The following is a 52,766-nucleotide window of genomic DNA, read 5'->3' as shown; positions in this document are numbered from 1 at the left end:
AAAGAGGTGCGCATTATGGGCACAGGGTTTAGGCCTGTCAAACACTTTTTGTGAATTTTTTAAAAAATTGCTATCGAAGCCGTCTCACTCCTGATCGGATCACACCACCCACCAGAGTTCGCCACTCGATCAATTCTTGAATTATTCAGCCGCAACGCCATCTAATCAGTTGTTCAGACTACTAGGAACACCATAATGAATAACTGGTTGAAAACAACAATCCTGATGGCTGCCATCATGGCTCTTTTCATGTTTGTTGGAGGATTACTCGGTGGCAAGAACGGCATGCTGCTTGCACTGCTCTTCGGCGGCGCAATGAATGTATTTGCCTACTGGAACTCGGACAAGATGGTGTTGCGCATGTATAACGCGCACGAGGTGGACGAAACTACCGCACCAGAGCTGTATGGCATGGTTCGCGAACTGGCGGGACGCGCCGGACTACCGATGCCGCGCGTATATGTAATTGAAGAAGACCAGCCCAATGCCTTTGCCACGGGCCGCAACCCGGAGCATGCTGCAGTAGCCGCTACCACAGGCATCATGCGCATGCTCAGCTACCGGGAATTGCGCGGCGTCATGGCGCACGAACTGGCGCATATACAGAATCGCGACATCCTGATCTCCACAATTTCCGCCACCATGGCCGGTGCCATATCCGCACTTGCCAACTTTGCAATGTTCTTTGGCGGCCGCGATGAAAACGGTCGCCCAGCCAACCCCATAGCCGGAATATTGATAGCAATTCTGGCTCCGCTGGCCGCCTCGCTGATCCAGATGGCAATCTCGCGCGCCAGGGAATTCGGCGCCGACGCTGGCGGCGCCCGTATCAGTGGAGACCCAATGTCGCTAGCCAATGCCCTGGCAAAAATCGAGGCCTATGCACAGGGGATTCCCATGTACGCAGCTGAAGCGCATCCGGAAACAGCGCAGATGATGATCATCAATCCATTGACGGGCGGAGGCATTGACGGTCTTTTCCGCACCCACCCGAAGACCGCAGACCGCATCGAACGCCTGCAAGCCATGGCAAGCGGTCAGCTTCCTTATTAAGAAAACATTTCAGAACAACACTCTACCAATCGGGGGATTGACAGCAACTGTCGATCCCCTTTTGTTATAAATGACCACTTCATTAGTCTTGCCGCGAAGGCATGATCATGCGTCTGCCATCACCCCAGCGATAGCTTATCGCGACAGATCGCAGACAAGCTCTTACAATCACGCCAATTCACATCGACTCCGTGACCTGCGCGCGAATATTCAATGTTCCTGATCCAAAAAAATGCCAGCGCCACCATCCTGGCCGTGCTTGACGGACGCAATCTTGACGAACTGCTGGCCACGATGTGGCAGCAGCAACCTGAGTTGTCCGCGCAACAGCGCGGTGCCATTCAGGACATTTGTTTCGGCACGCTGCGTAATCTGGGACTGCTCAAGCAAATATTGAGTCAGCTCCTGCGCAAGCCCCTGCATGAACGCGAGTTGCACGCACTCCTGCTGACAGCCCTGTATCAACTCCAATTTACGCGTGCCGCCCCTTACTCAGTAGTGGATCATGCAGTCAAGGTCGCAAGCCACACCGGAAAGGGCATGGGGAAGGGACTGGTGAATGCCATCCTGCGCAACTTCCTACGCAATCGAGATGAACTGCTCCGCCAGGCCAGCCGTACCGCAGCAGGTCGCTACTCGCATCCCGAATGGTGGCTGGATACCATGCAGCAAGCCTACCCGGCACAGTGGCAGCAGATACTGGACTGCAACAATCAGCACCCCCCCATGACACTACGGGTAAACCGGCGCAAAACAACGGTCGAGAACTATTTGGCCATCCTCGGCGAGGCAGGAATCGACGCTCGGGCGCTGGGATTTGAGGCGATCCAACTTGCTCAGCCAGTGAGCGTTAACTTGCTCCCGCATTTTTTTGACGGCTGGGTATCCGTTCAAGACTATGGTGCACAACTTGCCGCACATCTGCTGGATCTCCACGACGGACAGCACGTGCTCGATGCCTGTGCAGCACCCGGCGGGAAATGCGGCCATATTCTCGAACTGGCCACGGTTGATGTGCTGGCACTGGACATCAACGATGCACGCCTGGATCGCGTCCGACAGAACCTGCAACGCCTGCATCTGCAAGCACAATTAAAGGCGGGAGACGCTGCACATCCATCGCAGTGGTGGGATGGTAAGCCATTTGATCGCATTCTGGCTGACGTGCCTTGCTCTGGCTCCGGAGTCGCACGCCGCCATCCCGACATCAAATGGCTACGCCGCCCTGGCGACTTTGCCGCTTTTGCCCGACAACAGGAAGCAATGGCCGACGCCCTTTGGCCTCTGCTGGCGAAAGGAGGAAAACTCCTATACGCTACGTGCTCGGTTTTTCCGGCAGAAAACGCCGAGGCAGCAGCAGCCTTTGCTGCACGGCATCCGGATGCCCAAAGACTGGCATTGCCGGAATGGATAGCTGCAGATGGGCAATTACTGCCAACCCCGGAACACGATGGCTTTTATTACGCGCTATTTTGCAAATCTGCTTAAGTTCGCTCGCCTGGCGACCTTGGCGTTTGTGCTGATCACCGCCAACCCCTGCCTGGCCAGCGGAATCGACTCGCAAAAAGCAGTGGCGACATTCACGGATAACCGGATCGAGATTTCCAGTCGTTTTCGCATCCAACTGTCCCCCATTCTTGAACAGTCACTGCAAAATGGACTGGTCCTGCCGTTCCAGCTTGAATTCCAGCTCACCAAACCACGGCTGCAAGCATGGATGCGCCAGCTTTCCGACTGGTTCACGCCCACTGAAACACTGACACTGCGCCTGGGATACCAAGCCCTCACCAGGCAATATCGGGTCAGTTCCGGCGGATTGTCGCGCACATTCAACTCCCTGACCGATGCACTGACCGCAGTGGGCATCGTCAGTGGCTGGCAAGTACTGGCCGATTCCAGCCTTGCGCAGGACCCGCATGATTTTGCCGGACGGATACGCCTGCGACTGGACCTGTCGCAATTACCCAAGCCCTATCAGCTTGCAGCAATCGGCCAGCAGGATTGGCATATCGGTTCAGCATGGATCGACCTTAGCGTGATGACTGCAGAAGGTGCACAACCATGAAACGCTATCTACTGTTGCTGCTGGCATCAGTCGGCGCGATCGCGATCTTTTTGCAGGCCACAGCAACCGGCAACACTTCCGCCTTTGCCGATTACTTTGATAGCCTGCTTTGGTTCAACCTGCTGGTGCTGGGTGGTCTATCGATCCTGGTAGGCATGCGATTGCTGCAATTGCAGCGACACGTGCGCAAAAAAGTGTTCGGCTCGCGCCTGATGCTGCGCATGGTCCTCATGTTTGCCCTGGTGGCAATCTTTCCCGGTGCGCTTGTCTACACCCTGTCAGTGCAGTTTCTCAACCGAAGTATCGAAACATGGTTTGATGTGCATGTCGATAACGCCCTGGATCGTGGCTTGAATCTGGGCAACAGTGCCATCGAATACCAGCTCTCCGATCTGGCACGCAAGACGAAACTCGCAGCCCTGGATCTGCGCGATGAAATAGAGCCCCCCTCACCCAGCCGGTTGTCACGCTTGCGGGAACAGATGGGCGCACAGGAAATCTCCCTGTTCGAGGAAACCGGCCAACTCCTGGCGCATGTCGGCAATGAAAACGCCAGCCTGATTCCCGTCATGCCTGATCGACAAACCATTCGTCAGGCCGCACGTGACGCCTTCCGTGCCGTAGAGAAACCGGCGGGCAAAGGCTTGAGCATGCGCGTCGTGGCGCGCATCCCCAGTATCGACATCAGCCAGCGTGATAGGGTCTTGCAGGTTATTCAGCCCGTACCAACGCAATTGGCCGCGGATGCGGAATTGGTCGAGCAGGTACGCAATGACTACAAGACGCTTTCCCAGTCGCGCCGTGGCCTCAAGATGCTCTACAGCCTGACGCTCACGGTTGCCCTGCTTATGGCCTTGCTCGGCGCACTGGCACTGGCGATTTATCTGTCGGACAAGATTGCCGCCCCGCTTTCGCATCTGGCCAAGGGTACGCGCGCCGTCGCGCAAGGCGATTACAGTCAACAACAACCAATTGTGAGTCGTGACGAACTGGGTATTCTGACCCACTCTTTCAACCGCATGACACGGCAACTGGGTGAGGCACGCAGCAAGCTGGAACACCATCAGGAAGAGCAGGCCGCAGCCAAGGCCTATGTCGAAGCCATCCTTGGTTCGCTTTCGGCAGGGGTGCTTTCCTTCAACGAGCAATGGCAACTACAGTCTGCCAACCAGAGCGCGCTGGATATACTGGGCATCAACCCGGAACAGCTGGGCAGTACGCAACTGATGGAATGGTCGCAGAATTTCCCAGCCCTGACCCCGTTCTGCGAACGGATTCCTGACGGGTTTGTCCAGCAGGCGGATGTCTGGCAGGGTCAGATCGAGCTGGCCGGTACAACTCGCGTACTGCTGGTGCACGGTACGCGCCTGAGCACACAGGACGACAACCCCGGCCATCGCGGTTACGTACTGGTATTCGACGACATTACCGACCTATTGGCCGCACAGCGTGACGCAGCCTGGGGCGAAGTTGCGCGACGACTCGCACATGAAATCAAAAACCCGCTCACGCCAATCCAGCTTGCAGCAGAACGCCTGGAGCACAAACTCTCCAGCCGCCTGGATTCTGCCGGGGCCGAACTGCTCGCGCGCAACACGCAGACCATCGTCAAGCAGGTTGGCGCGCTCAAGCAGATGGTGGATGCCTTCCGTGATTACGCACGCAAACCCACCGGCAAGAAAAAGCCGCTGGATCTGCAAAAACTGATCAACGAAGTATTGGTACTGTACGAGACATCCCCGATCATCCGACAAAAAAACACGGATGAATCTTTGATGGTATGCGGTGACATGACACATTTGCGTCAGGTCATCCACAATCTGATGCAAAATGCGCAAGATGCCATACAGGAGGCGCCAACCAAGCAGATCAACATACGCACGGAAAAAGATGAGCGTTGGGTCAGGCTGATCATTGAAGACAGCGGCCCAGGCTTCAATCCGGAACTGTTGCCACGGGTTTTTGAGCCCTATGTCACCAGCAAGAGCAAGGGAACCGGATTGGGCCTCGCCATCGTGAAGAAAATAGTGGAAGAGCATCAAGGACACATCCAGATCGGGAACCGGGATACCGGTGGCGCCTTTGTGCGCCTGGATCTGCCGCTCTGGGAGGAAGCATCACATGGCCAAGCATGAAATACTGATCGTCGACGATGAAGTCGGCATTCGCGAACTATTGTCGGAAATTCTGCAGGACGAAGGGTACGCCGTTGTCTGCGCCGAAAACGCTGAAGCAGCACGGCGCTATCGCAACCAGGCCGAACCACGGCTGGTATTACTGGATATCTGGATGCCGGACACGGATGGCGTCACGCTCCTGAAGGAATGGTCCCGCAACGGGCAGCTCACCATGCCTGTCATCATGATGTCCGGCCACGCCACCATCGACACCGCGGTGGAAGCAACGCGCATCGGCGCACTGGATTTCCTTGAAAAGCCCATTGGCCTGCAAAAGCTGCTCACCGTGGTTAAACGGGCATTCGCTCATCAGGGCAACAAAGCGGCTGCGGCGCTGAACCTGTCTGCACTCGGACAAGCACCTGCGATTCGCGAATTGCAGGAAATATTGGACCGCACCACACGCCAGCCGCTGCCAGTCATGCTGGCAGGAGAGCCCGGTGTAAGCTTCGAAACCTGTGCACGTTACCTGTCAGCCCCCGATACACCCTTCGTGATGCCCAATTCGCATGAAGAACTGGCACTGGCACCACAAGAACTGCTGAACAAGGCCAGCAGTGGCACGCTGTTCCTGCGTGACATTGCCCATATGGATGCCAAAACCCTGGCTGGGCTGGCCGCCATTCTGCCCAAACTTGAGAAAAACCGGGTGCGTCTGGTATTGGCCTGCAGCCGGCCACTGGGGGAACTTGGCACACACTTCGATGCAGAGCTCATGCGCCAGATCACCCAGTTGATCGTGCCCATTCCGGCCTTGCGCGATCAGGCTGAAGACATACCGGCGCTCATTACAGCCCTGCTCAGCCAGATGGGCACGAACAACATGTCCGGCACCAGGCGCTTCAGCCCGGCTGCCTTGCAGATATTGGCCAAGCAGAGCTGGCCCGGCAATCATGACCAGCTCGCAAGTGTTGTGAAGAGTTTGGCCATGACCAGTCGGGAAGAAGAGATCGATATCGGCCCGGTGCGGCGCTTGCTTGCACAGCTCGCTCCGCAGAGCAACGAGGACACGCCGCAACCGCAAACGCTGCCCCAACCGGAGGCCTCCTCCCCCTTGTTCGATCTTGACCTCCCCTTGCGGGAGGCACGTGACCAATTTGAACGCTATTACCTAGAGCGCCAGATTGAGCTGGCCAACGGCAACATGAGTCGCGTGGCAGAGCGTATCGGGCTGGAACGCACCCATCTGTATCGCAAGCTCAAGCAGCTTGGCATCCAGATGCCGCGCAAGGGCAAGAATGGCGCGGAGGAACAATAGTCATGGCCAACATTCTGATCGTCGGCGCGGGTCGGGTCGGTAGTACCGTTGCGCAACAACTGGTGCTGGAACAGCACAATGTCACCATTGTCGACGAAAATCCTGCCAATCTGAAACCGCTGCAAGATCAGCTCGATTTGCGCACGGTAGCGGGTTATCCATCATCGCCCGCCACCTTACGTGAAGCCGGCGCTGCCGACGCAGACCTGATGCTGGCAGTCACCCCGATCGATGAAGTCAATATGGTGGCCTGCAAGATCGGCTACGAGCTATTCCAGATTCCTACCCGGCTCGCGCGGGTACGCGAGGCCGAGTACCACAAGCAACCCAAACTCTGGAACGAGCAGAATTTCGCCATCAATCATGTGATCTCGCCGGCGCAGGTTGTTTCCGAGCACCTGGCCGATCTGGCCAGCCGTCCGGAAGCATTGCAGGCCGTATTCTTTGCTGAAGGAAAACTGCGCCTGATCGTGGTCAAGGTAAGCGAAGGCGTGCGCATGGAAGGCAAACCGCTATCCAGCCTTGATCAACTGCTACCCAAAATCGACCGGCGCATTGTTGCCATCTACCGTAACGGCAAGCGTGTCGTTCCCGACGGAGATACCATGCTGCTCGCGGGCGATGAAGTATTTTTTCTGGTTGCCACCAAATACGCCGACAAGGTGATCGAGATTCTGCACAACAAAGAATCGAAGGTAGAACGGATTACCATTGCCGGTGGTGGCAATGTTGGCCACCGCGTCGCACGCCTGCTGCAGGACCACTATCAGGTCAAACTGATCGAAAAGAATCGCGCGCGGGCAGATTGGCTGGCTGAACGCCTGCACAAAACATTGATATTGCACGGCGATGCGGCTGACGAAAAATTGCTGGAGGCCGAACAGATCGATCGCGCAGATCTGTATCTGGCCCTGACCTCGGATGATGAAAGCAACATCATGTCATCATTGCTGGCCAAACAGATGGGTGCCCGCAAGGTCGTGGCCATCATCAACCGCGAACCCTATATCGACTTACTGCAGGGGGGGCGCATCGATGTGGCCTTTTCGCCAGCCAAGATCACCATCGGCCCCTTGCTGACCCTAGTACGCCAGGGCGACATTCTCGCTGCACACAACCTGCGGCGCGGCGCGGCCGAAGCCCTGGAAATCGTGGCGCACGGGGATCCATCCACCTCCCGGGTCGTGGGCCGCAAGATCGAAGATATTGATCTGCCTGCAGGCGCCTGCCTGGCTGCAATCGTGCGCGGTGACGAGGTGTTGATGGCGCACCACGACACACAGATCGAAAACAATGACCATATCGTCGTATTCGTCGACGACAAACGTCACATTCGTGATATCGAGCGTTTGTTTGCCGTGAAGCTGGGCTTTTTCTGATGCGTATCCACTATCGCCTGCTGCCAGTTCTGAATGTTCTGTTCAAGGTCCTGGCTCTGTTTTCATTGTCGCTGCTGGTACCGATTGGCGTCGCCTACTATGGCAAGGATGCGGGCCTGGTACCGCTGATCGAATCATTGGGCTTGTTGCTGCTGGGCAGCTTGGTTCTGATCGCGGCGACACACCGTTTCAAGCGCGAACTGCAGCCACGTGACGGTTTTTTCCTGGTAGTGGGCCTGTGGACTCTGATGGCAGCGGCGGCGTCACTACCATTGATGCTGTTCAAAACCGATTTGAGCTTCACCGATGCCTATTTTGAAAGCATGTCCGGACTCACCACGACCGGTGCGACAGTATTTATCGGCCTGGACAACCTGCCCGCATCGATCAACATCTGGCGCCACCTGCTGAACTGGATCGGCGGCATGGGGATCATCGTGCTGGCAGTGGCCATCTTGCCCATGCTGGGGGTCGGCGGCATGCAGCTGTTCAAGGCCGAAACACCAGGGCCGATGAAAGAAGCCAAACTCACGCCACGCATCCATGCCACCGCGCGAAACCTGTGGCTGGTCTACGCTGGCATCACGTTACTATGCACACTCGCCCTGAAAACGGCTGGTCTCTCTTGGCTGGATGCAGTGTGTCATGCCTTTGCCGCAATGAGCCTGGGCGGATTTTCCACGCATGACGCAAGTGTCGGCTTTTACAATTCACCGGTGGTTGAGGGAATTCTGGTTTTCTTCATGCTGGTGGCAGGTATCAACTTTGCCACACACTATCTGGTGCTCAGCAAGCGTGATTTTGGCATCTACCTGCGCGATTCCGAATTCAAGGGGTTCTTTCTTACCTTGATCATAACGCTGCTGCTGCTCTGTGGATTGATGCTCTGGCACGGTTTTTACAGCGATCCATGGCTGGTTTTTCGCCATGTTTTGTTCAATCTGGTTTCACTGGGAACGGGTTGTGGCTTTGCCAGCATGAACTATGGGCAATGGCCGCTATATGCCTCACTGACCATCCTGCTGCTATGCTGTGTGCTGCCCTGTGCTGGCTCAACCGGCGGTGGCGTCAAGATGGTACGCGCCATCATCCTGTCACGCGAAGCCTACCGGCAAATGGTCACCCTGCTGCACCCGCGCGCCATACAGCCGCTGCGTGTCAGTGGCATGATTGTGCCAGGAAGCATCATCTTTGCGGTGCTGGGATTTGTATTCCTGTTTGTATTGAGCGCGCTGCTCATGACATTCGTTTTGATGGCAAGCGGCATGGATGTGCTCTCGGCCTTTACCGCAGTCATCGCCTGCATCGGCAATGCAGGGCCGGGGCTGGGCATGGTTGGCCCGGACAGCAACTACATCGCCCTGACCGATTTCCAGACATGGTTATGCAGCTTTGCCATGCTGCTGGGCCGGCTGGAGGTATTCTCAGTGCTGGTTCTGTTCACGCCTGCATTCTGGAGAAGCTAGAACCTGCTTCATCAGGCGGACAGTCTTGCTCGACGGTTATTGTGCAATCTCTAGTTTGCCGCGACCGCTGTGCTTGGCCTGGTGCAAGGCCTCATCCGCACGCAGGATGAGCGCGCGCCCGTTTTCATCACTTTTCAGCGCTGCCGCACCGGCCGAGAAACGTATCTCGACACGCTGGCTTTTATGGATGAGAGGTGTGTTGCCACAAACCAGACGTAAACGCTCGGCAACATAGCGTGTGCCGGACAGATCGGTTTCCGGCAACAGCAACAGAAACTCATCCATGCCGTAGCGAACCAGCAAATCCGACTCGCGCAGCACGGCCTTGGCCAGATTGCTGAAATGCAGCAAGAGCTGATCACAGGTATCGCTCCCCAAGCGGTCCTGCACCTGGCTGAAATCGTCGATTTCCAGCATCACCGCCGACAGCCTGCCATCTGCGCGCCGGGCACGCTTGACCTCACGCAACAACAGATGGTCCAGCCCCTGGCGATTGAATGCACCGGTCAAAGGATCCTGCTCAAGCATCTTGCGGCTGAACGACAAGTCTTCCTCGATATGCATGATCGAGCTGCGAATCAGCTGCAGATCATCATGCGAAGTGGTCACGGTGGAATGCACATCATGCGTGGATCGAATAATCTGGTTCAGCAATGCTTCCAAGGCCGAATGCGCCTCGTCCGCGGTATGGCGCCGCTCGGAATGCGCCCGCCGCACGCCGTGCAATGCGCCCAGGCTGGCGGCCATATCGGCGCCGCTGCCTTCCAATGCATCGAGCAACTTGACCGTTGCTGCATTGGCTTCCTCAAGCAGATCATCCATGCGGTACAGTATTTCCCAAGCCAGCTGGATCTCACCCGGACTTTTGCTTTCCGGTGACTTGATCGTGACGATGGCATTGTAGAATTGCGCATAATTTTCAGGAGTTGGCGGCAGGCCGCGCTCAGTCAACCGCTTGAGTGCAATCCGGGCAATTTCAACGGGGTTCACCGAAGCGGTGCTGGGCATACAGGATAAACCTTTTCAAAGACTGGCAAATTTCAAAAAACAAAGCTTACAAACGCGCGGCCGATTGTAGCCAACAGCCACTCAAAACACCACGTATCAGGACAATATTCATGCATATCCATATTTTGGGCATTTGCGGCACTTTCATGGGGGGAATCGCTGCACTGGCACGCGAAGCCGGACATCGCGTCACCGGCTGTGATGCCAATGTCTATCCGCCGATGTCGAACCAGCTGGAAGCGCTCGGGATCGAACTGATCGAAGGCTGGGATACGCAGCAACTCGCCTTGCAGCCCGATTTGTTCGTGATCGGCAATGTCGTGCGGCGGGGCAACCCGCTGATGGAAGAAATTCTTAATCGCGGACTACCCTACACGTCCGGCCCGCAATGGCTGGGCGAGCATCTGCTCGCTGGCAAATGGGTACTGGCTGTTGCTGGTACACACGGAAAAACCACCACATCTTCGATGCTGGCCTGGATTCTTGAATACGCCGGCCTGGCGCCCGGTTTTCTCGTGGGTGGCATTCCGGAAAATTTTGGCATCTCGGCCCGCCTGCCAGGAGAACCACGCCAGGAAAGCGGTGGTCGCTCGCCTTTTTTTGTCATTGAGGCCGACGAATACGATACGGCTTTTTTCGACAAACGTTCGAAGTTCGTACATTACCGCCCGCGCACCGCCATCCTGAACAACCTGGAATTTGATCACGCTGACATTTTTCCGGACATCGCTGCAATCGAAACCCAATTCCACCATCTGGTGCGTACCGTGCCCGGCAACGGCCGCCTGATCGTCAATGCCAACGAGCAAAGCCTGCAAAACGTGCTAGCGCGCGGCTGCTGGAGTGAAGTCGAAACCTTCGGCACAGAGCAAGGCTGGTCAATCGGCCAGGCCTGCGCAGACGGTTTTGAAGTGCTATGGCAAGACAAGGTGCAAGGGCAGGTACACTGGGCTCTCCTGGGAAGGCACAACCAGATGAACGCGCTCGCCGCGCTTGCAGCAGCACGTCATGTCGGCGTGCCGCTTGAGGTGGGCATTGCTGCGCTGGCGCAATTCCAGAACGTAAAGCGGCGCATGGAAATAAAGGGGAAAATCCGCGACATCACAGTTTACGATGACTTCGCCCACCATCCGACCGCCATTGCCACCACGATTGCCGGCTTGCGCCACAAGGTCGGCAAAGAGCGCATTCTGGCGGTGCTAGAACCCCGTTCCAATACCATGAAGCTTGGCACCATGAAGGCGCAACTGCCCCACAGCCTGCAGCAGGCAGACCTGGTTTTCTGCTATGGGGCGGGATTAGGCTGGGATCCAGCCGAAGCGCTTGCGTCGCTGGGCAACAAAGCCTGCTGTATGAATGATCTTGATGCGCTTGTGGGTGCCATCTGTGAAACCGCACGGCCCGGAGACCATATTCTGGTCATGTCGAACGGTGGCTTTGGCGGCATTCATGCCAAACTTCTGCAAAAGCTATCCGATTAAACAGTCGTGGCACATCAAAGGGGGAATGCATCCGGAGGGTGCTCCCCCAGTTGCGCATACAAAAACAAAGGGGCTGGCTTTTTGGCCAACCCCTTGGTATTTTGGCTCCCCGACCTGGGCTCGAACCAGGGACCTGCGGATTAACAGTCCGTCGCTCTACCGACTGAGCTATCGAGGAATCGATGAGGTGCGCATGTTAGTGCCCCGCCCGGTACGTGTCAAGCTTTTGTTAAGGATTTCCGAAAATGAAAAGAATCTCTGTACGCTGGATGCTGTTTGTCTTGCTGGCGCTCAGCCTCCTGTTGCTACCGGCAATCTTCCCTTTCGGGCAGCTTCGTTCTCCAATCAAAGAACGCCTCGGGCGCATGCTGCAAGAACCCGTCCAGATCAAAACCATTGATTTTCGGTACTTGCCTGCGCCAGCACTCATCCTGCATCAGATGGATATTGAAGGGCCCGCCAGTGCCAGCATCGGTCAGCTCCGCATTCCGCTGACCGTACGCAACCTGTTGGGATTCGGCCAGCATCTGCACGAAATACATCTGCAGGATGTCACCGTTTCTCCCCGGTTCGTACAAGCATGGCGCGACCGGATCGATAGCGGCCAGCTCCAGCTTCCGCTGAAGAGGCTGGTCATCACCAATGGCAACATCCAGCTGGGCGAGCAGAAGCTGGGGGCATTGCGCGCCCAGTTCGAATTCAGTGATGCGGGTCTTTTCCACAGCATCAATGTCGGCAGTCCAGATGAAAAGCTATCGTTGCACCTGCAACCCAAACCTTCGGGCGGCTTTTCCATCCAGCTCTCAGCCAAACACTGGGAACCCTTCGACAACCATCCCGTAATCCTTGAGTACCTTACCCTGCAAGGCATACTTGAACGTGAACTGCTGCACATCACGGATTTGCAGGCAGGACTGTACAACGGCCAAATAAGCGGCAGCGCAAAATTAAGCTGGGACAAGGAATGGCTGTTGACCGGGAATATCCAGGGCAAAAACATTCAGGCTGAACCGTTTCTGTCGGTATTCAACCCCAGCACCCGCGCCAGCGGCAAACTGCAAGGGAAAGCCATGTTCCGATTCAAGGCCAGTAACTACCCGTCATTGCTCGACCGCCCGATATTGCAGGGTCAGTTTTCGATTGCGGACGGCACTCTGCACAATATCGATCTGGTCAGCCCGCTCAAATCAAGCACAGCACAAACCATCCAGCACGGCGGACAAACAAGGTTCGACCGGCTGGACGGCGTTATCACCCTTGATGCCGATGCCATTCACCTGCGTCAGCTGCAACTCGATGCCGGGAAATTGCGCGCCCAAGGGAGTCTGGCCATCCGTGACGGGCAACTATCCGGCGGTGCCCGTGTCGCACTGGGTGACAACGCTCTTGCTGCCAGCACCCAGCTGACTTTTTCCGGCACGCTGGCCGCGCCGGAACTGCAATCAGGAGGAAGTTGGCGCCCGCAACCGGAAACAGATGTCGATTTGCCAGAGTCCTTATCTACCGGTGACGATATACTGCGCCCATGATAACAACCCGCCATGGAGAAACGCATGAACCCTCCCGCCACCATCACACTTGCAGATAATGCTACCGCACTGACAGCCATGGAAAACAGCGCAATTGTCTGCCAGATCACCCCTGCCGGCCTGCTGCGCTTCAGCGGTGAAGACTCCCCGTCTTTTCTGCATGGACAGCTATCCAGCGATGTAAAAGCCCTCAGCGAAAATTCGGCACAGTATTCGAGCTACTCCACGCCCAAGGGGCGCATGCTGGCATCTTTCCTGATATTCCGCCAGCAAGGTGATTACTGGCTGCAACTGTCGAACGAGCTGGTTTCCGCCATGCAAAAGCGCCTGTCCATGTTCATCATGCGCAGCAAGACTCGGTGTATTGATGCTACCAGCGAGCGTGCATTGATCGGGCTGGCCGGCCCCAGGGCAGAAGCCATTGTCCAGCAAATCACCGGCATTGCACCCGGCACCGAACTCTCCGTGCTGCATGCCGAGGAATACAGCCTTGCTTCACTTCCAGGCAAACGCTTCCAATTTGTTGCCATGCCCGATAGCGCCCCGCGCCTTTGGCAACAACTCGTCCAGGCTGGCTGTACGCCGGCATCACCAGCGCTGTGGCAGCTTTCGGACATCCGTGCCGGCATCCCCTGGATTGGCACCGCCACGCAGGAAGAGTTCGTGCTGCAGATGACTAATCTCGACCTGATCGGCGCGGTGAGTTTCACCAAAGGCTGTTACCCCGGCCAGGAAATCGTGGCGCGTACCCGCTATCTCGGCAAGGTCAAACGACGCATGTATCGGGCCCAACTCCAGACAGACACAGTCGAGGCCGGGCAGGATGTTTTCAGTTCGGAGATGAATGGCCAACCCTCGGGGAAAATCCTCTGCGCGAGCATGAACGGCGCCAACAGCTGGGAGGCATTGATAGTCTGCCAGATGTCGAGCCTGGAACACGGTCTGCACCTTGGCAGCTTGACCGGCCCGGCACTGACTCTGCTCAGCCTGCCTTATGCCGTCGAGTAAACAACTACCTGAAACCGTTATGAGCCGGTTTCGTCTATAATCCGACCTGTTTGAAAAATAGTAAGGACGTGTCCATGGGCTTTCTTGCCAACAAAAAGATCCTGATTACCGGTTTGCTCTCAAATCGTTCGATTGCCTATGGCATCGCGCAGGCCGCAAAACGCGAAGGTGCCCAACTCGCTTTCACCTACGCCAACGAAGATCTGCGTCAGCGCGTGGTTGATCTTGCCAAGGAATTTGATTCGGACATCGTACTGCCGTGCGACGTCGCCAGTGACGAACAGATTGCCGACGTATTTACCGAACTGGGCAAGCGCTGGGACAAACTTGATGGTCTCGTGCATTCGATCGGCTTTGCACCGCGCGAAGCGCTCAAGGGCGATTACCTCGACGCCGTCAGCCGCGAAGCTTTCAAGATTGCCCATGACATCAGCTCTTACAGCTTTGCTGCTCTGGCCAAGGCTGCCCGCCCGATGCTGAGCGAAGAGGCTGCGCTCGTGACACTGACCTACCTTGGCGCTGAGCGCGCTGTGCCCAACTACAACGTGATGGGCCTGGCCAAGGCCAGCCTGGAAGCCAATGTTCGCTATATGGCTGCGGCACTGGGCGCACAAGGCATTCGTGTCAACGGCATATCTGCCGGCCCGATCAAGACACTGGCTGCCGCAGGCATTGGCAACTTCTCCAAACTGCTCAATGCCGCTGCCGCAGGCACGCCGCTGCGTCGCAATGTAACGATTGAGGAAGTCGGTAATGCGACGGCCTTCCTGCTCTCGCCGCTGGCTTCCGGCATCACCGGCGAAATCATGTATGTCGACGGCGGCTTCAATATTGGCGCCGGCACCATGGAAGGCTGATTTTTCGCCAGCGCATGACAACAAAGCCCGGGCAACCGGGCTTTTTTCCGTCTCAAGCTTCATGCTGGTGCAATAGCGGCAGCTCGTAGACCAATTCGTCAAAATACTCCTGCCACTCTGCCGATTGGCGCAGCTGAAACACCAGGCTTTCCAGACTCAGCTGACCTGCAGAAAAACGATCCCGCAAACGCTTCAAACCCTGATAACGCCGCAGCAACTCGGCTCGATAGGCGTCAATCTGCTGGCGCTCGCGCCGGTGCGCACCAATAGAAAAATTGAGCCAGACAATCAATGGCAGGGCCACCCACCACATTTCCAGAAATACTGCAGTAATGGCAAAAATGGCCAGCAGGAGATACCACAACTGATCCACATGCTCTCTGCCTGGCAATAAAATCGACAAGGTTGGCCAGCGGTGGCCAACCGCCGATTGCAAACGTGTGTCGTCCTGCACATCACTTTTGCTGCGACTGCACGCACTATCCATGGACATTTGCATGTAGGCATGGCTGAGCACACGATTATGCAACCAGGGGGTATTCAGGTACTGATTAAGTTTTTCTGCCAAAGCCTGCTGGAAGGCAGCACTGGAAACCGGCGCCATCGCATTGCCTGCAGGATCAGCCGAGGCATGCTGGACCAACAATGGATAACCTGCGATATCAATCAATTCGCGCTTGCGCTGGGCCAATACATCAGCCAACTGTGGCAAATCCGAAAAATTCAGGCTTGCATACTGCTGCAGCAAGACTTCCAGCCTGCCACAGCCAGGATTGCGTCCAGGATTTTCCTGCAACCGTTGCCGCAGCATGGCAATTTCGCTACGGATCTGCTCGGCAATTGGCGAGGCCTCTGGCACCCAGGGCAAACGCAGCAAGGTTTCCGCACGCTGGAAACCATCATCGAAATGACGGAAATATCCCTGATAGAAACGACCAAACTCTTCCTCGTCACGATATTTGTCGCCAGTGACAAGGGGCGGGGTAGGCGTTTGCCGGCGTAGGTTCACACATACCAGATTGACTGCCGATTCAATTTCGGGCGCGACGCCCGCTCTGGCAAACAGCGGATCGAGTTCGTGCCGGCGGTTACGCCACTCCTCTAACGCTTTCCAGATACTCCAATCGGCCATGATTCTTCATTCTCTCCCCGGTCCCGCATGTTACTAGAGCAAACGGGCCTGCGTCACCCAGCCGCCATTTTCTTTTCTCTGTGCTTCACGCGCCCCTCGATGGCATCACACAAAATTTCAAGCACGCGGATGCGGGCATAATTTTTATTGTCAGCCGGAATCATGTGCCAGGCTGCTTGCCTGGTAGCAGTGCGGTCAATCATGTCGCTTGCTGCCGTGATGTAGTCATCCCACTTCTCCCGGTTGCGCCAATCATCTTCCGTAATCTTGAAACGCTTCCATTGCGTCTGCTCTCGCTCCTGGAATCTTGCCAGTTGCTCCTCTTTGCTGATTGCCAGCCAGAACTTCACCACAATGGCATTGGCATCATCGAGCTGCGCTTCAAATTCATTGATTTCACCGTAGGCACGCATCCAGTCCGCACGCGATGCAAATCCTTCTATTCGCTCGACCAGGACTCGTCCATACCAGGAACGATCGAAAATCGTGATATGGCCATGCGGCGGGATATAGCGCCAGAAACGCCACAGGTAGGGCTGAGCCCTCTCTTCATCTGTCGGCGCTGCAATCGGCACAACACGATACTGGCGCGCATCCAATGCCGCAGTGATGCGGCGCACCGCACCGCCCTTGCCTGCCGCATCCATGCCCTCGAAAACGACAACTACCGACATGCGCTGGAACTCGGGCTCGCGCGTCAATAAATTCAGACGCCCTTGCAACTTCTCCAGTCGCTGCTTGTAATCATCCCGCTCCAGTATCGCATCAGTCGGCAGCCTGTCCAGCAGGCGCAAACCATCGACAGGCAACTGCAACTGGGCGACATCGACACGGGCCTGACGCACAGAGTTCCGGCTCAAGTGCTGGTTGATGGCCTCCAGCATCTGCCTGCCGATCTCGAGTGCGCGATAGTTGGCATCCGTACCTTCCACCACGCGCCAAGGCGCCAGCGCAGTATTGGTATGCGTCAGCATGGTCCGGCTGGCGTCAACAATTGACTCATAATGCCGCAAAAACAGGCGATGCTCGTCCGTCACACGCCAGGCTGTCACCTTGTCATCGACATACTTCTTGAGCCGTTTTTCCAGTGCGCCCCTGCTTAAATGCAGCCAAAACTTCAACAACAGGATACCTTCGTCCGCGAGCATCTTCTCGACATGTGCTATCCGGTCAATATGCAATCGGAAAAGCAGTTCATCGTGCGTATCCAGATAATTCCAAGGCGGGTCGGCATACCAACCACCAAACAGGAATGCGATTTTGCCTTTGGGCGGCAGCGTGCGCCAATAGCGCCACATGGGAGGCCGGCAGCGTTCCTCATCGTTGGGCTGACCAAACGCATGCGTAGTGATATGCCGGGGATCCATCCACTCCATGAGCAGGTTGACCATTTCCCCCTTGCCTGCAGTTGGCACACCGCAAAACATCACCACCACCTGAAAATCCGATCGTTCCAGCAAGCGATATTGCGCATCCAACAACGCCTGGCGCAGTGTTGCCTCTTCAGCCCTGAACAACTCCCGATCCACCTTGTGGCCCAGCTCCGCCGATTCGAACATCGTGCCCTCCCATCAGGATTTCAGCCACTCCTGCATCGTCGACCTGACCCTCGCCCAGTCTGTGAATTCAACATCCCGACTGACATCTGTCGGCCCACCCGTAATCTGCATGATGAAGCGAATCATCATGCGGTCATACCAAGTGTAGCGGCTGTAAAGGAGCGCACCGGCGAAAACCGCCAACTTTTGCGGCTGCCAGGAGGACTTGCGCATAAACTTGCGCATATAGCTTGAGCCGTGTGGCGTATCCTTGCCAGGCTTGCGCGCTGTCAGATTCACGCCAAAGAAAGCATTCGAACGCACGGCCAGACTTTGCTGATTCTCCCGGATGAAGCGGTACAACACCTGCGGGAAATGGCCATAGTGGATGGATGCACCGATTACCACCTGATCATACCGTCCCAATATCTCACTCAGCTTGGGCTCGGTCAGCGCATGGACATCCGCATCATGCCCCTCTATACGACAAACCTCGGCCATGCATTCACAGATTTTGCGGGTTTGCCCTTCGCGCGAGGCATACAGAAACAGCTTTTTTGACATACCGACTCCAAGTGAGTGCGCCCAGCCGGGCGCACCAAAGAAAAAAGGAAGCACATGGCTTCCTTTTCCTGGGATCAAGACTCCGGACTCAAACCGAAAAAGACGAGCCACATCCGCAAGTAGATACTGCATTCGGGTTCTTGATGGTGAATTGCGAACCCTCAAGGCTTTCCACGTAGTCGATCTCTGCACCCACCAGATACTGGTAGCTCATTGGATCAACCAGCAGTGTGACGCCGTTCTTCTCAACCAATGTGTCATCGTCATTGGCAATTTCATCAAAGGTAAAACCATACTGGAAGCCAGAACAGCCACCACCGGTGACAAATACTCGCAGCTTCAAGGCCGGGTTACCTTCTTCCTTGATCAGTTCATTCACTTTTGCCGCAGCCGCGTCGGTAAAGACAAACGGGCTTGGCATTTCGGTTTCGGTGGTCATGTCTGGCTCCAAATAGTTGACCAATAAGCTAGGATTATCCACTCGCAGCTTTTCAGGGTCAATTGATCATGCGATTGCTCACCCATGGATATTGGGCGGAACTGGCCCAGTTCAACATCCAGCCGTCAATTTATGGCAGCAAAGGCACAACATCCAGGCCCAAGTCTTCCGCCAATCCGAACATCAGGTTCATGTTCTGTACTGCTTGGCCTGCGGCTCCCTTGACCAGATTGTCAATCACGGAAAGGACTACCACCGTATCCCCGCCTTGCGGACGGTGAACTGCGATCCGGCACAGATTGGCCCCACGCACCGAGCGCGTTTCCGGATGAGAGCCGACCGGCAAAACATCCACGAACGCCTCATGCGCATAACGCTGCTCGAACAATGCCTGCACGTCGACCTCCCTGGTCAACCTGGCGTATAACGTGGCATGAATCCCCCGAATCAAGGGGGTCAGATGCGGCACAAACGTCAGACCTACGTCATGGCCCGCGGCACGCGACAAGCCTTGGCGAATTTCCGGCAGATGCCGATGCCCCTTCACGCCGTACGCCTTGAAGTTATCACCCGCCTCGGCAAACAGGGTATGCACTTCCGCCTTGCGCCCCGCGCCGGATACACCTGACTTGCAATCAGCAATCAGCGCAGAGGCATCCACCACACCAGCTTCGATCAGTGGCAGCAGGCCCAATTGGACAGCGGTCGGATAACAGCCCGGATTGGCAATCAAGCGCGCGCCACGGATCTGCTCCCGATTCACTTCCGGCAAGCCATAGACAGCTTCGGCCACCAATTCGGGCGAAGCATGCGACATGCCATACCATTTTTCCCATTCAGCCACATCCCTGATCCGGAAGTCAGCCGCGAGATCGATTACCTTTACCCCAGCATCCAGCAATTCTCGCGCCTGTCCCATGGCAATACCATTCGGCGTCGCGAAGAACACCACATCACAACTGGCCAGGTTGGCTTCTTCGGGCGTGGAAAATGCCAAAGAGACTCGACCACGCAGGCTTGGGAACATTTCAGCGACTTGCATGCCCGCTTCCTTACGCGAAGTCACTGCATGCAAGGAAACCTGCGGATGCCTTGCCAGCAAGCGAAGCAATTCGACACCGGTATAACCCGTTCCGCCAACAATACCAACCTTGACCATGCTATCCATATCCTTCTGAACACTGTCTCTTGATCTTACCCGAAAAAACGGCAACGCAGAAAACACAAAAGCCGCCCGAAGGCGGCCTTGTGCAACAGCAATCCAGCAGCGATTAACGCTTGGAGAACTGTTTGCGACGGCGTGCTTTGTGCAGACCGACTTTTTTACGTTCAACTTCACGTGCGTCACGGGTAACCAGACCAGCAGCCTTCAGGGTACCCTTCAGTGCTGCATCGTAGTCAACCAGTGCACGGGTGATGCCGTGACGAACAGCGCCTGCCTGGCCAGTTTCACCGCCGCCGACAACATTCACCAGAATGTCAAAGGCTTCGAGGTTGTTGGTCAGAACCAGCGGCTGACGCACTACCATGCGGCCGGTTTCACGCGAAAAATATTGGTCGAGCGGCTTACCGTTAACAACGATGTTGCCAGTGCCCTTGGCCAGGAACACGCGGGCTACGGCGCTTTTGCGACGACCGGTACCGTAATTGTACTTGCCTACCATGATGTCATTTCCAGTTTAGAGGAGGCGCCGCCTCAGAGTTCCAGAGTTTTCGGCTGTTGCGCAGCGTGCGGATGTTCGCTGCCGGCATAAACCTTCATCTTCTTGATCATTGCATAGCCCAGCGGACCCTTAGGCAACATGCCCTTAACCGCTTTCTCGAGCACACGGCCCGGGAACTTGGCTTGCATTTCCTTGAAGGTACGCTCATAGATACCACCCGGGAAGGTGGAGTGGCGGTAGTAGATTTTGGACTCAGCCTTATCGCCGGTCACGCGCAGCTTATCTGCGTTCACCACCACGATGTAATCGCCGCAATCTACGTGCGGGGTGTATTCGGCTTTGTGCTTGCCACGCAGGCGCTTGGCAACTTCAGCCGCAACACGGCCGAGTACCTTGTCGGTGGCATCAACCACGAACCACTCGCGCTTTACTTCGTGCGGCTTGGCAGAAAAGGTTTTCATGACTGCTCTTCCACGATTCTGATTTTGAGAAAGTCGGGGATTGTAGCGAAAGATTCAAGCCTCTGTCAAATCAAAATTGCATACCCATTTGACGGAGGCGGTCGCACCAAAAAAAACGCAACCCTCAGACAAAGGCTGCGTCAATTCCACCAAAGAAGGAGGATGGAGGAGACAACACCAAGCACTCTCGCACTCGATGCCAATTCATTGTGCACCACAGCATTTGTCGTTTCAAGAAAATCCTGTGCACTGCCGCCAAATCATTCCAGCCACGAACATGCCACGAAACAGCAAGCGCTATTACAATCTATCAACCACCATCAAATACATCATCTGGAGATCACACCATGAAAGCGCACCTGACCTGGACCGACGGCGTCAGCTTCAAGGCCGAATCCGGCTCTGGCCATACCATCGTCATGGACGGGCCACCGGAAGGTGGCGGGCGCAACCTGGGGCCACGCCCAATGGAACTTCTATTGATCGGCACCGCCGGCTGCTCCAGCTACGACGTGGTTCACATCCTGAAAAAAGGACGGGCAGACATTCGCGGCTGCGAGGTCGAAATCAGCGCAGAGAGAGCGGAAACCGAGCCAAAGGTCTTCACTCGCATCCACATGCATTTCAAGGTCAGCGGCAAGAACCTCAAGCCCGAGCATGTGGCCCGCGCCATCAAGCTATCCGCAGAGAAATACTGCTCCGCCTCGATCATGCTTGGCAAAACCGCCGAGATCACCCACGATTTCGAACTGATCGACATGGAATAATCGCGCCACTTGCATTGGCGACCAAACAAAACGGCAGCCTGAGCTGCCGTTTTGCAATTACAAATCCATCCCGACTTATGGCAGATCGGTATCTGCCGGCTCTTCCACCTTGCCATCGGTAGCGCTGTACAACCAGGCATAGGGCAAACCGATAAAAACCGCACCACCAACGATATTGCCAAGCGTTGCAGGAATCAGGTTGTTGACCACGAACTCCCCCACCGTGACGTGCAGGCCACCCATCATCGCAGCAGGAATAAAGAACAGATTGGCGATGCTGTGCTCCATGCCCAATGCGACAAACGTCATCACGGGCGCCCAGATACCCACCATGCGGCCTAGCGTATCCTTGGCCGAATACCCCTGCCAGGCTGCCAGGCAAACCAGCATATTGGCCAAAATACCCTTCATGAACACCACAACAAAAGGCGCATCAAGCTTATGTTCGGCCAACTTGAACACATAGGGTGCCCATGGCTGATTCATGGACAGCAGTCCGGTCATATAGGCAAACGCCCATGCCGCAAAAATTGCACCCAGCATGTTGCCGAAATAAGAAAGCCCCCAGACACGCAACACTTGGGGCGGGTTTACCTCTCTACGATAGAGCGGCACCATCTGCGTGGCGCAATTGGAGGTGAACAGATCCGCACCAGTAAGTACTACCGCAATAAAGCCAACAGGGAACACCGCACCAAACAACAGTTTGTCCAGGCCCGGATTCTCCACCAGCAACCCGGTTGCACCACCTGCAACCACCAAGGCCAGCAGGCCGCCCAGCGATATATAGATACCACCCAGCATTGCCATGACCAACAAGCGCGGCACGCGGAGTGCCGCCTTGTCTATCGCCGAATGGTTAACGTAATCAACGATGTAAGAAGGTGAAAGAATCTGGGTCATGCCAGCTATCCCACAATTGAAAGATGGCTGTTTATACCGAGAAATCTGTTTTCTGTGCAGTGGAAGATTCACGCATTTGAAACACAAAAAGGCCGCAAAGCGGCCTTTTTTGTGTCTGATCAAAAGAAACCGGGTTAAGCGGTCTCCTCCTCCGCAGCAGCCACGCCCATAGCGTCGGTTTCCACCTCTTTGTAGCCAAGGTGCTTCTTCGCCAGTTCACGATTCACGAAGATCTTCATTGCAACAGAAACTGCCAGCGCAACCAGGAAAATCACGGCAAACACTTTGGTCATGGCAGCGTAGCTACCTGAAGCCTGACGCAGGAAAGAAGCCAGGGAAGAGCCCACCAGACCTGCCATCGCCCACGCAGTCAGCACATAGCCATGAATCGCGCTCACCTGCTTGGTTCCAAAAATATCGCCAATGTATGCAGGCAAAGTCGAGAAACCACCACCATAGCAAGTCATGATCAGATACAGCACAACCTGGAACATCAGCACAGCCGTGAGCGAAGGCAGCAGCCAGAAGGCAACAACCTGCACAACGAAGAAGGCGATGTAGGTATTCGGGCGGCCAATCACATCAGAGAAGGAAGCCCAAGCCAGACGTCCCGCACCATTGAAGAGGCCAATCATGCCCACCACGGCACCGGCGGCCAGCGCCTCCATACCGGTCACCTCCTGAGCCATCGGGGAAGCCACCGAGATCACAGCAATACCACAGGTGATATTGATGAACATCATGATCCACAGACCATAGAACGGCTTGGTCTTGACTGCCTCGTTAGCATTCATAGGCATCAGATCCATGGCCGGCTTCTTCTTGCCGGAAGCAAGCGCTTCTTCCATGCCAGCTGGCTTCCAACCTGCGGGTGGCGGCTCAAGATACTGGGCGGAAGCCAGCATCACCACCAGATAGACAGCACCCAGGGTATAGAAGGTGCCAGAAATGCCGATCGACTGGATCAGCTTGGCCATCACCGGGGCACCAAAGAAAGCACCAAAGCCAAAGCCCATGATCGCCAGGCCGGTAGCCAGACCGCGACGATCCGGGAACCATTTCATCAGCGTGGAAACCGGGGTGACATAACCCGTACCCAGACCAACGCCAGCAATCACGCAGAAGAAGTACAACAGCCACAGACGCGTATCATTATTTGTGATCATGTCGGATGTCACAAAACCGGCACCCAAAAGACCAATCACCCAGAAAATGGTCGACAGCGTGCCGGAATAACGCGGGCCACGATGCTCAACCACATGCCCCATCACTGCGGCAGACATACCCAGAAGAAAAATGGCCAGACCAAAGGGCAGGCCAGCTTGCAACTGCGTCCAGCCAAATTGCTGGATGAACGGATTCTTGAACACACTCCACGCGTACACTGAACCCAGTGAAGCGTGGATACCCACTGCCGAAGCAGCAATTAGCCAACGATTTTTCATCCCGGTACTCCTTGAAGGAAATTGAATGACGGAAATGCAATTGAGGAAAAACCCGAATTAAGACGAAGGCTAGCATTCGCCTTACAGCGCAAAATTGATTGCCATCAAACCGCAGACCTTATTGCAAAGCAATATGTGTACTATTCACACAACAAAAAATAAAAATTACCTTTTTTTCAGCAAAAAGTATGGATTCTTTCCTTATTTCTTACAAATTAAAGAAGAAATCAAACCTTGTGCAATCTTGATATTCCTCAAATATTGTAGCTCACTTTAGTCATTATTTTGGATGTCAACCCCATCAGCGCACACACGGGAGCCGGTAAAGCGGCTGCACCCAATTCAATTGCCTTGTTGGCGTGCGAAAGCTCATCTGCATACATCTGTTTAACTATGGCACGGCTGCGTTCGTCCTGCTGCGGAAGCAGATCAAGATGCGATTGCAGGTGACGAGCGACCTGATGTTCGGTCTCGGCCAAAAAACCAAGATTCCATTTATCTCCCAACAAGCCCGCCACAACGCCCATTCCGAGGCTGCCGGCGTACCACAACGGATTCAGCAGGCTTTTTCCACCGCCCAATTCGCGGATACGACGCTCGGTCCAGGCAAGATGTTCAATTTCTTCATGTGCGGCCTGGCGCAGGGCTTCACGAGCCTGCTGATCGCGCGCGGTCAAGGCCTGCCCCTGATAAAGCGCCTGGGCACAGACCTCCCCGCAATGATTTACGCGCATCAGGCCCAGGGCATGCTGCTTCTCTGCTTCATTTAATTCCGCCTCCGGGATACGCACATCCGGGTGGGGCCGATCGCTGACCTGCGGTGCCGCAAGCGTGCGCAAGGCCAGATCAAAACCGGCAATCAAATCATCCAGTCTGGGCAATGAAAACATATGATTCTCCTCGGGATATCTGATTCTAACGGGCAGCAGTTGCAGCATGCTATTATTTGCACGCGATATTTCTTGCGATCATCACATGAAACGAATCACTCTTTTCCTGCTAAGCCTGCTGGTCTTGTCTCTGCCATCTCATGCCGCATTACCGCAAATTGAACTGCTGACTTCGCATGGGCGCATCGTGCTGGAACTCAACACCGACAAGGCCCCACAAACCGTGGCCAATTTTCTGCAATATGTTCGTGAAGGGCACTACAACGGCACCGTATTCCACCGCGTCATTGATAACTTCATGATCCAGGGTGGCGGCTTCACGACCGACATGCAACAAAAGCCCACACGCGCTCCGATCAAAAACGAGGCGAGCAACGGCCTGAAAAATGTTACTTACTCGGTAGCGATGGCACGAACTGCCGACCCGCATTCCGCGACCGCGCAGTTTTATATCAATGTTAAGAACAATGAATTTCTCGACTATCGTGCACCCAACGCGCAGTCCTACGGCTATTGCGTTTTCGGGAAAGTGGTTTCGGGGCAGGAAGTCGTGGACAAGATCAAGTCGGTCAAGACCGGCGAGCGCTTGCAGCATCGCGATGTTCCGCTCTCGCCGATAGTTATCGAGTCTGCCCGTGAACTCGCAAATAAACCATAACCAGAGGAAGCATCATGACCAAAGTAAAACTCACCACTTCGTTCGGCGATATCGTATTGGAACTTGATGAAGTCAAGGCACCGCTGACCGTGGCCAACTTTGTCCAGTATGTGAACGACGGCCATTTCGATGGCACCGTTTTCCATCGTGTCATCGATAATTTCATGATCCAGGGTGGCGGCTTTGTTCCCGGCATGACCCAGAAAAAGACGCGCGACAACATCCAGAACGAAGCTGACAACGGCCTGAAGAACGTGGCCTATTCGATTGCCATGGCACGCACCCCCGATCCGCATTCGGCCAGCTCGCAGTTTTTCATCAATGTATCCGACAACGATTTCCTCGATTTCCAGGGCAAAACCTCGCAAGGCTGGGGCTATGCCGTATTTGGCAAGGTCATCGAAGGCAAGGAAGTCGTCGACAAGATCAAGGGCGTAAAAACCGGTACTCGCGGCTTCCATCGCGATGTTCCGGTAGAAGACGTGTTGATCACGAAAGCCCAAGTCATCTAAACCTTGCTGATGAGCGGCCGCAAGGCCGCTCTTTTTCGCTTGAAGCCCACGCTTTTCATTTCCGACCTGCACCTTTGCGCAGCCGATCCGGCCACAGCCAGTGCGTTCGCTGATTTCCTGGCAGGCCCTGCCCGGCAGGCACGCGCGCTTTATATTCTGGGTGATCTGTTTGAATTCTGGGTCGGCGATGACCAGCTTGCCGATCCCTTCTATGCCGCGCACTGCCGCAATATCGCCGCACTGGCCGCACGGGGTGTTGCTGTATTTTTCATGGCGGGAAACCGTGACTTCCTGTGCGGGCAGCGCTTTGCCAGCACCTGCAGCCTTACCCTTCTTGACGATCCGCTAACCGTTCGCCTTGGCGATGACACGGTACTGCTGTCGCATGGCGATATCTTTTGCACGCACGATATTGCCTACCAGCGCTATCGCCGCATCGTGCGCAGCCCTGCCGTGCAATGGCTGTGGTACCACCTGCCGCGCTTCGTGCGCCAATGGCAGGCGCGCCGCCTGCGCGAACGCTCGCAAAAGCAGACCCGGCGCAAACCGCAGGACTGGATCGATGTCAGCCCGCAGGCCATCGAACAGGCGATGCAGCAATCCGGCAGCGTGCGCCTGATCCACGGTCATACGCACCGGCCGGCGCAGCATCAGCATGCAAACGGCATCCGCCATGTCCTGCCCGACTGGCACAACGGCCATGGCGGATACCTGCGCTTCGATGCGCACGGCTGGCGCCTGTGCGCGCTCGATGGCTCGGATTACGCGCCCGTCAATTGAGCCCGCGCCAGACGCGTTGCCGCCAGCATGTTGGCCAATGCCGCTTCGGCCTCCGGCCAGCCTCGGGTTTTCAGGCCGCAATCCGGGTTGATCCACAGCCGCTGCACCGGAATCACCTCGGCCGCCTTTTCGATCAGCCGCAGCATCTCCGCCACCGGCGGAATGCGCGGACTGTGGATATCGTACACGCCTGGTCCGATCTCGTTCGGATAGGCAAAGCGACCAAAACCCTCCAGCAGTTCCATGTCCGAACGTGATGTTTCGATCGTGATGACATCGGCATCCAACGCTGCGATCTGCGCCAGGATGTCGTTGAACTCGGAATAGCACATGTGGGTGTGAATCTGCGTATCGTCGCGCACACCGGAAGCACTCAGCCTGAACGCTTCCACCGCCCAGGCCAGATAGGCATCCCAGTCGCGCCGTTTCAGCGGCAAGCCTTCGCGGAAAGCGGGTTCGTCGATCTGGATGATACCGATGCCGGCAGCCTCCAGATCGGCCACTTCATCGCGGATCGCCAGGGCAATCTGCCTGCAGGTCTGCGCGCGTGACTGGTCATCGCGCACGAACGACCATTGCAGGATCGTGACTGGCCCGGTGAGCATGCCCTTCATCGGCCTGTCGGTCAGGCTTTGGGCGTAGCGCGTCCAGTCGACCGTCATCGCCTGCGGGCGGGACACATCACCATAGAGAACCGGCGGCTTCACGCAGCGGCTGCCATAACTCTGCACCCAGCCGAACAGGGTAAAGGCGAAACCGGCCAACTGTTCGCCGAAATATTCCACCATGTCGTTGCGTTCGGCTTCGCCATGTACCAGCACATCCAGACCGAGCTGTTCCTGCTTTTCTACGGCCAGGCGGATTTCAGCCTGCATCGCTGTCCGATAGCCGGCGGCATCGAGCGTGCCGCGCCTGAAGCCGGCCCGCGCCGCGCGGATTTCCGGCGTTTGCGGGAAGGAGCCGATCGTGGTGGTCGGCAGGGGCGGCAACTGGAAACGATCGCGCTGCAATGCCTGGCGCTCGGGGAAAGCGCTGCCGCGCTCAGCATCGCCCGGCTGCAATCCGGCCAGACGTTGCGCCACCGCCGGGTTATGGATGCGCGGCGAATCGCGGCGAGTTTGCACGGCACGCTGGCTGGCAAGCAGTGCACCCTGGATAGCCTCCCGCCCCTGCGCCAGCCCGCGCTTCAGGGTGCCGATCTCGGCCAGCTTCTGCCGGGCAAACGCCAGCCAGCGCAGCAGATCCCCATCCAGATCACGCTCCTGCGCCAGATCAACCGGCACATGCTGCAGCGAACAACTGCTGCCGATCCACAGGCAATCGCCAAGCCTGGTCCTGGCCTGCTCCAGCATGGCCAGCGCGGCATCCAGATCTGCGGCCCAGATATTGCGGCCATCGATCACGCCCAGCGAGAGTACCTTGCCCTGCGGCCAATCAGGCAGGAAGGCCGCCAGCTGTTCCGGTGCACGCTTCAGATCGAGATGTACCCCGGCCACCGGCAAATCGCGCAGCAGGGCGACATGCTCGCTCACCGATTCGAAATAAGTCGCCAGCAGGATGGCCGGCGCGGATTTGGCCAGCTCGCGGTAGACCGGCGCGAAGGCTGCCAGCCATTCGGCTGGTAAGTCTAGTCCCAGAATCGGTTCATCGAGCTGTACCAATTCCACGCCCTGTGCCGCCAGTCTCTGCAGAATGCGCACATAGGCCGGCAAGAGTCGGGCGACCAGCCCCAGCTTGTCGAAACCGGCCTGTTTGCTCTTGGCCAGCCAGAGAAAGGTCAGCGGCCCAGGCAGGACAACCTTGACCCGATAACCGATCGCACGCGCATCGGCCACGTCATCGAACAGCCATTCCACGCCGCCATCGAAGCGGGTCTGCGCATCTAGTTCCGGCACCAGATAGTGATAGTTTGTATCGAACCATTTGGTCATTTCCAGCGCCGGCTGCGCAGGATTGCCCCGTGCCAGCTCGAAATACTGAGTCAAGGTCAGCGTCTGCGCTACAAAATCGAAACGCGCGGGCAGGCAACCGAACAATGCTGCGGCATTGAGCATCTGGTCGTACCAGGCGAAATCGCCGACGGTCACGAAATCCAGCCCGCTCTGGTTCTGCCAGCCCCAGGCTTCGCGGCGCAGTGTCTGCCCGACGACGTTCAGTTCGGCCTCATCAATTTCTCCGCGCCAGAAACTTTCCAGCGCGAATTTCAGTTCTCGCTTGCGGCCGATGCGCGGGAATCCCAGTACATGAGCAATCGTCATGATTTCTTATCCTTTTCATGAATGACGCTTGCATCATGCCTGCCGCACAAATATGATTCAAACTCATATTTTTCAGAAAAACCATGAAATAAATTCAATGCAGCAATCCATCCTTGAACTGCGCCACCTGAAAACGCTCGCTGCGATCCGCGATACCAGCAACCTCACGCGCGCGGCCGAGCGCCTGTATCTGACGCAATCAGCACTTTCGCATCAACTGCGCCTGCTGGAAGAACACTTCGGCCTGCCACTGGTCATGCGCAAGAGCACGCCGCTCAAGCTGACGCCGGCAGGCGAGCGGCTGGCGCAACTCGCCGATGCGATCCTGCCGCAGGTAGCCGCCACCGAGCGCGCCATCGCCAAGCTACGCGAAGGTGAAGCCGGCCAGTTGCGCATCGCCGTGGAATGCCACACCTGTTTCGACTGGCTGATGCCTGCCATGGATACCTTCCGCAGCCACTGGCCGGAAGTCGAGCTCGATATCGTTTCCGGCTTCCACGCCGACCCGGTCGGCCTGCTGTACGACAACCGTGCCGATCTGGCGATTGTCTCGGAGGCCGAGGACAGTGCGGACATCACCTGCCTGCCGCTGTTTCGCTTCGACATGGTGGCGCTGCTGGCCAATGATCATCCGCTGGCCGCCAAACCGTTTCTGGATGCCGACGATTTCGCCGGGGAAACACTGATCACCTACCCCGTGCCGGATGAAATGCTCGATCTGATGAAGAAAGTGCTCGGCCCCGCCGGGATCAAGCCGCAGCGACGCACCAGCGAGCTGACCATTGCCATCCTGCAGCTCGTGGCCAGCCGACGCGGTATCGCGGCGCTGCCCCGCTGGAGCGTGCAGCATTATCTGGAGAAGGGTTATGTCACGGCGCGGCCCATCACCGCAGACGGACTGGTGGCCGAGTTGCACGCCGCCGTACCCAAGGGGCGCGAGGACGCTGCTTTCGTGGCGGATTTCGTGGAAACGATGCGGGAAATCAGTGTGCTGAATCTGCCAAGTGTCGTGCTGATGTAACAGGCTGCCAACTTACTCGGCGGCCTCCACGCGCACCCACACCGTATAGCGCTTCAGCTCACGGTTTTCGGAATAGGAAAATACGCCGCGCTGGCCGGCGCCGGTTTCCTGGCTGCTCTCACCCACCGGCAGCCACTCGCCCAGCCTGCCCTGGACTTCGCTGTAAATGCCTTTCACGCTGACTGAACCATCGCGCTGGAACTGGCTGGATTGCGGTGACAGGCGCAACTGCACCTGATCGCCGATCAGGCGCGGTTCGATCTGGAATCCGGTGCCGGCGGATTGCCAGGCACCACCCACTGTGACAATCCGGTAACCGGGACGGTGGGCAAACGAGAGCATGGGAACAAAACGCTGGCTGCCAAGCAGAATGGTGGCAGATGAACCATCGAGGGTGCTGAGCGTCTGGCGCGAAACAGCCGTATCGCGGCTTTGCCGAGCATCGCCCGCAATCACCGCCTCCCCGTCCGCGCCCTGCTCCGAGATCACCACCCGCCCTTGCGCGTCGATCCGGACATTGTCTGCATCACGACTTTCGCGCTGCTCCACGGTAATGCGCAAGCGGCGCGTGGCGGTATCGAGCTGGCGCACCAGATCGATAATGCGCCGGAAAGTTGCCTCGTCCGGCGCACGCACGATCAGCTGGCCATTGAAGGACTGGATACCGGCTTCGGGGAAAGTCTGGCGCAACGATGGCAGCAGGTCTTCGGCAATCTTGTGGCGCAAGGGAACCACATCGGTATGATCCGCCAGCACCTGCGCACAACAGCACATTAGCAGCAGCGACAGCAGGAAGCGCATGACAACTCCCAATCGGATAAAGATGCCGCAGGTCGAAATTCATTCCGACACGTTGATGACAGGGTGCCGGGTTAAAACCGGACCTGCGGTCTCGTGCTTTTTACGTGAAGAATCGCGCGGGCCAACCTTGAGACTAATCGCGCACGATCAACAAGCCGCGTATGCACTCGATCCGGTTATAGATCTGTTCGATGGCGCGCATTTCGTCCAGCGTGCAATCCAGCAGCAGCTTGAGTTCGGCATCGCGCTTGTCGAGATCCACACTGGCGATCACGCCACAGACCCGGCACTCTTCCAGCGGTTTGTCTTCCGCTGCCACGCCCAGCCAGACATCGAGCCCTTCGCCATCGGCCGAGAGTGTGCCATCCAGATAGCCGTAATCAAGCGGATAGACGAAATCGGTGAAGCGCGGGTGGCGAAAACCGCGCGGGCGATCAATCACCAGATCGGATTGCGGCAGCAGGGCATCGAGCGCCTGCCAGAAATCCACACGGTTCGGCGCGCTCAGCATGTGGCCTCCCGCGGCAGCAGCAGGCAGACAGCCTGCGCCTCAACCGCTTCGGATTCACCCACCGGACCGAGTTTTTCATAGGTCTTGGCCTTGACGTTGACGCAGGCCGGCTCGATACCGAGATCGGCCGCGATATTGGCCACCATCGCCGCAATATGCGGTGCCATTTTCGGACGCTGGATCAGGATGCTGGCATCCACATTGCCCACTCGCCAGCCAGCCTGCTGCACACGGCGCATCGCCTCGCGCAGCAACACGCGGCTGTCGGCACCGGCGAATTCCGCCGCAGTATCCGGGAAATGCCGCCCGATATCGCCCAGACCTGCCGCACCCAGCACGGCATCGGTAATCGCATGCAAAAGCGCATCGGCATCGGAATGACCGAGCGCCCCTTTTTCAAACGCGATTTCCACCCCGCCCAGAATCAGCTTGCGCCCTTCCACCAGCCGGTGCACATCCCAACCTTGCCCGATTCTCATCCTGTTGCCCTCTCCAATCCTTGTCCAGCCAGTTACTTCATCCAGAGTTTGACAGTATCAATCGTACGGGCAATGAAACCGGATTGCTCGACGTTCTGCAGGGCCACCACCGGATACTCGGCCAGCGGCTTGCCGTTCAGGCTGTATTTCACCTTGCCCAACACCTGCCCCTGCTTGAGCGGTGCAATCACCGGCTCGTTCAACACCAGTTCACGCTTGATGCCCTTGGCATCTCCGCGCTCAACGGTGACATATCCGTCACTCGACACCCCAACCTGAACCTGATCCACGGCGCCTTTCCAGACTTTCGGCGTAGCCAGCGGCTGCCGTGCCGCAGCCAGCTTCGGCGTCTCGAAGAACTGCACGCCCCAGTTCAGAATCTTGGCGGATTCCTTGGCCCGCACCTCCTCGCCGGTCGTACCCACAACGACCGAGATCAGGCGGCGGCCATCGCGTTTGGTCGAGGCAATCAGGTTGTAGCCGGCGCTGTTGGTATGACCGGTTTTCAGACCATCGACAAAGGCATCGCGGTAAAGCAACAGGTTGCGGTTGGGCTGGGTATGCGCTTTGCGGCCATTGTGATAAGTAAACGACTTCATCGAATAAATCGGGTAGAACTGCGGAAAATCACGAATGATCGCGGCCGACAACCGTGCCAGGTCTGCTGCCGTGGTGTAGTGATCAGGATCCGGCATGCCGGAACTGTTCTTGAAGTTGCTGCCGTTCATGCCCAGACGTTTGGCTTCCGCCGTCATCATCTGCGCAAACACTTCCTCACTGCCGGCAATCGCCTCGGCCAACGTCACACAGGCATCATTACCTGAGACAACAATCATGCCCTTGATCAGATCGTCCACGCTGGCGGGACGATCCGGCTCCAGAAACATGGTCGAGCCACCCACCTTATAACCTACCATCGATACGGTAAACTGCTGATCGAGCTTGATCCGGCCCTCCTTGAGCGCCTTGAACGTCAGGTAGGCGGTCATCAACTTGGTCAATGAGGCCGGTTCGATGCGCATATCGGGCTCGCGTACGTTGAGCACGGCACCACTTTGCTGATCCAGCAGATACCAGGATTTGGCAGCCAATTCCGGTGCAGGCGGAACCTGGGCCAAGGCAATGGACGGAAGAAGAAGCGAGGCAAACAGGGCGGGACGAAATTTCATGGTAGACACAGACTTTTCCGGGGAATAGGTACATCAAAGATTGCGATTATAAGTGAGCTTTGTCAGCAGGCTTCCCAGTAAGTTTCACAAGCGTCATGACTTGCCGCAGCACAGGGGTATAATCCACGCTTTCCAGCAATCCGGTTCCATTCCCAACCGCCAAAGATGATTCGAAAATTGATCGGCAAAGTTTTGCGCCGCCCCGGCAAGAAAATCCTGCATGCCAAACATTATGGTGTGCGTCGCGACCATATCCACACGGCGGCACTGCGCGTGTGCGACCGCCTGCAGGATGCGGGCTACGAAGCTTATGTTGTCGGCGGTGCCGTGCGCGACTTGTTGCTGGGGAAATCCCCGAAGGATTTCGACGTAGCCACCAGCGCTACACCGGAGCAGGTACGCCACGTATTCAATCGCTCGCGCATCATTGGCCGGCGTTTTCGTATCGTGCATGTGCCGTTTTATGACAGGCACGGCGAAGAGATCATTGAAGTCACCACCTTCCGTGGTTCATCCGACGCACCGACCGACGAAACCGGCCGCATCATCCGCGACAACGTCTACGGCACGCTGGAAGAAGACGCGCTGCGCCGCGACTTCACTATCAATGCGCTGTATTACGATCCGAACAGTGAAGAAATCATCGACTTCCATCACGGCGTCGAGGATATCGAAGCCAAGCGCCTGACCATGATTGGCGATCCGGAATTGCGTTATCGCGAGGATCCGGTACGCATGCTGCGCGCGGTACGACTGGCGGCAAAACTGGGCCTGGAAATCGCACCGGCCACGCGCAAGCCGATTGCCAGCCTGTCGAAGCTGCTGGCCAACATCCCGTCGGCCCGCCTGTTCGATGAAATGATGAAGCTGCTGCTGTCCGGCCGCGCCTGGGATTGTCTGATGGCCTTGCATGCCGATGGGCTGCATCGTGAGCTGTTTCCGGTGCTGGATATCGTGCTGGCCCGACCGCAGGCACGCCAGTTCCTTAAGCTGGCACTCGACAATACCGATGCAAGGCTGGCCGAGGACAAGCCGGTTTCTGCCGGTTTTCTGTTTGCTGCCCTGCTGTGGCATGAGGTCGAAGCCGACTGGCAAGCACGCCAGGCTGCCGGCCAGTACACAGTACCAGCACTGGTCGACGCCATGAATGGGGTTGAAGAAATCGTCGAGAAGCGCCTGGCAGTTCCAAACCGCTACGGTGCCGCCATGAAGGAAATCTGGTTGCTGCAACCGCGTTTCGAACAACGTGCCGGTAATCGCCCGCATCGCCTGCTGGAGCAGCACCGTTTCCGCGCTGCCTACGATTTCCTGCTACTGCGTGCAGAGTGCGGCCTGGTCGACAAGGAGCTGGCGCAATGGTGGCAGGATTTCCAGTACGCGGATGAACAAGGCCGCTCAGCCCTGATTGCCCGCGCTGCCAGCAAGACCGATGCCGAACCAGCCGCCAAACGCAAACGTCGACGCAAACCCAAGGCCAGCAAGCAGGCCACTTCCGGAGAGTGAAATTGGCGGTCCAGGTTTTCATTGCACTGGGCGCCAATATCGCCCAACCGGTCAAACAGGTACGGCGTGCCATTGCCCTGCTCTGCCTGCTGCCGCACACCCGGCTAGTCAAGACATCCAGCTTTTATTGCACTGCGCCCGTCGGCTATGCCGATCAGCCGGATTTCATCAATGCCGTGGTAGAAATACATACCAGCCTCTCGGCCCGAGAGCTGCTGGAGTCGATGCTGGCCATTGAAAGCGCACTAGGCCGCGAGCGCACCATGGTGAATGGCCCACGCACAATCGATCTGGACCTGATTCTCTACGGCGACCAGATCATCCACGAACACGAACTCGTTGTACCGCATCCACGCATGCACGAGCGCGCTTTCGTACTGGTCCCGCTGACGGAAATTGCACCGGACGTCGTCATCCCCGGTCATGGCCCTGCGCTGGCCATGCTGCCGGGAATCGCCGACCAATCACTCAAGCGCATGCCACTTTAAATGACAGATACCCCCTATCGCGCCACAAGCGCCCCCACTTCATCGCATGGATACCCGACCATGAAAATCACACTTTCCACCCTGCACAAAATGAAACAGGAAGGCCGCAAGATTGCGATGCTGACCTGTTATGACGCCACCTTTGCCGCCGTCGAGGCGGCAGCCGGCGTTGATATCCTGCTGATCGGCGATTCACTGGGCAATGTCATTCAGGGACACAGCTCGACCCTGCCCGTCTCGCTGGACGAAATGCTCTACCATACGCGCATCGTGGCACGCGGTGCCGGTGGCGCACTGGTATTGGCAGACATGCCGTTTGGCACCTCGCAGGTCAACCCGGAAAAAACCTTCGAAAATGCCGCACGCCTGATGGCTGCCGGCGCCGAGATGGTCAAGCTCGAAGGGGGCGAAGAAATGGTGGAAACCGTGCGTTTCCTGAGCCAGCGCGGTATTCCGGTTTGCTCGCACATCGGACTGCAACCACAATCAGTCAACGTCTATGGTGGCTACAAGATCCAGGGCAAAACCGAAGAAGATGCCCGCCGCCTGGTGCGCGAAGCCCAGGTACTGGAGCAGGCCGGCGCAGCACTCATCCTGATGGAGCTGGTGCCTGCCGCTGTTGCAAAACTGGTGACCGAATCGGTGCAGGTACCGACGATCGGCATCGGCGCCGGCCCGGATGTGGATGGCCAAGTGCTGGTGCTGCACGACATGCTTGGCCTGATTCCAGGCAAGAAGCGTTTCCTGAAGAACTTCATGGAAGGCAGTCCGAGCATCCAGGGTGCCATCGAAAAATATGTGTCTGAAGTGAAATGCGGCGCCTTCCCGACTGCGGAACACGCCTATTAATTTGTGCGGGGCAGGCGCCTTCCTGCCCCGTTTACCCGATTCATCAACTCTTCCACCCCTGTCATGCAAATCATCCACACCATCGAAGCACTGCGCGCCTGGCGCAAGACCGTCGGCACGGTGGCTTTCGTGCCCACCATGGGCAATCTTCACGCCGGCCATATGGCACTGGTGCGAGAAGCACGCAAACACGCGGATCACGTGGTGGTCAGCATCTTCGTCAACCGACTGCAGTTCGGCCAGGGCGAGGACTTTGACCGCTATCCACGCACCTTGGCCGCCGATGCCGCCTTGCTCGAGAAGGAAGGGGCCGCCATTGTGTTCGCCCCGGACGAGAAAGAGCTCTACCCGCGTGTGGTACAGCAATACAAGATCGAACCGCCTGCGATCCAGGACGAGCTGTGCGGCGCCTTCCGCCCCGGACACTTCCGGGGCGTTGCCACGGTCGTCACCAAGCTGTTCAATATCGTCGGCGCGGAAGTCGCCTGCTTTGGCAAGAAGGATTACCAGCAGCTTTTCATCATCAAGAGCATGGTCGATGACCTGAACATGCCACTGCAAATCGTTGCGGTTGATACCGGACGCGCCGAGGACGGGCTGGCACTGTCTTCACGCAATGGCTACCTTACCCCGGAACAGCGCGCCGAGGCCCCGCGACTCTATCATCACCTGAGCCGCATGAAAGCCGCCATTCTGGCTGGCGAACGCGATCATGCCGCCTTGGCACAACAGGCCATTGACGACCTGACCGCGCGTGGCTGGCAAGTGGATTACGTGGAAACGCGCAATGCAGATACTCTCAAGCCGGCCACGCATACTGACCACCGCCTGGTGATCCTGATTGCGGCACGCATCGGCGCGACGCGTTTGATCGACAATATCGAAGTATTTTGCTGAGCACCTGCTCACGATCTGTTGCGAGAAGCCGTCAGCGGAGTGAAGCGCAGCGCAAAAGCCGGAATGTACAGGCAGTACATGAAGATACCCCGCAGGAAGCACTCTTGGGGTGTTTTGAGCAGCACATGAGCCCTGATCACGGCTTCGCAGCAAAATCGTGAACAAGTTCTGAGTGTCCGGACTACCCGATTCCAGACAGCCGAAAAGACGAAAGCCGCGTTATGCAACGCGGCTTTCTTTTATTTGGTGGAGGTAAGCGGGATCGAACCGCTGACCTCTTGCATGCCATGCAAGCGCTCTCCCAGCTGAGCTATACCCCCAAACAAGGCTGCAAATTCTACACAAGCTTTTTCGCTTTGACCAGTCTTAATTCAGGCACCGATCAACTTTTTCTGGAATCGCACCGGCCGGAAAGTTGCTTCAATATCCTTCTCCACCCCCATGACCAAGGCAAACATCGCCATGCGTACGGCAATACCGTTGTCGGTCTGGCGGAAAATTGCCAGCTGCGGATGCGTATTCAGATCATTGTTGAGCTCGCAGCTTTCCGAGCGGTTATCACGCGGCAACGGATGCATCAAGATCGCCTTCGGGTCGCAATAGCGATCGAAGAATGCGCGGTTGATCGCATAGCTACCCTTGAAACGCTGAGCTTCGTCGATACTTTCAAAACGCTCTTCCTGGATACGCGTGGCATAGATCACGTCCGAATTGGCTACGCCTGCGATCATGTCCGTGGTTTCCTTGACGGTATGACCGCGTGTACGCAGGAAATCGACTACATAAGCCGGCATCTTCAGTTCCGCCGGGGAAACGAAAGTGAAGTGGATATCCTTGAACAGGGACAGCAATTTGGCCAGCGAGTGCACCGTGCGGCCAAAACGCAAATCACCGACCATGGCCACACGCAGACCATTGATTGTATTCAGATCACGCTTGAGTTCCTTGAGCATGGTGTAGAGATCAAGCAGCGCCTGGCTCGGATGTTCGCCCGGGCCATCACCCGCATTGAGCACAGGCACGAGCGAGGCATCAGCGAACTCCTTCACGCTACCCATCTGCGGGTGGCGCACCACCATGATATCGACATAACCGCTGATCACGCGGCTGGCATCATGGTTCGATTCCCCCTTGGCCATCGAGGAAAACTGGAAACCGGTGGTATCGCACACGCGGCCACCCAGGCGGCAGAATGCAGCATCGAAACTCATGCGCGTACGCGTACTGGGTTCGAAAAACAGGTTGCCGAGCAAGGCGCCATCAAGCACATCGCATGCGAGTTCACCCCGCGCAACCGGCTCAAGCTTGGCTGCGGTCTGGAACAGCAGGGAAAGATCAGAAAGGCCGAACTGCTCGACCGACAGGATGTGGGAACCGTGGAATTGCATTGAATAAGCCCTCGCGATGCGCAATGGGCTCAGATTTTACCGGTGCCACCCGAATCAAACCAGCTTTGCAGAATCTGCATCGCTGCCACCTGGTCCAACGCCGGCTTTTGCTTGCGCCCCCGCACGCCCGTCTCATTGAGGGCCTGCGTTGCTGCGGCAGAACTGAGGCGTTCATCAACCAGATCCACCGGCAAACCAAACCGGCCCTGGAGGCGGTTGGCAAACTTGCGCGCCAGACGTGAAAGCTCATGCTCGTTGCCATCCAGATACATGGGCAACCCAACGACCAGACGCTGTGCTTGCCACTGAGCAATCAGTTCACCGATACGGGCAAATCGCCGCTCGTTATCCTCGAACGCAATGGTCTCCACCGGATGCGGGATGGCAAGCTCGGTGGTGCCAACAGCGACGCCAATGCGCACTTCGCCAAAATCAAAAGCCAGCAGCGTCGTCATGCGTGTCCGGCTTCTTCGGACAGCATGGCCATATCAATACCGAGCAAACCAAGTGCAGCGTTGTAGCGTTCATCCGGGGGAAGATCGAAGATGACTTTGGGATCAGCAGCCACCGTCAGCCAGGCATTCTGGGCAATTTCTTTCTCCAGCTGACCGGCCTCCCAGCCGGCATACCCGAGCGATACGAAGAGTCGCTGCGGCCCCTCGCCGGCACCGACTGCGAGCAATACGTCTTTCGAAGTGGTCAAACCCAGCGTTTCGGAAATGGCCAGTGTCGATTGCCAAGCACCCAATGGCTCATGCAACACGAAACCGCGATCAGTCTGCACCGGGCCACCAAAACACACGCCGAGATCGGCCACATCAGGACGGTGCAATTCGATATCGATCTGCCCGAAGAGGGTGGAGAGCGTCATCCCCAAAGGACGATTGACAATAATGCCCATGGCGCCTTGCTCGCCATGCTCGCAAATAAATGCCAGCGAGCGCGCAAATATCGGGTCGGACAAGCCGGGCATCGCAATCAGAAATTGGCGTGAGAGATTCATTTCCATGGCCTGATTATCGCACAGGAAAAGCCAATTACCAGCTTTGCCGCACTACGCAGTATGATGACGTAATGACAACCGCTCTCGTTTGGCTGCGCCGTGATTTGCGCCTGCATGACAGTGCCGCACTGGTCGCAGCACTCTCTCAACATGAACAGGTCGTACCGGTTTTTGTATTTGACCGGACAATTCTCGACCCATTGCCGCGCGATGACCGCCGTGTGGCATTTATCCATGCCTGCCTGACCGAGCTCAAGCAAACCCTGCGGGAGTATGACAGCGACCTGGTAATTGCCATTGGCGACCCGCGCCAGGCAATTCCGGCGCTGGCAAACCGGTTAGGCGCACAGGCAGTCTATGCCAATCGCGATTACGAACCGGACGCATGCCTGCGCGACACTTGTGTGGCCGAATGCCTGGAAGCACAAGGCATCGCCTGGATGGATTTCAAGGATCAAGTGCTGTTCGAGCGCGATGAAGTCCTGACACGCAATGGTCATCCGTTCAGCGTCTTCACGCCTTACTGGCGCACCTGGCGTATGCGATTATCGCCGCAGGATACAGCGGAACACTGGGCCAATCCTTACCTGCCACACCTAGCCAAACTGCCGGAACAAGCACTACCCAGCCTTGATGCACTGGGCTTTAACGCCATCAGCCCGGAAACCTGCTCACGCTACATTCCGGGTACGCAGGGCGCCAGGCAATTACTGGACGATTTCAGGCTGCGCATTGATCACTACCACCAATTGCGCGATTTCCCTGGCAAAAAAGGCGTGTCGTACCTGAGCCCGCACTTGCGCTTTGGTACGCTTTCCGTGCGCGAACTGGCCCGGCTTGCGCTGGATGTGGGAGGCGACGGGGCAGAATGCTGGCTCAAGGAACTCTGTTGGCGCGAGTTCTACCAGCAGTTGCTCTGGCACCGACCCGATCTGGTCAAGCATGCATTCCGTGCGGAATTCGACCAGCTGGCTTTCCCGAATAACCCGGATTGGTTCTCAGCCTGGTGCGAGGGAGAAACCGGATATCCACTGGTTGACGCCGGCATGCGTCAGCTCAATCAGACCGGTTACATGCACAACCGCTTGCGCATGGTCACGGCCAGTTTTCTGGTCAAGGATCTGTTGATCGACTGGAGGCTGGGTGAGGCGTATTTCGCAGAAAAATTGATGGACTTCGATCTGGCCAGCAACAATGGTGGCTGGCAGTGGGCGGCCTCCGTGGGGTGCGATGCCCAGCCCTGGTTTCGCATTTTCAATCCGGTAACCCAGTCGGAAAAATTCGATACGGATGGCCGCTTTATTCGCCGTTACTGCCCGGAACTCGCCGCCCTGCCCGATTCAGCCATCCACGCCCCCTGGCAGGCCAAGCCATTTGAGCTGGCAACTGCCGGTATCGTGCTGGGAAGGGATTATCCACTGCCGATCGTGGATCATGCATCACAGCGCGAAGCAGCGCTCGCGCTATTCAAATCAGCCTCTCAACACAAAACCTGAAAAACAAAGGGCAGGCCTTGCGGCCTGCCCTCTTCTCCCCCTCCCCTTTTTTGGAGAGATGTATTCTGTAGCCGGAATATTACCAGTTACTTGTATTTTGTCACCATTTTTTCAAGCGGAATCGGCTTGATCTTGTCTGCCTGACCGGCCGTGCCAAAAGCCAGGTAGCGCGCTTCACATACGGCGCGCATGGCGGCAATGGCCGGCTTCAAATAGGTACGCGGATCAAACTCGCTCGGCTTTTCCGCCATTGCCTTGCGGATCGCGCCCGTCATGGCCAAGCGCAAGTCGGTATCGACATTGATCTTGCGCACACCAAAGCGGATAGCGCGCTGAATTTCCTCGACCGGCACACCCCATGTCGGCTTCAGCTGGCCACCGAATTCACGGATGATATCCTGCAACTCCTGCGGCACGCTGGAAGCGCCATGCATGACCAGATGCGTGTTCGGAATTGCTTCGTGGATCTCGCGCACCCGCTCGATCGCCAGCACTTCACCCGTGGGCGGGCTGGTAAATTTGTAGGCTCCGTGGCTAGTCCCGATCGCGATCGCCAGAGCGTCAACGCCAGTAGCTTCCACAAACGCCTTGGCCTGTACCGGATCGGTCAACAACTCTTCGCGCGTCAGCGCACGGTTGGAGCCAATACCATCTTCAGCCTCGCCATGACCGGTTTCCAGGCTACCCAGACAGCCCAATTCACCTTCGACCGAAACACCACAGCCATGTGCAAGCTTGACCACTTCGCGCGTAACATTGACGTTGTAATCGTAATCAGAAGGTGTCTTGCCATCATCTCGCAGAGAACCGTCCATCATCACACTGGAAAAGCCCAGACGCAGTGCCGATACGCACACAGACGGACTCACGCCATGATCCTGGTGCATGACCACCGGGATATCCGGATAACTGGCCAGTGCGCCTTCGATCAAATATTTCAGGAATTGCTCGCCAGCATATTTTCTGGCGCCAGCCGAGGCTTGCAGAATGACCGGGCTGCGCGTGGCATCAGCAGCCTGCAGGATGGCTTGGACCTGTTCCAGATTGTTCACATTGAAAGCAGGCACGCCATAATTGTGTTCTGCAGCATGATCAAGGACCTGACGAAGGGAAACTAGCGGCATGAGGGCTCTCCGTTATGGGTTGTTGTTCTGGAATCGGCGCCACTGTATGAGTGGCCAAGCAGCCGCCTCAATACAGGTTTTCCCCAACAGGGAAAACCCTATGATACCAGTCGCCATATGACTATGCCAGAATAAAAAAACAGTTTAAAAACAATGGCTATACAGCGAAACGTTGCTTCACAAAAAGGATTTAGCAAAGTTATTTTTAGACCACTTGCACCACGTCTGCAGCAAGAATTGCATAAAAAATAACGCCCGGTTTTGGCCGGGCGTTACTGACTTCGTCACAGCAACCAGGATCAGGCTGCGCGCTGTTCGAGGATCTCGACAGCCGGCAACACCTTTCCTTCGAGGAATTCGAGGAAGGCGCCGCCACCGGTCGAGATGTAGCTGACCTGTTCGGTAATGCCATACTTGGCCACCGCTGCCAGTGTGTCGCCACCGCCCGCAATCGAGAAACCACTCGAAGCAGCGATAGCACGCGCAATCGCCTCGGTGCCCTTGCCGAACTGGTCGAATTCGAACACGCCAACTGGGCCGTTCCAGACGATGGTGCCAGCAGTCTTGAGAATTTCGGCGAGCTTGGCTGCTGAATCCGGACCAATATCAAAGATCATGTCGTCAGCAGCAACTTCTTCAATCTTCTTGGCCACGGCCGGTTCGTTGGCATCGAACTTCTTGCCGATCACAACATCGGTCGGCAGCGGCACATCACCGCCACGCGCGCGGATCTTGGCAATCACGGACTTGGCATTGTCGACCAGATCGGCTTCAGCCAGCGACTTGCCAACTTGCTTGCCTTCAGCCAGCAGGAAGGTATTGGCGATACCACCACCGACGATCAATTGATCCACCTTGTCGGCGAGAGATTCAAGGATGGTCAGCTTGGTCGAGACCTTGGAGCCAGCCACGATCGCCACCAACGGCTTAGCCGGGGCCTTGAGAGCCTTGCCCAGCGCGTCAAGTTCGGCAGCCATCAGCAAGCCGGCACCGGCTTCCTTGGCAAACTTGGCCACAGCATGGGTAGAAGCTTCGGCGCGGTGAGCGGTGCCGAAAGCATCGTTCAGGAATACATCGCACAGCGCGGCATATTTCTGGCCGAGTTCATCGCTGTTTTTCTTTTCGCCCTTGTTGACGCGCACATTTTCGAGTACGACCACTTCGCCCACCTTGGCCTGATAGCCTTCCCAGTCGGCAATCACTTTGACTTCCTTGCCCAGCAATTCGGACATGCGGGCAGCAACAGGCGCCAGCGAGTCTTCCGGCTTGAATTCACCCTCGGTCGGGCGGCCGAGGTGGGACATCACGATTACGGCAGCACCCGCCTTCAGCGCAGCTTCAATGGTCGGCATGCTGGCGCGGATGCGAGTATCGTCGCCGATCTTGCCATCGGCCACAGGCACATTGAGGTCGGCACGGATCAGGACTTTTTTGCCTGCCAGCGCAATGTCGGTCATTTTGCGAAACGCCATGGTCTCTTCCTTTCAATGTTGAAAATGGGCAGGATTTGCCCAAGGGAAATATTCACGCGCAGTTTAGCATAGCCCTGCGGTCAGGCCAGTCCCGCGCCCGCACCGTTTGAGCAGCAACAAAAAAGCCGCCCATGGCAGGGCGGCTTACCGGGGCTTAAACGAACAATCAGGCCAGCAGCGCCTTGGCACGCGCCACCACATTCTCGACCGTGAAGCCAAAATGCTTGAACAGCAGCCCGGCTGGCGCGGATTCACCAAAGCGGTTGATGCCGATCACGTCACCTTCCAGGCCAACATACTTGTACCAGAAGTCGGGATGGCCGGCTTCGATAGCCAGGCGCTTGACGCCTCGCGGCAATACGGCAGCCTTGTAATCCGCATCCTGCGCATCAAACACATTGGTACATGGCATCGAGACCACACGTACCGCTACGCCATCCGCAGTCAGCTGCTCGGCAGCCTTCACAGCCAGATCAACTTCCGAGCCGGTTGCAATCAGCACCAGCTGCGGCGCACCGGCACAGTCACGCAGCACATAGCCCCCCTTGCGGATTGCGCTGACCTGCTCGTCGCTACGCGACTGGAACGGCAGGTTCTGGCGGGTAAACACCAACGATGACGGTGTTGTTTTCTGCTCGACAGCATGAATCCAGGCCGCCATCGATTCGACCGTATCTGCCGGGCGCCACACGTGCATGTTCGGGATATAGCGCAGCGTGGCGGTCTGTTCGACCGGCTGATGGGTCGGACCATCTTCGCCCAGGCCAATGGAATCGTGGGTAAACACGAAAATATTGTTGGTCTTCATCAATGCCGCCATGCGCAAGGCATTGCGGGCATACTCGGAGAACACCAGAAAGGTACCGCCGAACGGACGGAAACCGCCATGCAGGCAGATACCGTTCATGATGGCCGCCATACCGAACTCGCGCACACCATACGAGATATAGTTGCCACCGTCCTTGGTCAGTGACACGCATCCCTTCCAGTTGGTCAGGTTCGAACCGGTCAGATCCGCCGAGCCACCCAGGAATTCCGGCAGATGCGGTGCCAGCTGGTTGATCGCGTTCTGCGAGGCCTTGCGGGTTGCCACGGTTTCCGCCTTGGCGATGGTTTCGGCAATGGCCTTGTCTGCGATTTCGGCAAAATCGACTGGCAGCTCGCCACTCATGCGGCGCTTGAATTCGGCAGCCAGTTCCGGGAAGGCCGCAGCATAGCCGGAAAATTTCTGATTCCAGGCCAATTCCTGCGTGGCACCGAAGGCTTTCTTGTTCCAGGCTGCATAAACATCGCCCGGAATTTCGAACGCGGCGTGATGCCAGCCCAGCGCAGCACGGGTTGCTGCCACTTCGTCGGCGCCCAGTGGGGCGCCGTGACTGTCATGCGTACCGGCCTTGTTCGGCGAACCCTTGCCAATCACAGTTTTACAGCAGATCAGGGTCGGCTTGGTCGTGACAGCCTTGGCCACCTCGATTGCGGCATTGACGGCATCGACATCATGGCCATCCACGCCTCGAATCACATGCCAGCCATACGCCTCAAAGCGAGCCGGGGTATCGTCGGTGAACCAGCCTTCAACATGTCCGTCAATTGAAATGCCGTTGTCATCCCAGAATGCCGTGAGCTTACCCAGCCCCCAGGTTCCGGCCAGGGCACAGGCTTCATGCGAGATACCTTCCATCAGGCAGCCATCACCCAGGAAAACCCAGGTGTTGTGATCCACAATTTCATGACCAGGGCGGTTGAACTCCTTGGCCAGCAGCTTTTCTGCCAAGGCCATACCCACCGCATTGGTAATACCCTGGCCAAGCGGCCCGGTTGTGGTTTCGACACCTGCGGTATAGCCGACTTCGGGGTGGCCGGGCGTACGCGAATGAAATTGACGGAACTGCTTCAGATCTTCGATCGAAAGGTCGTAACCGCTCAGATGCAGCAAGGCATAATGCAGCATGGAGCCATGGCCATTGGAAATCACGAATCGATCGCGATTGGCCCAATGCGGATTGGCCGGATTATGGCGGTAATGGTTGTTACCCCACAGCGCTACGGCAATTTCTGCCATGCCCATCGGCATGCCGGGATGGCCGGAATTGGCTTTCTGAACGGCATCCATCGCAAGGGCGCGAATGGCATTGGCAAGATCGGTACGCGAGGCCATGCAAACTATCCTTTTTCCTAAAAACGCTTTTGATTGACAAACAAAAGCCAGAGCAAGATCCGGTACGGGTGCGCATGCAACCCGCTGAAAGATCGCGCATTATCCCGGATCAGCACATGCGTCGACAACTCAAAAATGTAGCTTTGGAAAGCATTCATACAAAAACCGCCAAAGTTAGCCTTCACTTTGGCGGCTGTTGATTTATGGCTGCTTATTCAAGCACATACTTGCCAGGGGCACTGCCCTGGCTGGGATGCGCCCGACTCGACAGCTTCGGTTTGACTTGCGGGCCGGAATATTCACGCAGCCATTCCACCCAATTGGGCCACCAGGAACCGGCGACATTGGTCTGGCGTGCCTGCCAGTCTTCAGGGGTCTCGCCCGGTAATGGATTCCCCTGCCAATAGCTGCGCTTGCTCTTCGGCCCAGGCGGATTGACGATGCCGATGATGTGGCCGGACGAAGACAAAGTGAATTTCACGGGCCCGCCTGTGCGATGGACCAGTGAAAAGGTCTGCTTCCACGGCGCAATATGATCTTCCTCGGTGCTGACCATATAAAGCGGCTGGGTAATCTTTGCCAGATTGATCGGCTGCCCTGCGACCTTGAGCGCATCGGGCTCGACCAGTTTGTTTTTGCAATACAGCTCGCGCAGATAAAAGCGATGCATTTTTTCCGGCAAACGAGTGGTATCCATGTTCCAGTACAGCACATCAAACGCCATGGGCGTTTCGCCCAAGAGATAATTGCCGACCCAGTAGTTCCAGATCAGGCTGTTCGGACGCAGCATGCGGAAACTCGCCGCCATATCCTTGCCATCCAGATAGCCTTTTTCCGTCATCCTTCGCTCAATGAAGGCCAGCCCTTCTTCATCCAGGAAAACCTCGATATCGCCAGGGCGGGAAAAATCGGTCAGCGTGGTCAGCAAGGTGGCCGAATTGACCGGCACCTGATCCGGATCCTGCCGGTTCGCCCAAGCCAGATAAGTGCTCACCAGCGTACCGCCGATGCAATAGCCAACGAGGTTAACCTTGTCGGTGCCCGAAATCTCCTTGGCAACGTCGATGATCCGGCCCACGCCATCGGCCAGATAATCATCGAAACCGACATTGCGCATCGATCCGTCCGGATTCTTCCAGCTGGTGATAAACACCGAATAGCCCTGATCGACCAGATACTTGACCAGACTTTTTTGCGGGTTCATATCCAGGATGTAGTACTTGTTGATCCAGGGTGAAATGATCACCAGCGGTATCTTGTGGACAGTCGGGGTTGTGGCTTCGTAATGAATGACTTCCAGCAATTTGCCGCGATGAACCACGCTGCCGGGTGTCGTCGCGAGATTCTCTCCAACCGTGAAGGCATTGAGATCGGTCATGCTGATATCGCCATTTTTCACATCTTCGGCGAAATTGCGAAAGCCATCGATCAGGCTTTCACCATTGGTTGCCAGCACCTTGGCCATGGCAACCGGATTGGTCAGAAGAAAGTTGGTTGGCGCAATCGCATTGAGCCATTGCCGCAGCCAGAAGGCGGAACGACTGTGTTCCTGTTCGCCCAGGCCCGGCGTTTGGTACAAGGCATCCTGCAGCCAGCGCGTATTGAGCAGGTACCATTCCTTGAGCGAATCCCAGAACGGCACCTCGTCCCAGACTGGATCGGCAAAGCGGGTATCTTCCGGATTACGCGGAAAGACTTCACATTCGGCCCCGCAGTTACCCATGAACCGCCCGAGCGTATAGCGCTGCCACAGCCGTACATCATCGGCATAACGGTGCATGACCGATGCCAGCGCATCCGGATTCATCGCCCAGGCTTGCTGCGCCTTGAGCCAGGTGGCTCCCAGGCCAAACGGATCGAGGGCCTGGCGCAACTCGTGCTGCAATGCGCTGTTGCGAACCGCCTGCTCTTCAAAAAAATGGTTGACTGACATGTTGCCTCCCGAACTGGACATGCATGGCCATGCATCTCATCCAGTTTAGGTTGCAATGCAACAAATCTCAACGCACAGCCATGCCGTCAATCGGCTGCGCACAACGGCGCGCCTCGTCAAGCCGCGCTACCGTTCCGACATCCAGCCACAACCCATCGAAACTCTCGGCCGTAACCCGGCCTTGGGCCGCTGCTGCTTTCAGCAGTGGGGCAATGCGCGCAGGACGATTCGGGTCAACGCCCAGGAAAAGATCCGGTTGATACAAGGCGATTCCGCTGAACGTCATGCGCAGCCCGTTTTCCGGACAAGCCTTGCCATCCTGCAAGCCAAAATCACCGTCGGGATGATGCGCCGGGTTCGGGACCAGTACCAGATGGGCGAGACCATGTGGATCACGCCGCATTTGCTCAGCTACCGGCAGAAGTCGGGAAAAATCGTAGACACAGAATATGTCGGCACTGACTACCAGGAAGGGCTCGCCCCCCAGCAGGCTCAGTGCACGCGCAATGCCACCGGCGGTTTCCAGTGCAGTGCCTTCCGCCGAATAGACGATCTCCACGCCATAGTCGGTGCCACTGCCAAGCTGGTCCTCAATCATGCGCCCCAGCCAGGCATGATTGATCACAATCTGCGTGATGCCGGCCTGCGACAGACGTTTCAGGTGCCAGCCGATCAGGGGGGTTCCAGCCACATCGAGCAAGGGCTTGGGGCAGGCATCGGTCAGGGGACGCATGCGTTCACCGCGCCCTGCTGCAAGAATCATGGCACGCATCAGAAGGTGTACCCCACATCGATCTGTTCCGCGTGCACCTGTGCCAGCAAACGGCGCAATGCGCCCAATTCGCCATAGCGCTCGCAAACCTTGCGTACGTAATCCAGTACACGCGGGATATCGGCCTGGTACTGCGTCTTGCCATCACGGAACTTGAGCCGCGCGAAGATACCCAGCACCTTCAGATGACGTTGCAGACCCTGCCATTCGAAATCGCGATAGAACTCGGAAAAATCGGCAGTCAAGGGCAAACCGGCAGCGCGGGCTTGCTCCCAATAGCGAATCGCCAGATCGATCACAAAACTTTCGTCCCAATCAATGTAGGCGTCGCGCAGCAAGGAAACAAGGTCATAACTGAGCGGGCCATGCACGGCATCCTGATAATCGATCAGGCGCAGCCGGTCATCCTTGACCATCAGATTGCGCGAATGATAATCGCGATGCACAAAGCCGGTTGGCTGTTGCAGGTTGCGCGCGACGATCAATGCGCAACTGCGCGACCAGACCTCCTGCATTTCCGCATTCAGTGTCACACCCAACTGGTATCCAAAATACCATTCTCGGCAGATTTCCAGTTCACGCTGCAAGAACGCCGCATCGTACGCCGGCAATGCCTGTGCGCTGACCGCCACTTGCAGCCTGACCAGCAAATCGATCGCTTGCAGATACCAGCCCTTGGCAGCGTCAGGCGTCAGCAATTGGGTCAATGTGGTATTGCCGAGGTCTTCCAGCAGCGCAAACCCAAGCCGTGCATCATGGGCGAACAATTGCGGCACCGGCAGACCGGCATCACTCAGGCGGGCATGCTGCGCCAGATAGGTTTCAAACTGGAAACTCTCGGGTGGCGCATCCATGACAATCCGGCTCGCACCATCGGTTTCGATGCGCCAGTAGCGCCGGGCACTGGCATCGGCAGCCGCACTGGCGATACCCAGAACCGGCTGATCCAGACAGCCTTGCAGCCAATCCTGCATCTGCCTGAAACGCGGGGTTGAAAGAATCTCGGGAGAAAGGGTCATGCCATAGTCCAATCAATTGCTGCTAGAATCCGCGCATTGTATCAAGCGAGCCGCCTTGGCCCCATGTCTGCGTTTTCTTGCCCACCCTACCGTTTTTCCCTGCTGGCCATCCTGATTGCAAGCATGCCGGTGGTCGCCCATGCCGAGACCGCACAGGAAACCGAACCACCGATTCTGATCCACGCAGATGAAGCCAGCGCCCGCGAAGGGGATTTCGCCGAAGCGCGTGGCAATGTGGTGGTTACACGCGACAACCTGAAAGTGGAAAGTGACTGGGCCAACTATCAGCTTGCCACCGACCTGTTGCGTGCGGGAGACCAGATTACATTGCACAAGGATGGCGATGTATTGACCGGTACGCAGCTGCAGATGACCGTCGACTCCCGCCAGGGCGATCTGCTCGACCCGGTCTACCAGATGGCACAAGGCCGCGCACGTGGCGATGCGGTCAAATTGCTGTTCGAAGGCCCCAACCGCTATGTAATCCAGCAAGGACGGCTGACCACCTGCGAACCGGGCAATGATTCCTGGTACCTGCATTCCAGCACGATCGGGCTCGACTACAACACCAATCTGGGCGAAGCCTGGAACGGCTGGATCGAGTTCAAGGGTGCGCCGATCTTTTATTACCCGTGGGTGGATTTCCCGCTCGACAGCTCGCGCAAAAGCGGTTTTCTGTTCCCGAAGATCGGCATGAGCAACAAGAACGGCTTTCAGTGGCAGCAGCCGTATTATTTCAATCTTGCGCCGAATTACGATGCCACGCTGTCGCCCAATTACCTGTCCAAACGCGGCCTGATGCTGGGTGGAGAGTTCCGCTACCTGCAGCCGGATTATTCCGGCGTCCTGCGCCTGGAAGGTCTGGATGACCAACTCGAGAATAAAACCCGTAGCAGTGTGTTGTTCCAGCATACGCAAGAGCTGGCACCCAACCTGAATCTGGATTTGAACATCCAGAAAACCTCGGACAATGAGTATTTATCCGACTTCGGTGATCGGCTTTCTGTCACGTCGCAGAGCAATCTGCCGCGCGAAGGCACCTTGCGCTACAGCGGTAATGAGTGGAGCAGCTTCCTGCGCTGGCAGCGTTTCCAGACACTGAGCACGGCAGCCAATCCAGTCGAAAAACCCTATGACCGCGCACCGCAACTCTATGCCACGGCGCAACCGGACCTGATCCAGGGACTGGTGACCGGCATCAGTGGCGAGCTGACCGACTTCCGTCACCCGACCAAGACCGAAGGTTTGCGTGCATGGGCATATCCGAGCATCTCGGTGCCGTTCAATGAATCCTGGGGATTTGTCACGCCCAAGGTTGGCGTGCATGCCACCCGCTACAATCTCGACAAGAACGGGCAGCAGCAGGAAAGCTATGCGCGCACCTTGCCGATTGCCAGCTTGGACAGCGGGCTGTACTTCGAGCGCGAAACCAACCTGTTTGACACCGCATTCGTACAGACACTGGAACCGCGCGCGTACTACCTGTACATCCCGTATCGCGATCAATCCATGCTGCCGGTGTTCGATTCGGGTGAAACCGATCTGTCGCTGACCCAACTGTTCAGCGAGAACCAGTTCTCCGGGCAGGATCGCATCAACGATGCCAACCAGCTGACGCTGGCTGTCACCAGCCGCCTGTTCGAAAGCGACAGCGGTATCGAGCGCTTCAATCTCACGGTTGGCCAGCGCCAGTATTTCAAGACACCGCGCGTCACACTGAGTTCGACCGAAACCTCGGACACCACGGCAGAACAAAAGCGCTCGGACTGGCTGATGACGCTGGGTGCGCAGCTATGGCAGGGTGTTTCGACCAGCTACATCATGCAGTACAACCAGCAGGACAACACCCTGCGCCGTGCCGACCTGGTGCTGACCTGGCGCCCCGGCGAGTACAAGCTGCTGAACTTGCGTTATGTGAACAACCGGATTGCCGACACCCGGCAGGCGGACATTTCCGGCCAATGGCCGCTGGGCAACGGCTGGTATGCCATGGGCCGCTACAACTATTCGATCACAAACCGGCGCGCGCTGGAGATCCTGGGTGGTGTCGAGTACAACGCCGGTTGCTGGGGCCTGCGCCTGGCAGCCCAGCGCTACGCCACCAGCACCACGGATTATGACACTTCGTTCTTTGCCATTCTTGAGCTTGGCGGTCTGGCTGGCATAGGCAGCAATCCGCTCGATGCCATTCGTTCGTCCATCCCCGGCTACGCCGACACCTACTCGCCGACCCGTTTCTGAGAGGCCGCTATGAAGTCGCTGTTTCGCACCCTGATCCTGTCTGCCACGCTGCTGATTGCACCGGCACAGGCCAATATCGTCACGCTGGATCGCGTGGTTGCGGTCGTGAACCGCAGCGCCATCACCCAGCAGGAACTTAATGACCGGATCGATTCGATCCGCAAGAACCTGGCACGCCAGGGCATTGCCGCACCGGCAGCCGATGTCCTGGAAAGCGAAGCGCTCCAGCGCATGATCACCGAACGGGTCATGCTCGAACAAGCCAACAATCTGGGCATACGCATCGACGACAGCCAACTCGAAGGTGCGCTGGCACGAATCGCCCAGCAGAACCGTCTGACTCTGCCTGATCTGCGCAAGCGCCTCGAAGTCGATGGCGTGAACTGGCGACAGTTTACCGACGAGATTCGCCAGGAAATGACCTTGAGCCTGCTGCGCGAACGGGAAATCGAAAACAAGATCATCGTAACCGATGCCGAAGTGGATGAATTCCTGAGCCTGAGCGCCAACAAGCCCCAGCTTGAGTATCAACTTGCGCAGGTCATGATCAGCCTGCCGGAAAATGCTTCACCGGAGCAGATCCAGTCACGGCGTACACGCATCCTCGCCGCACGCCAGGAGCTGGCTGAAGGCAAGGAATTTGCCGCCGTGGCCGCTACCTATTCCACCGCAGCAGAAGCCAGCAACGGCGGCGTGATCGGCTGGCGACCGACCGGGGCGCTGGCACCGGCATTTGCCGAACTTCTTGAAAGTCTGCAGCCGGGCGAAATGACCGACATCGTGCGCAGCAGTGCGGGTTTTCACATCTTCAAACTGCTCGATAAGCGTGAGCAGAGCGAAAAGCTGGTCATCAAGCAAACGCATGCTCGCCACATTCTGGTACGGACCAATGAGGTCGTATCGGAAATCGATGCGCGCAACAAACTGCTGCAAATTCGTGATCGCTTGCTCAACGGCAGCAAGTTTGAGGAGCTGGCCCGCCTGTATTCCGATGACACCAGCGCCAACAAGGGCGGAGATCTTGGCTGGCTTTCAGCTGGCGACACCGTGCCTGATTTCGAGCAGGCCATGGACAAGCTCAACCCGGGCGATATCAGCCAGCCGGTCAAATCCCCGTTCGGCCTGCACCTGATCCAGGTAGTGGAGCGCC

The 52,766-nt window shown here is 56.9% G+C and carries 47 protein-coding genes, 2 tRNA genes and 1 pseudogene (1 of these 50 running past the window's edge); 23 read left to right on the top strand and 27 right to left on the bottom strand.

What is annotated here, in order from left to right:
* Nucleotides 1-195: 195 nt before the first annotated feature.
* The 7 genes and pseudogenes from htpX to AC0KVQ_RS00505 all read left to right on the top strand — a co-directional run bounded on the left by htpX (nucleotide 196) and on the right by AC0KVQ_RS00505 (nucleotide 9,398).
* Nucleotides 196-1,053 carry a zinc metalloprotease HtpX gene (htpX, locus tag AC0KVQ_RS00535; protein ID WP_473419149.1) on the top strand — a complete coding sequence of 286 codons (858 nt, stop codon included), beginning with the start codon at nucleotides 196-198 and terminating at the stop codon, nucleotides 1,051-1,053.
* A gap of 210 nt (nucleotides 1,054-1,263) precedes the next feature.
* Nucleotides 1,264-2,541 (top strand): annotated as a pseudogene (rsmB, locus tag AC0KVQ_RS00530) (16S rRNA (cytosine(967)-C(5))-methyltransferase RsmB); the annotation flags it as partial.
* Nucleotides 2,504-3,118, top strand: coding sequence for a DUF4390 domain-containing protein (locus tag AC0KVQ_RS00525; protein WP_473419148.1), 615 nt, complete (start codon nucleotides 2,504-2,506; stop codon nucleotides 3,116-3,118). The pseudogene rsmB and the gene AC0KVQ_RS00525, both read left to right, overlap by 38 nt.
* A complete protein-coding gene (locus AC0KVQ_RS00520; protein ID WP_473419147.1) occupies nucleotides 3,115-5,253 on the top strand; it encodes a sensor histidine kinase in 2,139 nt (712 codons plus the stop codon). The genes AC0KVQ_RS00525 and AC0KVQ_RS00520 overlap by 4 nt, the downstream gene beginning before the upstream one ends.
* Nucleotides 5,240-6,553 carry a sigma-54-dependent transcriptional regulator gene (locus AC0KVQ_RS00515; RefSeq protein ID WP_473419146.1) on the top strand — a complete coding sequence of 438 codons (1,314 nt, stop codon included), beginning with the start codon at nucleotides 5,240-5,242 and terminating at the stop codon, nucleotides 6,551-6,553. The genes AC0KVQ_RS00520 and AC0KVQ_RS00515 overlap by 14 nt, the downstream gene beginning before the upstream one ends.
* A 2-nt stretch (nucleotides 6,554-6,555) precedes the next feature.
* Nucleotides 6,556-7,932, top strand: a complete 1,377-nt coding sequence (gene trkA / locus AC0KVQ_RS00510) for a Trk system potassium transporter TrkA (protein ID WP_473419145.1) — start codon at nucleotides 6,556-6,558, stop codon at nucleotides 7,930-7,932.
* Nucleotides 7,932-9,398 carry a TrkH family potassium uptake protein gene (locus AC0KVQ_RS00505; protein ID WP_473419144.1) on the top strand — a complete coding sequence of 489 codons (1,467 nt, stop codon included), beginning with the start codon at nucleotides 7,932-7,934 and terminating at the stop codon, nucleotides 9,396-9,398. The genes trkA and AC0KVQ_RS00505 overlap by 1 nt, the downstream gene beginning before the upstream one ends.
* Before the next feature lie 36 nt (nucleotides 9,399-9,434).
* Here the strand turns inward: AC0KVQ_RS00505 and AC0KVQ_RS00500 are convergent, their stop codons facing one another.
* Nucleotides 9,435-10,406, bottom strand: coding sequence for a GGDEF domain-containing protein (locus AC0KVQ_RS00500; protein WP_473419143.1), 972 nt, complete (start codon nucleotides 10,404-10,406; stop codon nucleotides 9,435-9,437).
* Between the two features lie 110 nt (nucleotides 10,407-10,516).
* On the opposite strand from AC0KVQ_RS00500, the gene mpl reads away from it, so the two are divergent.
* Nucleotides 10,517-11,887, top strand: a complete 1,371-nt coding sequence (gene mpl, locus AC0KVQ_RS00495; protein ID WP_473419142.1) for a UDP-N-acetylmuramate:L-alanyl-gamma-D-glutamyl-meso-diaminopimelate ligase — start codon at nucleotides 10,517-10,519, stop codon at nucleotides 11,885-11,887.
* Between the two features lie 102 nt (nucleotides 11,888-11,989).
* Here mpl and AC0KVQ_RS00490 read toward each other — a convergent pair.
* Nucleotides 11,990-12,065: transfer RNA gene (locus AC0KVQ_RS00490), tRNA-Asn, on the bottom strand.
* A 67-nt stretch (nucleotides 12,066-12,132) separates the two neighbouring features.
* Here AC0KVQ_RS00490 and AC0KVQ_RS00485 point away from each other — a divergent pair.
* From AC0KVQ_RS00485 to fabI, 3 genes are all read left to right on the top strand, one after another.
* Nucleotides 12,133-13,416, top strand: a complete 1,284-nt coding sequence (locus tag AC0KVQ_RS00485; RefSeq protein WP_473419141.1) for a translocation/assembly module TamB domain-containing protein — start codon at nucleotides 12,133-12,135, stop codon at nucleotides 13,414-13,416.
* Nucleotides 13,417-13,440: 24 nt separating this feature from the next.
* Nucleotides 13,441-14,424 carry a CAF17-like 4Fe-4S cluster assembly/insertion protein YgfZ gene (ygfZ, locus tag AC0KVQ_RS00480; protein ID WP_473419140.1) on the top strand — a complete coding sequence of 328 codons (984 nt, stop codon included), beginning with the start codon at nucleotides 13,441-13,443 and terminating at the stop codon, nucleotides 14,422-14,424.
* A gap of 74 nt (nucleotides 14,425-14,498) precedes the next feature.
* Complete coding sequence (gene fabI / locus AC0KVQ_RS00475) at nucleotides 14,499-15,281, top strand: enoyl-ACP reductase FabI (protein WP_473419139.1); 783 nt, start codon at nucleotides 14,499-14,501, stop codon at nucleotides 15,279-15,281.
* 52 nt (nucleotides 15,282-15,333) lie between these two features.
* Here fabI and AC0KVQ_RS00470 read toward each other — a convergent pair whose 3' ends face one another.
* From AC0KVQ_RS00470 to rplM, 7 genes are all read right to left on the bottom strand, one after another.
* Nucleotides 15,334-16,413 (bottom strand): hypothetical protein, encoded by a 1,080-nt coding sequence (locus tag AC0KVQ_RS00470; protein WP_473419138.1) that lies wholly within the window; start codon nucleotides 16,411-16,413, stop codon nucleotides 15,334-15,336.
* Nucleotides 16,414-16,466: 53 nt separating this feature from the next.
* Entirely contained in the window at nucleotides 16,467-17,972 is a 1,506-nt protein-coding gene (gene pap, locus AC0KVQ_RS00465) for a polyphosphate:AMP phosphotransferase (RefSeq protein WP_473419137.1), read from the bottom strand.
* 12 nt (nucleotides 17,973-17,984) lie between these two features.
* Complete coding sequence (gene hemG / locus AC0KVQ_RS00460) at nucleotides 17,985-18,647, bottom strand: menaquinone-dependent protoporphyrinogen IX dehydrogenase (protein ID WP_473419136.1); 663 nt, start codon at nucleotides 18,645-18,647, stop codon at nucleotides 17,985-17,987.
* Complete coding sequence (gene erpA, locus AC0KVQ_RS00455) at nucleotides 18,604-18,954, bottom strand: iron-sulfur cluster insertion protein ErpA (protein ID WP_473419135.1); 351 nt, start codon at nucleotides 18,952-18,954, stop codon at nucleotides 18,604-18,606. The genes hemG and erpA overlap by 44 nt, the downstream gene beginning before the upstream one ends.
* A 130-nt stretch (nucleotides 18,955-19,084) precedes the next feature.
* Complete coding sequence (gene argC, locus AC0KVQ_RS00450; RefSeq protein WP_473419134.1) at nucleotides 19,085-20,122, bottom strand: N-acetyl-gamma-glutamyl-phosphate reductase; 1,038 nt, start codon at nucleotides 20,120-20,122, stop codon at nucleotides 19,085-19,087.
* A 103-nt stretch (nucleotides 20,123-20,225) separates the two neighbouring features.
* Nucleotides 20,226-20,618, bottom strand: a complete 393-nt coding sequence (gene rpsI, locus AC0KVQ_RS00445) for a 30S ribosomal protein S9 (protein WP_473419133.1) — start codon at nucleotides 20,616-20,618, stop codon at nucleotides 20,226-20,228.
* A gap of 32 nt (nucleotides 20,619-20,650) precedes the next feature.
* Nucleotides 20,651-21,079, bottom strand: coding sequence for a 50S ribosomal protein L13 (rplM, locus tag AC0KVQ_RS00440; RefSeq protein WP_473419132.1), 429 nt, complete (start codon nucleotides 21,077-21,079; stop codon nucleotides 20,651-20,653).
* 347 nt (nucleotides 21,080-21,426) lie between these two features.
* Between rplM and AC0KVQ_RS00435 the strand changes: the two genes are divergently transcribed.
* The gene (locus AC0KVQ_RS00435; RefSeq protein ID WP_473419131.1) at nucleotides 21,427-21,846 is read left to right on the top strand and encodes an OsmC family protein; all 420 of its coding nucleotides are present in this window, start codon (nucleotides 21,427-21,429) and stop codon (nucleotides 21,844-21,846) included.
* A gap of 75 nt (nucleotides 21,847-21,921) precedes the next feature.
* On the opposite strand, the gene AC0KVQ_RS00430 is transcribed toward AC0KVQ_RS00435, so the two are convergent.
* The 3 genes from AC0KVQ_RS00430 to coq7 all read right to left on the bottom strand — a co-directional run bounded on the left by AC0KVQ_RS00430 (nucleotide 21,922) and on the right by coq7 (nucleotide 25,084).
* The gene (locus AC0KVQ_RS00430; protein ID WP_473419130.1) at nucleotides 21,922-22,749 is read right to left on the bottom strand and encodes a formate/nitrite transporter family protein; all 828 of its coding nucleotides are present in this window, start codon (nucleotides 22,747-22,749) and stop codon (nucleotides 21,922-21,924) included.
* A 134-nt stretch (nucleotides 22,750-22,883) separates the two neighbouring features.
* Entirely contained in the window at nucleotides 22,884-24,194 is a 1,311-nt protein-coding gene (locus AC0KVQ_RS00425) for an L-lactate MFS transporter (RefSeq protein WP_473419129.1), read from the bottom strand.
* 254 nt (nucleotides 24,195-24,448) lie between these two features.
* Nucleotides 24,449-25,084: a 2-polyprenyl-3-methyl-6-methoxy-1,4-benzoquinone monooxygenase gene (gene coq7 / locus AC0KVQ_RS00420; RefSeq protein WP_473419311.1), complete on the bottom strand. Its 636-nt coding sequence runs from the start codon at nucleotides 25,082-25,084 to the stop codon at nucleotides 24,449-24,451.
* 85 nt (nucleotides 25,085-25,169) lie between these two features.
* On the opposite strand from coq7, the gene AC0KVQ_RS00415 reads away from it, so the two are divergent.
* Genes AC0KVQ_RS00415 through AC0KVQ_RS00405 form a run of 3 tightly spaced genes read left to right on the top strand, consistent with a single transcriptional unit; the run spans nucleotide 25,170 to nucleotide 27,034 of the window.
* Complete coding sequence (locus AC0KVQ_RS00415) at nucleotides 25,170-25,742, top strand: peptidylprolyl isomerase (protein WP_473419128.1); 573 nt, start codon at nucleotides 25,170-25,172, stop codon at nucleotides 25,740-25,742.
* 14 nt (nucleotides 25,743-25,756) lie between these two features.
* Nucleotides 25,757-26,254: a peptidylprolyl isomerase gene (locus AC0KVQ_RS00410; RefSeq protein WP_473419127.1), complete on the top strand. Its 498-nt coding sequence runs from the start codon at nucleotides 25,757-25,759 to the stop codon at nucleotides 26,252-26,254.
* Between the two features lie 39 nt (nucleotides 26,255-26,293).
* Nucleotides 26,294-27,034 carry a UDP-2,3-diacylglucosamine diphosphatase gene (locus AC0KVQ_RS00405; protein ID WP_473419126.1) on the top strand — a complete coding sequence of 247 codons (741 nt, stop codon included), beginning with the start codon at nucleotides 26,294-26,296 and terminating at the stop codon, nucleotides 27,032-27,034.
* Here AC0KVQ_RS00405 and metE read toward each other — a convergent pair.
* Nucleotides 27,016-29,292, bottom strand: a complete 2,277-nt coding sequence (gene metE, locus AC0KVQ_RS00400) for a 5-methyltetrahydropteroyltriglutamate--homocysteine S-methyltransferase (RefSeq protein ID WP_473419125.1) — start codon at nucleotides 29,290-29,292, stop codon at nucleotides 27,016-27,018. The two genes, AC0KVQ_RS00405 and metE, sit on opposite strands and share 19 nt — an antisense overlap.
* Before the next feature lie 97 nt (nucleotides 29,293-29,389).
* On the opposite strand from metE, the gene AC0KVQ_RS00395 reads away from it, so the two are divergent.
* Complete coding sequence (locus AC0KVQ_RS00395; protein ID WP_473419124.1) at nucleotides 29,390-30,313, top strand: LysR substrate-binding domain-containing protein; 924 nt, start codon at nucleotides 29,390-29,392, stop codon at nucleotides 30,311-30,313.
* Between the two features lie 12 nt (nucleotides 30,314-30,325).
* Here the strand turns inward: AC0KVQ_RS00395 and AC0KVQ_RS00390 are convergent, their stop codons facing one another.
* The 4 genes from AC0KVQ_RS00390 to AC0KVQ_RS00375 all read right to left on the bottom strand — a co-directional run bounded on the left by AC0KVQ_RS00390 (nucleotide 30,326) and on the right by AC0KVQ_RS00375 (nucleotide 33,273).
* On the bottom strand, nucleotides 30,326-31,114 hold the full coding sequence (locus AC0KVQ_RS00390) for a hypothetical protein (RefSeq protein WP_473419123.1): 789 nt from the start codon (nucleotides 31,112-31,114) through the stop codon (nucleotides 30,326-30,328).
* A 133-nt stretch (nucleotides 31,115-31,247) separates the two neighbouring features.
* Nucleotides 31,248-31,625 carry an inorganic diphosphatase gene (locus AC0KVQ_RS00385; RefSeq protein ID WP_473419122.1) on the bottom strand — a complete coding sequence of 126 codons (378 nt, stop codon included), beginning with the start codon at nucleotides 31,623-31,625 and terminating at the stop codon, nucleotides 31,248-31,250.
* Complete coding sequence (gene ispF, locus AC0KVQ_RS00380; RefSeq protein ID WP_473419121.1) at nucleotides 31,619-32,104, bottom strand: 2-C-methyl-D-erythritol 2,4-cyclodiphosphate synthase; 486 nt, start codon at nucleotides 32,102-32,104, stop codon at nucleotides 31,619-31,621. The genes AC0KVQ_RS00385 and ispF overlap by 7 nt, the downstream gene beginning before the upstream one ends.
* A 32-nt stretch (nucleotides 32,105-32,136) precedes the next feature.
* Nucleotides 32,137-33,273 (bottom strand): D-alanyl-D-alanine carboxypeptidase family protein, encoded by a 1,137-nt coding sequence (locus AC0KVQ_RS00375; RefSeq protein ID WP_473419120.1) that lies wholly within the window; start codon nucleotides 33,271-33,273, stop codon nucleotides 32,137-32,139.
* A gap of 165 nt (nucleotides 33,274-33,438) precedes the next feature.
* On the opposite strand from AC0KVQ_RS00375, the gene pcnB reads away from it, so the two are divergent.
* The 4 genes from pcnB (at nucleotide 33,439) to panC (ending at nucleotide 37,010) form a co-directional block, all read left to right on the top strand.
* Nucleotides 33,439-34,776 carry a polynucleotide adenylyltransferase PcnB gene (gene pcnB, locus AC0KVQ_RS00370; protein WP_473419119.1) on the top strand — a complete coding sequence of 446 codons (1,338 nt, stop codon included), beginning with the start codon at nucleotides 33,439-33,441 and terminating at the stop codon, nucleotides 34,774-34,776.
* Nucleotides 34,777-34,778: 2 nt separating this feature from the next.
* Nucleotides 34,779-35,264, top strand: coding sequence for a 2-amino-4-hydroxy-6-hydroxymethyldihydropteridine diphosphokinase (gene folK, locus AC0KVQ_RS00365; RefSeq protein ID WP_473419118.1), 486 nt, complete (start codon nucleotides 34,779-34,781; stop codon nucleotides 35,262-35,264).
* A 60-nt stretch (nucleotides 35,265-35,324) separates the two neighbouring features.
* Entirely contained in the window at nucleotides 35,325-36,113 is a 789-nt protein-coding gene (gene panB / locus AC0KVQ_RS00360) for a 3-methyl-2-oxobutanoate hydroxymethyltransferase (RefSeq protein WP_473419117.1), read from the top strand.
* A gap of 63 nt (nucleotides 36,114-36,176) precedes the next feature.
* A complete protein-coding gene (gene panC, locus AC0KVQ_RS00355; RefSeq protein WP_473419116.1) occupies nucleotides 36,177-37,010 on the top strand; it encodes a pantoate--beta-alanine ligase in 834 nt (277 codons plus the stop codon).
* 244 nt (nucleotides 37,011-37,254) lie between these two features.
* On the opposite strand, the gene AC0KVQ_RS00350 is transcribed toward panC, so the two are convergent.
* The 4 genes from AC0KVQ_RS00350 to AC0KVQ_RS00335 all read right to left on the bottom strand — a co-directional run bounded on the left by AC0KVQ_RS00350 (nucleotide 37,255) and on the right by AC0KVQ_RS00335 (nucleotide 39,401).
* Nucleotides 37,255-37,330: transfer RNA gene (locus AC0KVQ_RS00350), tRNA-Ala, on the bottom strand.
* Between the two features lie 51 nt (nucleotides 37,331-37,381).
* Nucleotides 37,382-38,398: an aspartate carbamoyltransferase gene (pyrB, locus tag AC0KVQ_RS00345; RefSeq protein WP_473419115.1), complete on the bottom strand. Its 1,017-nt coding sequence runs from the start codon at nucleotides 38,396-38,398 to the stop codon at nucleotides 37,382-37,384.
* Between the two features lie 29 nt (nucleotides 38,399-38,427).
* Complete coding sequence (gene ruvX, locus AC0KVQ_RS00340) at nucleotides 38,428-38,853, bottom strand: Holliday junction resolvase RuvX (protein WP_473419114.1); 426 nt, start codon at nucleotides 38,851-38,853, stop codon at nucleotides 38,428-38,430.
* A complete protein-coding gene (locus tag AC0KVQ_RS00335) occupies nucleotides 38,850-39,401 on the bottom strand; it encodes a YqgE/AlgH family protein (protein WP_473419113.1) in 552 nt (183 codons plus the stop codon). Before AC0KVQ_RS00335 ends, ruvX begins: the two co-directional genes overlap by 4 nt.
* Before the next feature lie 71 nt (nucleotides 39,402-39,472).
* Between AC0KVQ_RS00335 and AC0KVQ_RS00330 the strand changes: the two genes are divergently transcribed.
* Entirely contained in the window at nucleotides 39,473-40,897 is a 1,425-nt protein-coding gene (locus tag AC0KVQ_RS00330) for a cryptochrome/photolyase family protein (protein ID WP_473419112.1), read from the top strand.
* A gap of 86 nt (nucleotides 40,898-40,983) precedes the next feature.
* On the opposite strand, the gene fba is transcribed toward AC0KVQ_RS00330, so the two are convergent.
* The 6 genes from fba to AC0KVQ_RS00300 form a co-directional block, all read right to left on the bottom strand.
* A complete protein-coding gene (gene fba / locus AC0KVQ_RS00325) occupies nucleotides 40,984-42,021 on the bottom strand; it encodes a class II fructose-bisphosphate aldolase (RefSeq protein ID WP_473419111.1) in 1,038 nt (345 codons plus the stop codon).
* Nucleotides 42,022-42,320: 299 nt separating this feature from the next.
* On the bottom strand, nucleotides 42,321-43,493 hold the full coding sequence (locus AC0KVQ_RS00320) for a phosphoglycerate kinase (RefSeq protein ID WP_473419110.1): 1,173 nt from the start codon (nucleotides 43,491-43,493) through the stop codon (nucleotides 42,321-42,323).
* 166 nt (nucleotides 43,494-43,659) lie between these two features.
* On the bottom strand, nucleotides 43,660-45,651 hold the full coding sequence (gene tkt / locus AC0KVQ_RS00315) for a transketolase (RefSeq protein ID WP_473419109.1): 1,992 nt from the start codon (nucleotides 45,649-45,651) through the stop codon (nucleotides 43,660-43,662).
* Between the two features lie 211 nt (nucleotides 45,652-45,862).
* Nucleotides 45,863-47,584 (bottom strand): PHA/PHB synthase family protein, encoded by a 1,722-nt coding sequence (locus tag AC0KVQ_RS00310; protein ID WP_473419108.1) that lies wholly within the window; start codon nucleotides 47,582-47,584, stop codon nucleotides 45,863-45,865.
* Between the two features lie 67 nt (nucleotides 47,585-47,651).
* Nucleotides 47,652-48,356: an N-acetylmuramate alpha-1-phosphate uridylyltransferase MurU gene (gene murU, locus AC0KVQ_RS00305; protein ID WP_473419107.1), complete on the bottom strand. Its 705-nt coding sequence runs from the start codon at nucleotides 48,354-48,356 to the stop codon at nucleotides 47,652-47,654.
* Nucleotides 48,356-49,375 (bottom strand): aminoglycoside phosphotransferase family protein, encoded by a 1,020-nt coding sequence (locus AC0KVQ_RS00300; protein WP_473419106.1) that lies wholly within the window; start codon nucleotides 49,373-49,375, stop codon nucleotides 48,356-48,358. The genes murU and AC0KVQ_RS00300 overlap by 1 nt, the downstream gene beginning before the upstream one ends.
* A gap of 63 nt (nucleotides 49,376-49,438) precedes the next feature.
* Here AC0KVQ_RS00300 and AC0KVQ_RS00295 point away from each other — a divergent pair, with 63 nt between their 5' ends.
* Both AC0KVQ_RS00295 and AC0KVQ_RS00290 read left to right on the top strand, forming a co-directional pair.
* Nucleotides 49,439-51,616 (top strand): LPS-assembly protein LptD, encoded by a 2,178-nt coding sequence (locus tag AC0KVQ_RS00295; RefSeq protein WP_473419105.1) that lies wholly within the window; start codon nucleotides 49,439-49,441, stop codon nucleotides 51,614-51,616.
* Between the two features lie 9 nt (nucleotides 51,617-51,625).
* Nucleotides 51,626-52,766 carry the 5' portion of a peptidylprolyl isomerase gene (locus AC0KVQ_RS00290; RefSeq protein WP_473419104.1) on the top strand. The gene runs 143 nt beyond the window's last position, so the window shows 1,141 of its 1,284 coding nt (coding positions 1-1,141); it begins with the start codon at nucleotides 51,626-51,628; the stop codon falls past the right edge of the window.

This window comes from Formivibrio sp. oc-25, assembly GCF_055810895.1.
The sequence above is the reverse complement of the archived record's forward strand: the minus strand, read 5'-3'. Positions and strand labels throughout refer to the sequence as shown.

What these genes read in the sequence shown, in the direction of transcription:
- AC0KVQ_RS00295 (WP_473419105.1), top strand. Translation starts at nt 49,439, where the DNA reads ATGTCTGCGTTTTCTTGCCCACCCTACCGTTTTTCCCTGCTGGCCATC.
- rpsI (WP_473419133.1), bottom strand. Translation starts at nt 20,618, where the DNA reads ATGGTAGGCAAGTACAATTACGGTACCGGTCGTCGCAAAAGCGCCGTA.
- AC0KVQ_RS00385 (WP_473419122.1), bottom strand. Translation starts at nt 31,625, where the DNA reads ATGCTGAGCGCGCCGAACCGTGTGGATTTCTGGCAGGCGCTCGATGCC.
- murU (WP_473419107.1), bottom strand. Translation starts at nt 48,356, where the DNA reads ATGCGTGCCATGATTCTTGCAGCAGGGCGCGGTGAACGCATGCGTCCC.
- AC0KVQ_RS00390 (WP_473419123.1), bottom strand. Translation starts at nt 31,114, where the DNA reads ATGCGCTTCCTGCTGTCGCTGCTGCTAATGTGCTGTTGTGCGCAGGTG.
- panB (WP_473419117.1), top strand. Translation starts at nt 35,325, where the DNA reads ATGAAAATCACACTTTCCACCCTGCACAAAATGAAACAGGAAGGCCGC.
- AC0KVQ_RS00395 (WP_473419124.1), top strand. Translation starts at nt 29,390, where the DNA reads ATGCAGCAATCCATCCTTGAACTGCGCCACCTGAAAACGCTCGCTGCG.
- AC0KVQ_RS00375 (WP_473419120.1), bottom strand. Translation starts at nt 33,273, where the DNA reads ATGAAATTTCGTCCCGCCCTGTTTGCCTCGCTTCTTCTTCCGTCCATT.
- rplM (WP_473419132.1), bottom strand. Translation starts at nt 21,079, where the DNA reads ATGAAAACCTTTTCTGCCAAGCCGCACGAAGTAAAGCGCGAGTGGTTC.
- AC0KVQ_RS00485 (WP_473419141.1), top strand. Translation starts at nt 12,133, where the DNA reads ATGAAAAGAATCTCTGTACGCTGGATGCTGTTTGTCTTGCTGGCGCTC.
- metE (WP_473419125.1), bottom strand. Translation starts at nt 29,292, where the DNA reads ATGACGATTGCTCATGTACTGGGATTCCCGCGCATCGGCCGCAAGCGA.
- trkA (WP_473419145.1), top strand. Translation starts at nt 6,556, where the DNA reads ATGGCCAACATTCTGATCGTCGGCGCGGGTCGGGTCGGTAGTACCGTT.
- htpX (WP_473419149.1), top strand. Translation starts at nt 196, where the DNA reads ATGAATAACTGGTTGAAAACAACAATCCTGATGGCTGCCATCATGGCT.
- coq7 (WP_473419311.1), bottom strand. Translation starts at nt 25,084, where the DNA reads ATGTTTTCATTGCCCAGACTGGATGATTTGATTGCCGGTTTTGATCTG.
- fabI (WP_473419139.1), top strand. Translation starts at nt 14,499, where the DNA reads ATGGGCTTTCTTGCCAACAAAAAGATCCTGATTACCGGTTTGCTCTCA.
- fba (WP_473419111.1), bottom strand. Translation starts at nt 42,021, where the DNA reads ATGCCGCTAGTTTCCCTTCGTCAGGTCCTTGATCATGCTGCAGAACAC.
- AC0KVQ_RS00525 (WP_473419148.1), top strand. Translation starts at nt 2,504, where the DNA reads ATGGCTTTTATTACGCGCTATTTTGCAAATCTGCTTAAGTTCGCTCGC.
- panC (WP_473419116.1), top strand. Translation starts at nt 36,177, where the DNA reads ATGCAAATCATCCACACCATCGAAGCACTGCGCGCCTGGCGCAAGACC.
- hemG (WP_473419136.1), bottom strand. Translation starts at nt 18,647, where the DNA reads ATGCAGTATCTACTTGCGGATGTGGCTCGTCTTTTTCGGTTTGAGTCC.
- AC0KVQ_RS00515 (WP_473419146.1), top strand. Translation starts at nt 5,240, where the DNA reads ATGGCCAAGCATGAAATACTGATCGTCGACGATGAAGTCGGCATTCGC.
- AC0KVQ_RS00335 (WP_473419113.1), bottom strand. Translation starts at nt 39,401, where the DNA reads ATGAATCTCTCACGCCAATTTCTGATTGCGATGCCCGGCTTGTCCGAC.
- tkt (WP_473419109.1), bottom strand. Translation starts at nt 45,651, where the DNA reads ATGGCCTCGCGTACCGATCTTGCCAATGCCATTCGCGCCCTTGCGATG.
- AC0KVQ_RS00435 (WP_473419131.1), top strand. Translation starts at nt 21,427, where the DNA reads ATGAAAGCGCACCTGACCTGGACCGACGGCGTCAGCTTCAAGGCCGAA.
- pap (WP_473419137.1), bottom strand. Translation starts at nt 17,972, where the DNA reads ATGTTCGAATCGGCGGAGCTGGGCCACAAGGTGGATCGGGAGTTGTTC.
- AC0KVQ_RS00410 (WP_473419127.1), top strand. Translation starts at nt 25,757, where the DNA reads ATGACCAAAGTAAAACTCACCACTTCGTTCGGCGATATCGTATTGGAA.
- AC0KVQ_RS00430 (WP_473419130.1), bottom strand. Translation starts at nt 22,749, where the DNA reads ATGACCCAGATTCTTTCACCTTCTTACATCGTTGATTACGTTAACCAT.
- AC0KVQ_RS00520 (WP_473419147.1), top strand. Translation starts at nt 3,115, where the DNA reads ATGAAACGCTATCTACTGTTGCTGCTGGCATCAGTCGGCGCGATCGCG.
- pcnB (WP_473419119.1), top strand. Translation starts at nt 33,439, where the DNA reads ATGATTCGAAAATTGATCGGCAAAGTTTTGCGCCGCCCCGGCAAGAAA.
- ruvX (WP_473419114.1), bottom strand. Translation starts at nt 38,853, where the DNA reads ATGACGACGCTGCTGGCTTTTGATTTTGGCGAAGTGCGCATTGGCGTC.
- AC0KVQ_RS00320 (WP_473419110.1), bottom strand. Translation starts at nt 43,493, where the DNA reads ATGGCGTTTCGCAAAATGACCGACATTGCGCTGGCAGGCAAAAAAGTC.
- AC0KVQ_RS00310 (WP_473419108.1), bottom strand. Translation starts at nt 47,584, where the DNA reads ATGTCAGTCAACCATTTTTTTGAAGAGCAGGCGGTTCGCAACAGCGCA.
- AC0KVQ_RS00470 (WP_473419138.1), bottom strand. Translation starts at nt 16,413, where the DNA reads ATGGCCGATTGGAGTATCTGGAAAGCGTTAGAGGAGTGGCGTAACCGC.
- AC0KVQ_RS00415 (WP_473419128.1), top strand. Translation starts at nt 25,170, where the DNA reads ATGAAACGAATCACTCTTTTCCTGCTAAGCCTGCTGGTCTTGTCTCTG.
- argC (WP_473419134.1), bottom strand. Translation starts at nt 20,122, where the DNA reads ATGGATAGCATGGTCAAGGTTGGTATTGTTGGCGGAACGGGTTATACC.
- ygfZ (WP_473419140.1), top strand. Translation starts at nt 13,441, where the DNA reads ATGAACCCTCCCGCCACCATCACACTTGCAGATAATGCTACCGCACTG.
- pyrB (WP_473419115.1), bottom strand. Translation starts at nt 38,398, where the DNA reads ATGCAATTCCACGGTTCCCACATCCTGTCGGTCGAGCAGTTCGGCCTT.
- AC0KVQ_RS00425 (WP_473419129.1), bottom strand. Translation starts at nt 24,194, where the DNA reads ATGAAAAATCGTTGGCTAATTGCTGCTTCGGCAGTGGGTATCCACGCT.
- erpA (WP_473419135.1), bottom strand. Translation starts at nt 18,954, where the DNA reads ATGACCACCGAAACCGAAATGCCAAGCCCGTTTGTCTTTACCGACGCG.
- ispF (WP_473419121.1), bottom strand. Translation starts at nt 32,104, where the DNA reads ATGAGAATCGGGCAAGGTTGGGATGTGCACCGGCTGGTGGAAGGGCGC.
- AC0KVQ_RS00505 (WP_473419144.1), top strand. Translation starts at nt 7,932, where the DNA reads ATGCGTATCCACTATCGCCTGCTGCCAGTTCTGAATGTTCTGTTCAAG.
- mpl (WP_473419142.1), top strand. Translation starts at nt 10,517, where the DNA reads ATGCATATCCATATTTTGGGCATTTGCGGCACTTTCATGGGGGGAATC.
- AC0KVQ_RS00500 (WP_473419143.1), bottom strand. Translation starts at nt 10,406, where the DNA reads ATGCCCAGCACCGCTTCGGTGAACCCCGTTGAAATTGCCCGGATTGCA.
- AC0KVQ_RS00330 (WP_473419112.1), top strand. Translation starts at nt 39,473, where the DNA reads ATGACAACCGCTCTCGTTTGGCTGCGCCGTGATTTGCGCCTGCATGAC.
- AC0KVQ_RS00300 (WP_473419106.1), bottom strand. Translation starts at nt 49,375, where the DNA reads ATGACCCTTTCTCCCGAGATTCTTTCAACCCCGCGTTTCAGGCAGATG.